63 protein-coding genes (1 of these 63 running past the window's edge) are annotated in these 53,855 nt (G+C 60.2%); 45 read left to right on the top strand and 18 right to left on the bottom strand.

Annotated elements, in window-relative coordinates:
* Positions 1–274 carry the 3' portion of an oxygen-independent coproporphyrinogen III oxidase gene (hemN, locus tag KW824_RS19060; RefSeq protein ID WP_041206665.1) on the top strand. Its footprint begins 1,100 nt before the window's first position, so 274 of the gene's 1,374 nt are visible here — the last part of the coding sequence; its start codon lies off the left edge, out of view; the stop codon is at positions 272–274.
* Positions 275–341: 67 nt separating this feature from the next.
* On the opposite strand, the gene add is transcribed toward hemN, so the two are convergent.
* The 5 genes from add to glnA all read right to left on the bottom strand — a co-directional run bounded on the left by add (position 342) and on the right by glnA (position 6,239).
* Positions 342–1,343: an adenosine deaminase gene (gene add, locus KW824_RS19055; RefSeq protein WP_161506774.1), complete on the bottom strand. Its 1,002-nt coding sequence runs from the start codon at positions 1,341–1,343 to the stop codon at positions 342–344.
* A 142-nt stretch (positions 1,344–1,485) separates the two neighbouring features.
* Positions 1,486–2,904: a nitrogen regulation protein NR(I) gene (gene glnG, locus KW824_RS19050; protein ID WP_161506775.1), complete on the bottom strand. Its 1,419-nt coding sequence runs from the start codon at positions 2,902–2,904 to the stop codon at positions 1,486–1,488.
* A gap of 9 nt (positions 2,905–2,913) precedes the next feature.
* The gene (gene glnL / locus KW824_RS19045; RefSeq protein WP_042648883.1) at positions 2,914–3,969 is read right to left on the bottom strand and encodes a nitrogen regulation protein NR(II); all 1,056 of its coding nucleotides are present in this window, start codon (positions 3,967–3,969) and stop codon (positions 2,914–2,916) included.
* An 86-nt stretch (positions 3,970–4,055) separates the two neighbouring features.
* Positions 4,056–4,631, bottom strand: coding sequence for a DUF4124 domain-containing protein (locus KW824_RS19040; RefSeq protein ID WP_218410732.1), 576 nt, complete (start codon positions 4,629–4,631; stop codon positions 4,056–4,058).
* 198 nt (positions 4,632–4,829) lie between these two features.
* The gene (glnA, locus tag KW824_RS19035; RefSeq protein ID WP_025325354.1) at positions 4,830–6,239 is read right to left on the bottom strand and encodes a glutamate--ammonia ligase; all 1,410 of its coding nucleotides are present in this window, start codon (positions 6,237–6,239) and stop codon (positions 4,830–4,832) included.
* A gap of 351 nt (positions 6,240–6,590) precedes the next feature.
* Between glnA and typA the strand changes: the two genes are divergently transcribed.
* The 3 genes from typA (at position 6,591) to dtd (ending at position 10,011) form a co-directional block, all read left to right on the top strand.
* Complete coding sequence (gene typA, locus KW824_RS19030; RefSeq protein ID WP_041206669.1) at positions 6,591–8,402, top strand: translational GTPase TypA; 1,812 nt, start codon at positions 6,591–6,593, stop codon at positions 8,400–8,402.
* Positions 8,403–8,567: 165 nt separating this feature from the next.
* Positions 8,568–9,440 (top strand): virulence factor BrkB family protein, encoded by an 873-nt coding sequence (locus tag KW824_RS19025; protein WP_042648881.1) that lies wholly within the window; start codon positions 8,568–8,570, stop codon positions 9,438–9,440.
* Positions 9,441–9,573: 133 nt separating this feature from the next.
* Positions 9,574–10,011, top strand: a complete 438-nt coding sequence (dtd, locus tag KW824_RS19020) for a D-aminoacyl-tRNA deacylase (protein ID WP_218410731.1) — start codon at positions 9,574–9,576, stop codon at positions 10,009–10,011.
* Between the two features lie 95 nt (positions 10,012–10,106).
* Here dtd and KW824_RS19015 read toward each other — a convergent pair whose 3' ends face one another.
* The gene (locus KW824_RS19015; RefSeq protein WP_218410730.1) at positions 10,107–10,763 is read right to left on the bottom strand and encodes a spermidine synthase; all 657 of its coding nucleotides are present in this window, start codon (positions 10,761–10,763) and stop codon (positions 10,107–10,109) included.
* Positions 10,764–10,936: 173 nt separating this feature from the next.
* On the opposite strand from KW824_RS19015, the gene KW824_RS19010 reads away from it, so the two are divergent.
* Positions 10,937–11,845 (top strand): bifunctional GNAT family N-acetyltransferase/hotdog fold thioesterase, encoded by a 909-nt coding sequence (locus KW824_RS19010; RefSeq protein ID WP_161506778.1) that lies wholly within the window; start codon positions 10,937–10,939, stop codon positions 11,843–11,845.
* A 53-nt stretch (positions 11,846–11,898) separates the two neighbouring features.
* Here KW824_RS19010 and KW824_RS19005 read toward each other — a convergent pair whose 3' ends face one another.
* The 4 genes from KW824_RS19005 to KW824_RS18990 form a co-directional block, all read right to left on the bottom strand.
* A complete protein-coding gene (locus tag KW824_RS19005; RefSeq protein WP_218410729.1) occupies positions 11,899–13,965 on the bottom strand; it encodes an AsmA-like C-terminal region-containing protein in 2,067 nt (688 codons plus the stop codon).
* 31 nt (positions 13,966–13,996) lie between these two features.
* Positions 13,997–16,066: an ATP-dependent DNA helicase RecG gene (gene recG, locus KW824_RS19000; RefSeq protein WP_218410728.1), complete on the bottom strand. Its 2,070-nt coding sequence runs from the start codon at positions 16,064–16,066 to the stop codon at positions 13,997–13,999.
* A gap of 177 nt (positions 16,067–16,243) precedes the next feature.
* A complete protein-coding gene (pssA, locus tag KW824_RS18995) occupies positions 16,244–17,593 on the bottom strand; it encodes a CDP-diacylglycerol--serine O-phosphatidyltransferase (RefSeq protein WP_043133221.1) in 1,350 nt (449 codons plus the stop codon).
* Positions 17,594–17,746: 153 nt separating this feature from the next.
* Positions 17,747–19,108, bottom strand: a complete 1,362-nt coding sequence (locus KW824_RS18990; protein ID WP_226171055.1) for a GntP family permease — start codon at positions 19,106–19,108, stop codon at positions 17,747–17,749.
* Between the two features lie 164 nt (positions 19,109–19,272).
* Between KW824_RS18990 and KW824_RS18985 the strand changes: the two genes are divergently transcribed.
* From KW824_RS18985 to KW824_RS18975, 3 genes are all read left to right on the top strand, one after another.
* A complete protein-coding gene (locus KW824_RS18985; protein WP_005328545.1) occupies positions 19,273–19,782 on the top strand; it encodes a gluconokinase in 510 nt (169 codons plus the stop codon).
* A gap of 61 nt (positions 19,783–19,843) precedes the next feature.
* Complete coding sequence (gene edd, locus KW824_RS18980) at positions 19,844–21,640, top strand: phosphogluconate dehydratase (protein WP_182786867.1); 1,797 nt, start codon at positions 19,844–19,846, stop codon at positions 21,638–21,640.
* 9 nt (positions 21,641–21,649) lie between these two features.
* Positions 21,650–22,291, top strand: coding sequence for a bifunctional 4-hydroxy-2-oxoglutarate aldolase/2-dehydro-3-deoxy-phosphogluconate aldolase (locus KW824_RS18975; protein WP_182786866.1), 642 nt, complete (start codon positions 21,650–21,652; stop codon positions 22,289–22,291).
* 85 nt (positions 22,292–22,376) lie between these two features.
* Here KW824_RS18975 and KW824_RS18970 read toward each other — a convergent pair whose 3' ends face one another.
* Complete coding sequence (locus KW824_RS18970; protein ID WP_182786864.1) at positions 22,377–23,384, bottom strand: substrate-binding domain-containing protein; 1,008 nt, start codon at positions 23,382–23,384, stop codon at positions 22,377–22,379.
* An 89-nt stretch (positions 23,385–23,473) separates the two neighbouring features.
* Here KW824_RS18970 and KW824_RS18965 point away from each other — a divergent pair, with 89 nt between their 5' ends.
* The gene (locus KW824_RS18965; RefSeq protein ID WP_182786862.1) at positions 23,474–24,124 is read left to right on the top strand and encodes a Qnr family pentapeptide repeat protein; all 651 of its coding nucleotides are present in this window, start codon (positions 23,474–23,476) and stop codon (positions 24,122–24,124) included.
* Positions 24,125–24,411: 287 nt separating this feature from the next.
* On the opposite strand, the gene KW824_RS18960 is transcribed toward KW824_RS18965, so the two are convergent.
* Entirely contained in the window at positions 24,412–25,815 is a 1,404-nt protein-coding gene (locus tag KW824_RS18960) for a peptidoglycan DD-metalloendopeptidase family protein (protein WP_182786860.1), read from the bottom strand.
* 9 nt (positions 25,816–25,824) lie between these two features.
* Positions 25,825–27,354 carry a 2,3-bisphosphoglycerate-independent phosphoglycerate mutase gene (gpmM, locus tag KW824_RS18955; RefSeq protein ID WP_218410727.1) on the bottom strand — a complete coding sequence of 510 codons (1,530 nt, stop codon included), beginning with the start codon at positions 27,352–27,354 and terminating at the stop codon, positions 25,825–25,827.
* A 336-nt stretch (positions 27,355–27,690) separates the two neighbouring features.
* Between gpmM and KW824_RS18950 the strand changes: the two genes are divergently transcribed.
* From KW824_RS18950 to gpsA, 3 genes are read left to right on the top strand one after another with little or no spacing between them, the layout of a single operon-like run.
* Positions 27,691–28,122, top strand: a complete 432-nt coding sequence (locus tag KW824_RS18950; RefSeq protein ID WP_005328526.1) for a rhodanese-like domain-containing protein — start codon at positions 27,691–27,693, stop codon at positions 28,120–28,122.
* 47 nt (positions 28,123–28,169) lie between these two features.
* Positions 28,170–28,640, top strand: a complete 471-nt coding sequence (gene secB / locus KW824_RS18945; RefSeq protein WP_005328525.1) for a protein-export chaperone SecB — start codon at positions 28,170–28,172, stop codon at positions 28,638–28,640.
* 2 nt (positions 28,641–28,642) lie between these two features.
* Positions 28,643–29,647 carry an NAD(P)H-dependent glycerol-3-phosphate dehydrogenase gene (gene gpsA / locus KW824_RS18940; protein WP_218410725.1) on the top strand — a complete coding sequence of 335 codons (1,005 nt, stop codon included), beginning with the start codon at positions 28,643–28,645 and terminating at the stop codon, positions 29,645–29,647.
* Positions 29,648–29,719: 72 nt separating this feature from the next.
* On the opposite strand, the gene nfuA is transcribed toward gpsA, so the two are convergent.
* Both nfuA and KW824_RS18930 read right to left on the bottom strand, forming a co-directional pair.
* Positions 29,720–30,298, bottom strand: coding sequence for a Fe-S biogenesis protein NfuA (gene nfuA / locus KW824_RS18935; RefSeq protein ID WP_033129997.1), 579 nt, complete (start codon positions 30,296–30,298; stop codon positions 29,720–29,722).
* Positions 30,299–30,446: 148 nt separating this feature from the next.
* Positions 30,447–31,175, bottom strand: coding sequence for a ComF family protein (locus KW824_RS18930; protein WP_218410723.1), 729 nt, complete (start codon positions 31,173–31,175; stop codon positions 30,447–30,449).
* Positions 31,176–31,213: 38 nt separating this feature from the next.
* Between KW824_RS18930 and bioH the strand changes: the two genes are divergently transcribed.
* The 3 genes from bioH to KW824_RS18915 all read left to right on the top strand — a co-directional run bounded on the left by bioH (position 31,214) and on the right by KW824_RS18915 (position 33,040).
* Complete coding sequence (bioH, locus tag KW824_RS18925) at positions 31,214–31,978, top strand: pimeloyl-ACP methyl ester esterase BioH (protein ID WP_218410721.1); 765 nt, start codon at positions 31,214–31,216, stop codon at positions 31,976–31,978.
* Between the two features lie 71 nt (positions 31,979–32,049).
* The gene (locus KW824_RS18920) at positions 32,050–32,283 is read left to right on the top strand and encodes a flagellar biosynthesis protein FlgE (RefSeq protein ID WP_218410719.1); all 234 of its coding nucleotides are present in this window, start codon (positions 32,050–32,052) and stop codon (positions 32,281–32,283) included.
* Position 32,284: 1 nt separating this feature from the next.
* Positions 32,285–33,040 carry a putative metalloprotease CJM1_0395 family protein gene (locus KW824_RS18915; RefSeq protein ID WP_218410717.1) on the top strand — a complete coding sequence of 252 codons (756 nt, stop codon included), beginning with the start codon at positions 32,285–32,287 and terminating at the stop codon, positions 33,038–33,040.
* 86 nt (positions 33,041–33,126) lie between these two features.
* Here KW824_RS18915 and KW824_RS18910 read toward each other — a convergent pair whose 3' ends face one another.
* Both KW824_RS18910 and greB read right to left on the bottom strand, forming a co-directional pair.
* Complete coding sequence (locus KW824_RS18910) at positions 33,127–35,439, bottom strand: Tex family protein (protein WP_218410715.1); 2,313 nt, start codon at positions 35,437–35,439, stop codon at positions 33,127–33,129.
* A 268-nt stretch (positions 35,440–35,707) separates the two neighbouring features.
* Complete coding sequence (gene greB / locus KW824_RS18905; RefSeq protein ID WP_005328512.1) at positions 35,708–36,181, bottom strand: transcription elongation factor GreB; 474 nt, start codon at positions 36,179–36,181, stop codon at positions 35,708–35,710.
* Between the two features lie 225 nt (positions 36,182–36,406).
* On the opposite strand from greB, the gene ompR reads away from it, so the two are divergent.
* The gene (ompR, locus tag KW824_RS18900; protein WP_005328510.1) at positions 36,407–37,126 is read left to right on the top strand and encodes a two-component system response regulator OmpR; all 720 of its coding nucleotides are present in this window, start codon (positions 36,407–36,409) and stop codon (positions 37,124–37,126) included.
* Positions 37,123–38,433 carry a two-component system sensor histidine kinase EnvZ gene (envZ, locus tag KW824_RS18895; protein ID WP_161506796.1) on the top strand — a complete coding sequence of 437 codons (1,311 nt, stop codon included), beginning with the start codon at positions 37,123–37,125 and terminating at the stop codon, positions 38,431–38,433. The genes ompR and envZ overlap by 4 nt, the downstream gene beginning before the upstream one ends.
* Positions 38,434–38,470: 37 nt before the next feature.
* Here envZ and KW824_RS18890 read toward each other — a convergent pair whose 3' ends face one another.
* Positions 38,471–39,385 (bottom strand): DMT family transporter, encoded by a 915-nt coding sequence (locus KW824_RS18890; RefSeq protein ID WP_043133189.1) that lies wholly within the window; start codon positions 39,383–39,385, stop codon positions 38,471–38,473.
* A 356-nt stretch (positions 39,386–39,741) separates the two neighbouring features.
* On the opposite strand from KW824_RS18890, the gene rpsJ reads away from it, so the two are divergent.
* The 28 genes from rpsJ (at position 39,742) to rplQ (ending at position 53,364) form a co-directional block, all read left to right on the top strand.
* Positions 39,742–40,053, top strand: coding sequence for a 30S ribosomal protein S10 (gene rpsJ, locus KW824_RS18885; RefSeq protein ID WP_005307944.1), 312 nt, complete (start codon positions 39,742–39,744; stop codon positions 40,051–40,053).
* 22 nt (positions 40,054–40,075) lie between these two features.
* Entirely contained in the window at positions 40,076–40,708 is a 633-nt protein-coding gene (gene rplC / locus KW824_RS18880; protein ID WP_025325385.1) for a 50S ribosomal protein L3, read from the top strand.
* 17 nt (positions 40,709–40,725) lie between these two features.
* On the top strand, positions 40,726–41,331 hold the full coding sequence (gene rplD, locus KW824_RS18875; protein WP_025325386.1) for a 50S ribosomal protein L4: 606 nt from the start codon (positions 40,726–40,728) through the stop codon (positions 41,329–41,331).
* Positions 41,328–41,630, top strand: a complete 303-nt coding sequence (gene rplW, locus KW824_RS18870; RefSeq protein WP_005331199.1) for a 50S ribosomal protein L23 — start codon at positions 41,328–41,330, stop codon at positions 41,628–41,630. The genes rplD and rplW overlap by 4 nt, the downstream gene beginning before the upstream one ends.
* A gap of 15 nt (positions 41,631–41,645) precedes the next feature.
* Entirely contained in the window at positions 41,646–42,467 is an 822-nt protein-coding gene (gene rplB / locus KW824_RS18865; protein ID WP_005331177.1) for a 50S ribosomal protein L2, read from the top strand.
* Positions 42,468–42,489: 22 nt separating this feature from the next.
* Complete coding sequence (gene rpsS / locus KW824_RS18860; protein ID WP_005307960.1) at positions 42,490–42,768, top strand: 30S ribosomal protein S19; 279 nt, start codon at positions 42,490–42,492, stop codon at positions 42,766–42,768.
* Positions 42,769–42,778: 10 nt separating this feature from the next.
* Positions 42,779–43,123, top strand: a complete 345-nt coding sequence (gene rplV, locus KW824_RS18855; protein ID WP_005319741.1) for a 50S ribosomal protein L22 — start codon at positions 42,779–42,781, stop codon at positions 43,121–43,123.
* A gap of 3 nt (positions 43,124–43,126) precedes the next feature.
* The gene (gene rpsC, locus KW824_RS18850) at positions 43,127–43,840 is read left to right on the top strand and encodes a 30S ribosomal protein S3 (RefSeq protein ID WP_005331168.1); all 714 of its coding nucleotides are present in this window, start codon (positions 43,127–43,129) and stop codon (positions 43,838–43,840) included.
* 13 nt (positions 43,841–43,853) lie between these two features.
* Positions 43,854–44,267, top strand: a complete 414-nt coding sequence (gene rplP, locus KW824_RS18845) for a 50S ribosomal protein L16 (RefSeq protein WP_005307963.1) — start codon at positions 43,854–43,856, stop codon at positions 44,265–44,267.
* Positions 44,267–44,458, top strand: a complete 192-nt coding sequence (rpmC, locus tag KW824_RS18840) for a 50S ribosomal protein L29 (protein ID WP_005307965.1) — start codon at positions 44,267–44,269, stop codon at positions 44,456–44,458. The genes rplP and rpmC overlap by 1 nt, the downstream gene beginning before the upstream one ends.
* The gene (gene rpsQ, locus KW824_RS18835; protein ID WP_005307966.1) at positions 44,458–44,706 is read left to right on the top strand and encodes a 30S ribosomal protein S17; all 249 of its coding nucleotides are present in this window, start codon (positions 44,458–44,460) and stop codon (positions 44,704–44,706) included. Before rpmC ends, rpsQ begins: the two co-directional genes overlap by 1 nt.
* 148 nt (positions 44,707–44,854) lie before the next feature.
* On the top strand, positions 44,855–45,223 hold the full coding sequence (gene rplN / locus KW824_RS18830) for a 50S ribosomal protein L14 (protein ID WP_005307975.1): 369 nt from the start codon (positions 44,855–44,857) through the stop codon (positions 45,221–45,223).
* Positions 45,224–45,234: 11 nt separating this feature from the next.
* Positions 45,235–45,552, top strand: coding sequence for a 50S ribosomal protein L24 (rplX, locus tag KW824_RS18825; RefSeq protein WP_025325387.1), 318 nt, complete (start codon positions 45,235–45,237; stop codon positions 45,550–45,552).
* A 13-nt stretch (positions 45,553–45,565) separates the two neighbouring features.
* Positions 45,566–46,105 carry a 50S ribosomal protein L5 gene (gene rplE / locus KW824_RS18820; RefSeq protein WP_005331162.1) on the top strand — a complete coding sequence of 180 codons (540 nt, stop codon included), beginning with the start codon at positions 45,566–45,568 and terminating at the stop codon, positions 46,103–46,105.
* A gap of 10 nt (positions 46,106–46,115) precedes the next feature.
* Positions 46,116–46,421 (top strand): 30S ribosomal protein S14, encoded by a 306-nt coding sequence (gene rpsN, locus KW824_RS18815; protein ID WP_005331161.1) that lies wholly within the window; start codon positions 46,116–46,118, stop codon positions 46,419–46,421.
* A 19-nt stretch (positions 46,422–46,440) separates the two neighbouring features.
* Complete coding sequence (rpsH, locus tag KW824_RS18810) at positions 46,441–46,833, top strand: 30S ribosomal protein S8 (protein ID WP_010672564.1); 393 nt, start codon at positions 46,441–46,443, stop codon at positions 46,831–46,833.
* A 13-nt stretch (positions 46,834–46,846) separates the two neighbouring features.
* Positions 46,847–47,380 carry a 50S ribosomal protein L6 gene (rplF, locus tag KW824_RS18805; RefSeq protein WP_025325388.1) on the top strand — a complete coding sequence of 178 codons (534 nt, stop codon included), beginning with the start codon at positions 46,847–46,849 and terminating at the stop codon, positions 47,378–47,380.
* A 9-nt stretch (positions 47,381–47,389) separates the two neighbouring features.
* The gene (rplR, locus tag KW824_RS18800; RefSeq protein ID WP_033130012.1) at positions 47,390–47,743 is read left to right on the top strand and encodes a 50S ribosomal protein L18; all 354 of its coding nucleotides are present in this window, start codon (positions 47,390–47,392) and stop codon (positions 47,741–47,743) included.
* A gap of 14 nt (positions 47,744–47,757) precedes the next feature.
* On the top strand, positions 47,758–48,258 hold the full coding sequence (gene rpsE / locus KW824_RS18795) for a 30S ribosomal protein S5 (protein WP_005340605.1): 501 nt from the start codon (positions 47,758–47,760) through the stop codon (positions 48,256–48,258).
* 6 nt (positions 48,259–48,264) lie between these two features.
* The gene (gene rpmD, locus KW824_RS18790) at positions 48,265–48,444 is read left to right on the top strand and encodes a 50S ribosomal protein L30 (RefSeq protein ID WP_005307985.1); all 180 of its coding nucleotides are present in this window, start codon (positions 48,265–48,267) and stop codon (positions 48,442–48,444) included.
* 2 nt (positions 48,445–48,446) lie between these two features.
* Positions 48,447–48,884, top strand: coding sequence for a 50S ribosomal protein L15 (gene rplO, locus KW824_RS18785; RefSeq protein WP_025325390.1), 438 nt, complete (start codon positions 48,447–48,449; stop codon positions 48,882–48,884).
* 8 nt (positions 48,885–48,892) lie between these two features.
* Positions 48,893–50,221 carry a preprotein translocase subunit SecY gene (gene secY / locus KW824_RS18780; RefSeq protein ID WP_042652867.1) on the top strand — a complete coding sequence of 443 codons (1,329 nt, stop codon included), beginning with the start codon at positions 48,893–48,895 and terminating at the stop codon, positions 50,219–50,221.
* 27 nt (positions 50,222–50,248) lie between these two features.
* Complete coding sequence (rpmJ, locus tag KW824_RS18775) at positions 50,249–50,362, top strand: 50S ribosomal protein L36 (protein WP_005319705.1); 114 nt, start codon at positions 50,249–50,251, stop codon at positions 50,360–50,362.
* Positions 50,363–50,501: 139 nt separating this feature from the next.
* Positions 50,502–50,858: a 30S ribosomal protein S13 gene (gene rpsM / locus KW824_RS18770; RefSeq protein ID WP_005307991.1), complete on the top strand. Its 357-nt coding sequence runs from the start codon at positions 50,502–50,504 to the stop codon at positions 50,856–50,858.
* Positions 50,859–50,872: 14 nt separating this feature from the next.
* Positions 50,873–51,262: a 30S ribosomal protein S11 gene (rpsK, locus tag KW824_RS18765; RefSeq protein ID WP_005319702.1), complete on the top strand. Its 390-nt coding sequence runs from the start codon at positions 50,873–50,875 to the stop codon at positions 51,260–51,262.
* Between the two features lie 39 nt (positions 51,263–51,301).
* Positions 51,302–51,922: a 30S ribosomal protein S4 gene (gene rpsD / locus KW824_RS18760; RefSeq protein WP_010672568.1), complete on the top strand. Its 621-nt coding sequence runs from the start codon at positions 51,302–51,304 to the stop codon at positions 51,920–51,922.
* 25 nt (positions 51,923–51,947) lie between these two features.
* Positions 51,948–52,937, top strand: a complete 990-nt coding sequence (gene rpoA / locus KW824_RS18755) for a DNA-directed RNA polymerase subunit alpha (RefSeq protein WP_005307997.1) — start codon at positions 51,948–51,950, stop codon at positions 52,935–52,937.
* 43 nt (positions 52,938–52,980) lie between these two features.
* Positions 52,981–53,364: a 50S ribosomal protein L17 gene (gene rplQ / locus KW824_RS18750; RefSeq protein ID WP_005307999.1), complete on the top strand. Its 384-nt coding sequence runs from the start codon at positions 52,981–52,983 to the stop codon at positions 53,362–53,364.
* The last annotated feature ends 491 nt before the right edge of the window (positions 53,365–53,855 follow it).

The raw sequence follows: 53,855 nt of genomic DNA, 5'->3' as shown, positions 1-53,855 counted from the left end.
TCTGATCCGCCGCGAGGTGATCAAGCGCCTCATCTGCGACTTCTCCCTGAACTTCGCCGCCGTCGAGCAGGCCCATGGTCTGGTCTTCAAGGAGTATTTCGCCGAGGACCTCAAGCTGCTGCAGACCTTCATCGATGATGGCCTGGTGCGTATGAACGACGACGGGCTGGAGGTGGTCTCCACCGGTCAGCTGCTCATTCGCAACATCTGCATGTGCTTCGACGTCTACCTGCGCAGCAAGGCGCGTCAGCAGCAGTTCTCCCGGGTGATCTGAGCCGTCGGTCGGCGCTGAACATAAAAAAACCGCCTCTCGGCGGTTTTTTTATTGGGCTTGCCAGCACTCAGCGCTGAGCCGCGCGGGCGCTCAGTTCGGCCTTCTCGGCCTCGCTCAGGAAGGCCAACATCAGACCATTGCGCTGGGCGGTGCGGATCTCGCTCTCCGTCATGCCGGCGGCCGGGGCGGCCACCTCGTATTCGTGGGGCAGGTCGATGCCTTCCACTGCGGGATCGTCTGTGTTGAGGCAGGCCAGCACGCCGGCGGCCAGGAACTGGCGGATCGGGTGATCGCTGAGGCTGGCGACCGTGGTGGTCTGGATGTTGGAGGTGAGGCAGGACTCGATGCCGATGCGGTGCTCCGCCAGATAGGCCATCAGGGCCGGGTCCTGGATGGCCTTGACGCCGTGACCGATACGCTCGGCGCCGAGATCGCGAATGGCCTGCCACATGCTCTCGGGGCCGGCCGCTTCACCGGCGTGCACCGTCACCCGCATGCCCGCATCCCGCACCTTGCGGAAGTGATCGGTGAAGAGTGTGCCCGGGAAGCCCAGCTCATCACCGGCCAGATCGATGGCGACCAGCTTGTCGCGATGGGCCAGGCAGGCTGCCAGCTCCTTGTTGCACTGTTCGGTGCCGAAGGTGCGACTCATGATTCCGATCAGGTTGGTCTTGATGCCGAAGTCGCGGCTGCCAGCGGCCACGCCGTCTATGATGGCTTCCACCACCCCCTGCGGGTGCAGCTTGTGGGCCATCGCCATGTAGGCGGGGCTGAAGCGCAGCTCGGCATAGTCGATACCCGCACGCAGCAGATCTTCCACGTTCTCGTATGCGACTCGGCGGCAGGCGTCGTAATCGGCCAGCACGGCCACGCCCCAGTCCAGTTTCTTCAGGAAGGCCACCAGACTCGGCTCGTTCTCGACGATCTGCACGTGAGGGCGCAGGGCTTCCAGCTCATCGGCTGGCAGCGGGATGTTGTGCAGGCGACCCAGCTCGAGAATGGTCTGCGGACGGATGTTGCCATCCAGATGGCGGTGCAGGTCGGTCAGGGGGAGGGATCTGTCAATCATGGTGGCGCCTTCTGCGAGTCGGGTTGGAAAGCCTGCCATTCTAGGCGGGGATCTTGAAAAAGATACCCCGTTTGCGGGCAAACGGGGTGTGATTGGTCAGGCTTTCCCTCAAGGCGTGATGGGAATCGTTTTTCCCGAGGACTCAGGGGATATCGAGTTCCTTGAGCTTGCGGGTCAGGGTATTGCGACCCCAGCCGAGCAGGCGGGCGGCCTCCTGCTTGTGGCCATGGGTGTGCTCCAGCGCCGTCTCCAGCATGATCCGCTCGAATTGGGGCATGGCATCGGCCAGGATGTCGGTCTCCCCCAGCGCCAGCTTGGCGCCCACCCAGTCCTGTAGTTGTTGCTGCCAGCCACCGGTCAGCGCGGGCTGGCCTGGTTCCGCCGTGCTGGTAATGGGGGTCAGCAGCTCTGTGGGCAGATCGCCGACCAGCACCTCCTGGCCCGACGCCATCACGGTCAGCCAGCGGCAGACGTTCTCCAGCTGGCGCACATTGCCCGGCCAGGGTAGACGGCTGATATAGGTCTGGGTATCGGGGTGCAGGCTCTTGGCCTCCACGTTCAGCTCCTTGGCGGCTCTGAGCAGGAAGTGCTGGGCCAGCTGAGGTATGTCCTCCCGTCGCTCCTTGAGGGCGGGAATGTGGATGCGGATGACGTTGAGGCGGTGGAACAGATCCTCCCGAAATTCGCCGTCGGCGACCCGCCTCTCCAGATTCTGGTGGGTGGCGGCGATGATCCGCACATCCACCTGTACCGGTTGATGGCCGCCGACCCGGTAGAACTGGCCGTCCGCCAGCACCCGCAGCAACCGGGTCTGGACGTCCAGGGGCATGTCACCTATCTCATCGAGAAACAAAGTGCCGCCGTCTGCCTGCTCGAAGCGGCCGTGACGTATGTTGTTGGCGCCGGTGAAGGCCCCCTTCTCATGGCCGAACAGTTCGGATTCGATAAGATCCTTCGGGATGGCGGCCATGTTGAGGGCGATGAAATTCTTGTGGGCGCGTGGGCTGTGCTTGTGCAGGGCATGGGCGACCAGCTCCTTGCCGGTGCCGCTCTGGCCGTTGATGAGTACCGAGATGCTGGAGCGCGACAGCCGGCCGATGGCACGAAACACCTCCTGCATGGCGGGGGCCTCACCGATGATCTCCGGGGTTGTGGTGGCCTCCTGCTGGCGCGCCTTGCGCTTGGTGCGCTGCTCTTTCAGATGATTCTCGGCGCGGCGCACCAGGGTGACCGCCTCGTCGATGTCGAACGGCTTGGGCAGGTATTCGAAGGCGCCGCGCTGGTAGGCGTTAACCGCGCTGTCGAGATCCGAGTGGGCCGTCATGATGATGATGGGCAGATCGGCCTGGCGGCGGTGGATCTGCTCCAACAGGCTGAGGCCATCTATGCCCGGCATGCGGATATCGGAGAGGATCACGTCCGGTGAGCGCATCTCCAGCGAGCTCAGCAGGGCTTCGCCATCGGCAAAGCTCTCGCATTCGAAGCCTTCGCTGCCAAGGGTGCGCTCCAGGACCCACCGGATGGAGCTGTCGTCATCGACGATCCACACTTTTGCTGTCATGAGGTTCCCTTACTTGCGAAGTGGTAGGTAGATGGTGAATTCGGTGTGGCCGGGCCAGCTGATGCAGTCGATGCGTCCCTTGTGCTGATCGATCAGATTCTGGGCGATGGAGAGGCCAAGGCCGGTGCCACCCTCCTTGCCAGTGATCATGGGATAGAAGAGGGTGTCGCGAATGGCATCGGGAATGCCGGGGCCGTTGTCGATGATCTTGATCTCGGCGGCCAGGCGATAGCGCTGACCATGAATGGTGATCTGGAAGGCGGTGCGGGTCTTGATGCGAATGAGCCCGGTCTGATCACCGAGGGCCTCGGCGGCATTGCGGACTATGTTGAGAAACGCCTGCTGCAGCTGGTCCGGCTCCATCTCAAACTCGGGAATGCTGGGGTCGTAATCTCGCTCGATGCGGATCTGGGGCGGCAGTTCCAGATCCACCAGGCGGCGCACCTGCTCCAGTACCGAATGCACATTGTGCATCTGATGGCGTCCCGGCCGCTGGGGGCCGAGCAGCCGATCGACCAGCACCCGCAGGCGGTCGGCCTGCTCGATGATGATACCGGTGTATTCGCGCAGGGCCGGGTCCGGCAGCTCCTTTTGCAGTAGCTGGGCCGCGCCGCGCAGGCCCCCGAGGGGGTTCTTGATCTCGTGGGCCAGCCCGCGCACCAGCTCCTTGGCGGCTTGCTGCTGGGCATGTTGCTGCAGCTCCTGGCTGATCTTCTTCTGCTGATCGATCTTGCGCAGCTCCACCACCATCAACCGCTGCTCATGGTCGGCCATGGGGCTTACGCTGATCTCCACCAGCCTGGGCTCTCCCTCCACCACCAGGGTGACTTCGCTGTCGGTGAAGCCCTGCCCTGAAATGAGGCACTGCTTGAATCGTTGCAGGTCGAGGGAGATGTGCTCCAGCAGATGGGGCAGTTCGATCCCGATCAGTCGCCGTTCGCTGAGGGACAGCAGCTGTTCGGCCGCCGGGTTGACGAATTGAATGCAGAGCCGTTCATCCATCAGGATGACGGCGGTCAGCAGGTTGTCCAAGAGTGTCTTGGCGTGATCCAGGCGGGTTGGCACAGGTTTCTCCCTAAAACGGTGCTTTACACCTATTATGCACCGATATGGTGCATTGAGTTTACCCGCATCGGTGCGTCACATCACCCCTAATTGGCCTTGGGGGTGGCTTTGGGAGCCTGATTCACAGTCGTTCTATGCAGGTAAAAGGTGGCTGCTTTGGATTTAGCAAGGATCGTACCGTCTTTGGCGAGGAGCTCGAGCCGCGCCTCGTAGGCGCCACGATCCAGGTTCTCCACCCGGATGGCCAGGCTGTTGTGAACGAGGGGAATGGCCTTGTCGTTCAGCAGCAGGCGCACGTCATATTGCACCGGCGCCTGGGGATGGACCTGTGCCTGGAAGACGATGTTGCCCGTGTTGTCGCGCAGTGTGCTGCCCGGCTCGGGGGAGAGCAGCTCTATCTCCAGAGGGGCGGCTTCCAGAGCCTTCCTTGCATCGACACCGGTCAGATGGTTGAAATCATCGACCTGAACCGAATGGGGTGAGGTACCGATGAGGGGGGAGACCCGCAGGTCTAATTCCCTGGCGTTCTTGCCGGGGGGAGGGGCGTCTGTGTAATGCGTTACCCCTTGGGGATCGACCCAGGAATAGACTCTGGCCGCCTGGGCGGTGCAGGAGATCATCAGCAAGAGGCCCAGCGTCCATGTCGGGTGTACTTTTTTCATCCATCTCTCCTTGACGGGGTTCACCTTAATCCTATCAGAGAAAAAAATGTCGGGCCTATTGTCGGATGTGCGGTGAAGCATGGACTCGATGAGCCGGACGACTCTGAGGCATCATGCCATGAGTCATGATATTTCAGCCCCTTAGATAAAAAACCCGCCAGATGGCGGGTTTGTCATGATGAAGCAATGGGCACCGGATTAAACGGAGTAATACAGCTCGAACTCCAGTGGGTGCGGGGTCATGCGGACACGATCCACGTCATGCTGCTTCAGCTCCAGGTAGGAGTTGATGAAGTCGTCGCTGAACACGCCGCCACGGGTCAGGAATTCGCGATCAGCATCCAGTGCGGACAGGGCTTCGTCCAGGGAACCGGCAACGGTCGGCACTTCTGCGGCTTCTTCCGGCGGCAGGTCATACAAGTTCTTGTCCATGGCATCGCCCGGATGGATCTTGTTGATGATGCCGTCCAGACCGGCCATCAGCTGGGCTGCGAAGGCGAGGTAGGGGTTGGCAGCCGGATCCGGGAAGCGCACTTCGATGCGGCGGGCTTTCGGGCTCGGCACCACCGGGATACGGATGGAGGCAGAGCGGTTGCGGGCGGAGTAGGCCAGCATGACAGGGGCTTCATAGCCCGGCACCAGACGCTTGTAAGAGTTGGTGGTCGGGTTGGCGAAGGCGTTGATGGCCTTGGCGTGCTTGATGATGCCGCCGATGTAGTGCAGTGCCATCTCGGACAGACCGCCGTACAGGTCGCCGGCGAACAGGTTGACGCCGTTCTTGGCCAGGGACTGGTGGCAGTGCATGCCGGAGCCGTTGTCACCGAACATGGGTTTCGGCATGAAGGTGACAGTCTTGTTGTAGGCGTGGGCCACGTTGTGGATCACGTACTTCAGGACCTGCACTTCGTCGGCCTTCAGGGTAAGGGTGTTGAAGCGAGTGGCGATCTCGTTCTGACCGGCAGTGGCCACTTCGTGGTGGTGAGCCTCAACGACCTGGCCCATCTCTTCCAGCACCAGACACATGGCGGCACGGATGTCCTGGGAGGAGTCAACCGGCGCAACCGGGAAGTAACCACCCTTGACGAAGGGACGGTGACCCTTGTTGCCGTGCTCGTACTCGGTACCCGAGTTCCAGGCAGCTTCTTCGGATTCGATCTTCACGAAGCTGTGGCCCATGGTGTTGGAGAAGGTGATGTTGTCGAACATGAAGAATTCCGGCTCCGGCCCGAACAGCACGGTGTCAGCGATGCCGCTGGCTTTCAGGAAATCTTCGGCACGCTTGGCGATGGAGCGCGGATCGCGGTCATAGCCTTGCATGGTGGCAGGTTCAAGCACGTCACAGACGATGTTCAGCGTGGTCTCTTCGGTGAACGGGTCCAGTTTGGCGGAGGCCGGATCCGGCATCAGCACCATGTCAGACTCGTTGATGCCCTTCCAGCCGCCGATGGAGGAGCCATCGAACATCTTGCCGTCTTCGAAGAAGTCTTCGTCGACCTGGTGGGAGGGAATGGATACGTGCTGCTCTTTACCCTTGGTGTCGGTAAAACGCAGATCAACAAACTTGACTTCGTGTTCCTGGATCAGGGCCAAAACGTTCTGGGCTGACATGCTAAGTAACCTCCGGTGTTAAAACTCTTTGGGTGAATGCGTCATCACATTCACATAAGCCAGTATCGTGCCAAGTTTGTGACAGCTTGATTTCAGGGCATTTGCACCGTTTCAGGCTGCCGGGACACCCGCTTTCATGCTTGGTTGCGCTTCAAAGTGGTGCAACCTTGGATCGTTTTGGTGCACCATCGTGGTGCGCCAGCACGATCAGCCACCATCTAAGCAGGCTTTCAGCATGGGGTCTATGATCCTGATCCCCTGTTGTGCGCGAATGGTCTGCAATTATGCTAGGCAGATCACAAAGGCGAGAGTACAATTAGCGCCCAATTTTACCCGGTGATTGAGGCGAGAATGTTAGAGAATTTACGCAATATTGCGATTATTGCGCACGTAGACCACGGCAAAACTACCCTGGTTGATAAGCTGCTGCAGCAGTCTGGAACCCTGGACCGTACCACTGATGGTCAAGAGCGTCTGATGGATTCCAACGATCTGGAAAAGGAACGTGGTATTACCATTCTCGCCAAGAACACTGCGATCCGCTGGAATGACTACCGCATCAACATCGTCGATACCCCGGGTCACGCCGACTTCGGTGGTGAAGTTGAGCGCGTCATGTCCATGGTTGACTCCGTGCTGCTGCTGGTCGACGCCGTTGACGGTCCGATGCCGCAAACCCGTTTCGTGACCCAGAAAGCCTTCGCCCAGGGTCTGAAGCCTATCGTTGTCATCAACAAAATCGACCGTCCGGGTGCGCGTCCTGACTGGGTAATGGACCAGGTATTCGACCTGTTCGACAACCTGGGTGCCACCGATGAGCAACTGGACTTCAAGGTTGTTTACGCCTCTGCACTGAACGGTTGGGCCACCCTGGACCAGAGCGTCGAGTCCGATAACATGGAACCCCTGTTCCAGGCCATCGTTGACAACGTCGAGCAGCCGAAGGGTGACCCCGCCGGTGGCTTCCAGATGCAGATCTCCCAGCTGGACTACAACTCCTACGTCGGTGTTATCGGTATCGGCCGCATCACCCGTGGTCGCGTCAAGACCAACCAGCAGGTCACCATCGTCGGTGCCAACGGCAAGAACCGTACCGGCAAGGTTGGTCAGGTGCTGGGTTACCTGGGTCTGTCCCGTACCGAAGTGGCCGACGCGCAAGCGGGCGACATCATCGCCATCACCGGTCTGGGCGAGCTGAAGATCTCCGACACCATCTGTGACAACAATGCCGTCGAAGCCCTGCCGCCGCTCTCTGTTGACGAGCCGACCGTGAACATGACCTTCCAGGTCAACACCTCACCGTTCGCCGGTAAAGAAGGCAAGTTCGTGACCTCCCGCAACATTCTGGAGCGTCTGAACCAGGAGCTGGTCCACAACGTGGCCCTGCGCGTGGAAGAGACCGAAGATCCGGACAAGTTCCGCGTCTCCGGCCGTGGTGAATTGCACCTGTCCATCCTGATCGAAAACATGCGTCGTGAAGGTTACGAGCTGGCGGTATCCCGTCCGGAAGTTATCCTGCGCACCGTTGACGGCGTTCTGCACGAGCCGTTCGAAACCGTTACCGTGGACGTAGAAGAGATCCACCAGGGTTCCGTCATGGAGCAACTCGGCCTGCGTAAGGGCGAGATGACCAACATGACCCCGGATGGCAAGGGTCGTGTCCGTCTCGACTTCATGATCCCTAGCCGTGGCTTGATCGGTTTCCAGACCGAGTTCCTGACCATGACTTCAGGTACCGGTCTGCTGTACCACACCTTCGACCATTACGGTCCGCACAAGGGTGGCAGCATCGGTGAGCGTCAGAACGGCGTGCTGATCTCCAACGCTACCGGCAAGGCCCTGACCTTCGCCCTGTTCGGTCTGCAAGACCGTGGTCGTCTGTTCATCGGTCACGCGACCGAAGTGTACGAGGGCCAGGTGATCGGGATCCACTCCCGCTCCAACGACCTGACCGTCAACTGCCTGAAAGGCAAGCAGCTGACCAACATGCGTGCCTCCGGTACCGACGAAGCCCAGGTGCTGACTCCGCCGATCCGCATGACCCTGGAGCAGGCTCTCGAGTTCATCGACAATGATGAGCTGGTTGAGATCACGCCGAAGGCCATCCGTATCCGCAAGAAACTGCTGACCGAGATGGATCGCAAGCGCGCCGGTCGTGCTTGATTGATAGCTGTTCATCGACAGACCAAAGAGAGGCCTTATGGCCTCTTTTTTTATGGTCGCGTGGTAGCTTCTCGCCTCCGGGATGGCACCGAACCGGCTCATGGGTGGTCAGATGGGCACCCTATCTGACACAATATCTGCATGATGACGCTTACGAGAATCAAGATGCAGCAGCAAATCCGCGGCCGCCTGGCCCACGCACTCTCCTTCTTGCGCCACGATGGTGCCCATTTCGCCCAGTTTGTCTGGGGCCGTTTCCAGCAGGACAGGCTGACGGTCACCGCCGGCTACCTGGCCTATGTGACCCTGCTCTCTCTGGTGCCCATGGTTGCCGTGGTGTTCGGCATGATGTCGGCCTTCCCGGTGTTCCAGACCCTGAAACAGCAGATGGAACAGTTCGTCTATCACAACTTCGTGCCCACCGCCGGCGAGATGCTCAAGGAATACATAGACGGCTTCGTGGCCAATGCCACCAACACCACTGCGGTCGGCATCGGCGCCCTGATAGTGGTGGCCCTGATGTTGATCTCGGCCATCGACAAGAACCTCAACTACATCTGGCGCTCGACCCAGAATCGACCGCTGGCTCAGGCCTTCGCCATGTACTGGATGATCCTGACCCTGGGCCCCGTGCTTATCGGGGCCAGTCTCGCTATCTCCTCCTACATACTGTCGCTGAAGCTGTTTGCCGCTGACAGCCTATTTGGCGCCGGCTATCTGGTGCTGCGCAGCCTGCCGTTCCTGTTTTCTGTGTTCGGCTTCCTGCTTATCTATACGGTGGTGCCCAACTGCAAGGTGCGGCTGACCCACGCCTTGATCGGCGCCCTGGTGGCGGCCACCCTGTTCGAACTGGCCAAGCGCGGCTTCGCCATCTACATCACCAACTTTCCCTCTTATCAGGCCATCTACGGCGCCCTGGCGACCATCCCCATTCTGTTCGTCTGGGTCTATCTGAGCTGGTTGGTGGTGTTGCTCGGCGCCGAGACCACCGCCTGCCTGGGGGAATACGAGAAACCGGGAGCAGAGGAGCTGGCTTGAGGCCTGCCTTCCATCGTGTGCCGGACCCCGGGTGGGAAAGGCGTTGGCCCGGGCAGGGTATTTATTGGTAGCATCAACGACCGCTCCCGTCATGACGACGGCGGCGGTCGTTCTGTTTTGAGAGGAGAGGGATGTGATTGCATTGATTCAGCGGGTATCCGAGGCCAGCGTGACCGTCGAGGGAGAAGTGACCGGGGCCATAGGACAAGGGCTGCTGGTACTGCTCGGGGTAGAGCAGGGGGACGATGAGGCCAAGGCCGACAAGCTGCTGCACAAGGTGAGTGGCTATCGCATCTTCTCCGATGCAGAGGGCAAGATGAACCTCAACGTGGGCCAGGTCGGGGGCAGCTTGCTGGTAGTCTCCCAGTTCACCCTGGCGGCGGATACCGGCAAGGGGATGCGACCCAGCTTCTCCGGCGGTGCCCACCCGAGCGATGCCGAGCGGCTCTACGACTACTTCGTTGCCCGGGCCAGGGAGAGCTGCGTGCCGACCGAGACGGGACGCTTTGCCGCCGACATGAAAGTCAGGCTGCTCAACGACGGCCCCGTGACCTTCTGGCTGCAGGTGTAGGCGTCATTGCTGGCGCCCGGGTTGCGCTAGCTGTTCACCCTGTCGAGGGCTCTCGCGGCGACCCGCCAGCAAGAGTTAGGGGCCCGCAGCAGGTCCTAGGCGCTCAGATTGGTGGCGTGCAGTATGACGTTGCGATAGCCCGGCACCCCGTGGACCGTGGTGGGGCCTATCCACTCCTCGGCCAGCTTTTTGGCCTGAGCCAGTTCGAGATGGGTCCGTGGCAACAGATTGATGATGAGAGTGCCGCGCAGGCAGTTGGCCAGCGCTTGATAGATGGGAGCCTGGAACAGCAGCAGGGGATTGCCGTCCTGGCTGAACAGGTCCAGCAGCACCAGGTCGTACTGCTCCTGGCTCTCCAGCAGGAAGTGCAGTGCATCGGCGTGGTGCAACCGTGGCGCACCCCCAGTTGAGGGCAGGAAAAACTGCTGGAACAGGGTGAGGATCTCGGCGTCCAGATCCACGCAGTCGTGGCGGGCCTCGGGCCAGCGCGCCCCCAGATGACGGGTGAGATCCCCCCCTCCGAGCCCCAGCTCCAGGATCCGGCTCGCCTGTGCGGGCAGCCGCTCGGCGATGCTCTGCTGATGGGGCAGGCAGAGGTGTTCCGGTTGGCTCAGGCTCATGGCGGATTGCACCACGCCGTCCATTTCCAGCCAGCGGTGGCGGGCATTTTCCAGGATGGAGAGGCGGCGTTCGGGTTTGGCGCTGAGGTGCAATAAGTGATCGGCTTGGTACGCTTGCAGATTGAAGTCCATGAATTTGCACGGCAAGATGGCTTTCGACCAGTGTAACTCAAGGATGTCGCTATGTACCGGGTGGTCACCCCTCAAACGCCAGCGGAGCTGGATGCCAGCTACCCGCTGCGCCGGGAGTCATTGTTGCGCAAGCCCTTCAATCTGCCCGTTGGCGCAAACTCAAGGATCTCTTTATGTATCGGGTAGTCACCCCAGAAACACCAGCGGAGCTGGATGCCTACTACCAGTTGCGCTGGGAACTACTGCGCAAGCCTTTCAATCTGCCCGTGGGCTCCGAGCGTGACGAATACGATACCGTCGCCATTCATCGGCTGATGCTGGCCGAAGACGGCACCCCCATCGCCGTCGGCCGCCTCTTCATCGGGGGTGACGAGGCCCAGATCCGCTTTATGGCGCTGCGTCCGGAGTTTCGCGGTCAGGGGCTGGGAGCCCGCATGGTGGAGGATCTCGAACAGCTGGCCCGTGACGAGAAGGTGAAACGGCTGGTGATGAACGCACGCCAGGAGGCGGTGGAGTTCTATCGCAGGTGCGGTTTTCTCGAGGTGGGTGAGGGGCCCGTCTCCTTCGGCCGCATTCCCCATCGTCAGATGATCAAATCCATCAGCCCGCTGCAGACCATACAGTATCGCCCCGAGTGGTGTCAGGATCTCACCACCCGCTGGTCGAGGGGGATCCCCATCAGCGAGAAGATGGGGGTGCACATCACCCACTACGATGGCCAGACCTTCCACCTCAAGGCCAACCTGGCGGCCAACCTCAACGTCCACGACACCATGTTTGCCGGCAGCATTTACAGTCAGTGCGTGCTGGCGGGCTGGGGCCTCATCTGGCTGCAACTCAAGGAGGCCGGTCTGGGCGGGGATACTGTGCTGGCGGAGGGCAACATCAAATACTACAGACCCGTGAGCGAGGAGCCTGAGGCCAGGGTCGCCCGGGAGGGGATGCCCGCCGTGCTGGCGCCGCTGAAGAACGGGGAGTCCGCCAAGTTCAGCCTGCGGGTGCAGCTGTTCAGCGGCCGCAAGCTGGCGGTGGAGTTTGTCGGCCAGTACGTGGTGCTGCCCATCAAGCGGGCGGGGCACTGACCCCGTCGTCTGGCATCCGATAGCAACAAGGCCTCATGATGAGGCCTTGTTCGTTATTGCGCTGCCGGCTTGGGCTGTGGTGGACGCCAGAGCGGGCCGCTGCGTCCCTGGGCCGGGTAGCGTACGCCAGTCTCCCAGTCGCAAGTGGCTTCCCCGCTCGGGAAGCGCCATTCAAGGGCCGGGCTCTCAAGGGGGCCTCGCCAGCGCGCCAGCAGCTCGGCACAGCGCCGCTTGTTCAGCACGCCGAGATCCAGCTGCCACTGGTCGCTGGCGAGATCGACCCCGCCCTGCAACCCGAGCAGGTGGGTGATGGTGGAAGCCCCGCCCTGCTCGATCTGCAGCTTGCCCTGCTCAGCCCTGGCCTTCAGCCTGATGTGGTAGAAGGGGGTATCTCCCTGCTGCATCACCTGCCACAGGGTCTCGGGAGTCAGGGTGGGCGGGGTCGCCTCCTTGAGCCAGTTGTCCAGCAGCGGGTCTATCCCGACCTTGTCCCAGAAGGGATCCCTGGCCTCCAGGCTCAGGCTGCCCTGCAGGGTGCGGCGCCAGTTGCCGGGAGTCTGCTCCGGCTGGGGGGCCAGATCGGCCTGCAGATCCGTCTCCAGATCCACCTTGCCCGCCAGCGAGACAGGTGCATGCAGCAGTTCGCCCCACTTCTCCAGATCCAGCTGCTTGCCCTGCAGTTGCAGGCGGCTCTCCTGCCCGGGCACCTTGCCCCATTGGCCGCTGAGGCTGAGGGAGCCCTCATCCGGCAGCTCGCTGCTTAGCCTGTTGAGCTGCCAGGTGCTGGGGGTCAGCTCCCCGTCCAGCACGCCGTTGCGGGCACTCAAGCCATCCCACACCAGCTCGAACCACTTGCTCTCGATGCGGGTACGGCCGAGCAGCGGGCCCGGCTGGTTGTTCCTCAGGCTGAGATCGCTCAGATAGAGCTGCCAGCCGGTCAGGGAGAGGGGCAGGGTGTCGTCGAAGGAGAGCACCTTGAGCCTGTCGAAGGCCAGCTTGCGCACGTCGAGCTGCTGGGGGCGCCAGCCCTGCCACTCCTGCCACCACCCTTCCGGCAGGCTGATGTCCATGCCGCTCAGGGCCATGTCCTTGAGGGTCAGCTTTTGCAGCTGGGTGTCGAGGGCAAGCTCGACATTGAACTCCCCTTCGTATGCCTTGCCCTGCAGCTCGGCCTCGATCTGCCGGGGGGAGAAGGCGAGCTTGCCCTCGATGGCTTCCAGCTGGAACAGGCCGCGGCCCAGATCCCCTAGGGTGCCGGAGAGATAGCCGCTTGGCCGGCTGCCCGCCTGCCAGTCGAAGGCGGTGAGCTGACCGCTGAAGTTGTTGAGGGAGAGCTCCTGCTCTATGGCATTGACGCTGACCCGATCGAGCTGGCCCCGATCCAGGGTGATGCGGCGCAGGGGGAGCTCGCTAGGGGGGATGTCACCGAGCTCGACCCGCATGCCACGGGCCTTCAAGGCGTGCAGTTGCAGGCTGCGCTCCGGCCAGTTCAGCACCATGCCGGTCTCCAGCAGACCCTCGAACAGGTTGGTGGTCAGCTTGTCCGTGCTCAGCACCTGCCCCTCCAGTCGCCCCTTGAGGCTGAGGCGGGCCAGGGTGAGCTGCGGCGTCTCCAGCTGGTTGATGCCCAGGGTCAGGTTGGCCTGGGGCTTGCGTTTCGGGTCGATCAGCTCCCAGTCGCTCAGGGTGGCGCTCAGGCCGCGCAGGGTCAGGGCCTCGCTGTACAGGCTCAGGTTGTCTATGGTGCTGTCGCTGATGGTGAGGGAGTGCACCGGCAGGGTCGGCAGCTGGTTCGGCAGCGGCAGCTTGATGACGGGGCGGATGAGATCCAGGTGGGCGATGCGCACGTCCCGGTTCAGCCAGTCTATGTTGTCTATCTCCAGATAGATCTTCTCCAGCTGCACCGCATCCCCGTATTGCACCTGCTCCGCCAGCAGGGTGTAGGGGTGAAGCGGGTTGAACACCAGCCGGCCTATGGTGACAGGCACGCCGGTCTGCTGGCTGATCCAGCTGGCGATGGGGCCCTTGGCCCGTTCGGCGTCGAACAGGCCGAGGCCGACCCAGACGAATAGCAACAGGAAGGCAAACAGATAGAGCAGGGCGCGTAGCCAGGAATTCATGGATGCTTTCCTCCTGTTTTGGGGTGTGTTGTCAGGCGTTTGAGTAGTGATCCCGCAGGCCGAGCCAGCGGCGGATCAGCGGTTCGACATGGTTGGGATGACGGTCCATGAGGAAGCGTGCCATCTTCTGCACCTGGGGAATGAGTGGTTGATCGCGCACCAGATCGGCGATCTTGAGATCCGCCAACCCGGTCTGGCGGGTGCCGAGCAGTTCCCCCGGGCCGCGCAGCTCGAGATCGCGCTGGGCGATCAGGAAGCCGTCGTTGGTCTCCCGCAGCACCCCGAGCCGGCTCTGGGCCGTCTTGGAGAGGGGGGCATGGTAGAGCAGCACGCAGTGGGAGGCCACAGATCCCCGGCCGACCCGGCCGCGCAACTGGTGCAACTGGGCCAGCCCCAGCCGCTCCGGGTTCTCGATGATCATCAGACTGGCATTGGGCACGTCCACCCCCACCTCGATGACGGTGGTGGCGACCAGCAGTTGCAATATGCCCGCCTTGAACTCCTCCATCACCCGCTGCTTCTCGACCGGGCGCATCCGACCATGGACCAGGCCTATGTGCAGGCCGGGCAGCCTGGCTTGCAGCTCGGCTGCCGTGTCTTCTGCGGCCTGGCACTCCAGCACCTCGGACTCCTCGATCAGGGTGCAGACCCAGTAGGCCTGCTTGCCCTCCTCGCAGGCGAGTTTGACTCGCTCGATCACATCCTGACGGCGGCTGTCCGGCAGGGCGACCGTAGTGATGGGGGTACGGCCCGGCGGCAGTTCGTCGATGACGGAGGTATCGAGATCCGCATAGGCGGTCATCGCCAGGGTACGAGGAATGGGGGTGGCGGTCATGATGAGCTGGTGGGGATGCACTCCCTCCCGCTCCCCTTTTTCACGCAGGGCGAGGCGCTGGTGCACCCCGAATCTGTGTTGTTCGTCGATGATCACCAGGGCCAGGCGCTGGAACACCACCTGCTCCTGGAAGATGGCGTGGGTGCCCACCACCATCTTGACGCTGCCGTCGGCAATGGCGGCCAGCGCCTCCTCCCGTGCCTTTCCCTTCTGCTTGCCCGCCAGCCAGCCCACCTTGATGCCGAGGGGTTCCAGCCAGTGGGCGAAGTTGATGGCGTGTTGTTCGGCCAAGAGTTCGGTCGGCGCCATCAGCCCCACCTGGCAGCCGTTGCCTATGGCTTGCAGCGCCGCCAAGGCTGCGACCAGGGTCTTGCCTGAGCCCACGTCCCCCTGCACCAGCCGCATCATGGGATGGCTGCGTTGCAGATCCTGGCTTATCTCCGCCACCACCCGGTTCTGGGCGCCGGTTGGGGTGAAGGGCAGGGCGCTTAGCAGCTTTTCCACCAGGGCCGGGGCCGGCTTGAGGGTGCGGGCCAGCTGGGTCTGCGCCTGGGCGCGTACCTTGAGGACGGAGAGGTTGTGGGCCAGCAGCTCTTCCAGCACCAGTCGCTGCTGGGCCGGATGCTGGCCGCTCTCCAGCAGGGCCAGCGCCACCGAGGGGGGCGGGCGGTGCAGCAGCTTCAGGGCGGCGGCGAGCTCGATCTGCTGGGGGTAGAGGCCGGCGGGCAGCAACTCCTCGACGCCATAGAGGTCGAGCTGGGCCAGCGCCTGATCCGTGAGGCTGCGCAGGCTGAGCTGGCGCAAGCCTTCGGTAGTCGGGTAGACGGGAGTGAGCGCCTCTTCGATCTGGCCGGCCTGCTCCTCGCCGAGCAGCTTGTACTCGGGGTGGGCCATCTCCAGTCCGTACTTGCCGGGACGGGCCTCGCCGAAGCAACGGATCAGGCGGCCCTGGGCCAGGCTGTTTTTCTGGGCGGCGGTGAAATTGAAGAAACGCAGTGTCAGGCTGCCGGTGCCGTCGCTGATGCGGCACACCAGCATGCGGCGGCGCCCCATGACCAGCTGGGTGTCCTGGATTTCGCCCTCGACGGCGCCGTGCAGCCCGGGGGGCAGATCGCCGATGGGCCACACCTGGGTGCGGTCCTCGTAGCGCAGGGGGAGGTGGAACAGCAGATCCTGTACCGTGGCCAGCCCCAGCCGCTCGAGCTTCTCCAGCATCTTGCTGCCGACGCCCTTGAGGCTATCGAGAGGAATTTTATCCAATTTCATCAATTAGATGCCCGAAAACACTGTAAATATGTCCAGATGATAGGGGTTGTTGCTGCCTCGATGCAAGCCGCGTTGCAGCGGCAGGGGCTCCCCGGGCGGTGTGAGAGGGCGCATACGACAAAGGCCTGCCGAACACGGGAGGCCTTTGGAGGGGCAGACAGGGAAGGCGGACAGGGCTTATATGATCCGCTTGAGCAGAATATGGGCCCTGACCCTGTGGATCCGGGCCAGCAGCTTGCGCACCTGCTCGGGGTAATCCTTGATCTGCTCGATCTGATCGAAGTGGCTGATGCGACGGGTGTGGGCCAGGATGCAGTCGCGCTCCTCCTGGAAGCGCACGCGCAAGTGGTGGTGGCGGTCATGGACCAGCAGGCCGTTCTCCAGATCCAGCGCCCAGGCACGGGGGTTGAGGTTGTTGCCGGTGAGCAGGGCCCACTCCTCGTCCACGAAGATCCCCTTGAGGTGATAGGAGTTCTTGTCACAGCACCAGAGCATCAGGTTGAGACGGCCGCTGTCGATGTGGTGCTGATTGCGCTCGGCAAACTTGCGCAGGTTGGTCTCGTAGAGATAGGGCAGGCCGCCTATGGTGGAGAATTTCTCCTCCGGCGGGATGAAGAAGTCGTTGGCAGTCTTGTCGCCCACCACTATGGTCACCTTGCAGCCGCGCTTGAGCAGCGCTTCCACATCCTTGTTCAACTCCTTGGGGGGGTTGAAGTAAGGGGTGCAGATGAAGATCTCCCGCTCGGTGGCCCGCACCAGGTTGCGGATCATCCGGTTGAGCTGGTTGCCGCGCTTGCCCAGGCCCACCATGGGGGTGATGGCGATCTCCTGGCTGTTGGCCGGTATGCTCTCGAATCGGTACTGGCTGGTGCGCAGGTTGTGCTTGAAGCGGCGGATCTGTCCCTTGAGCTGCTTGGCGCCCGGGATACCGGGGCGATCCAGCCGCTGCACGGCTTCGCTCTTGAGGAAGACGTCATCCACGTAGTTGACCATGCTGCGGGTCAGCGCCTGGCTGTGGATCTGGTGATAGCGATCGAAGCGGTAGCGCTCCTGCTGGTGCAGGTAGATGTCGTTGAGGCTGGCACCTGAGTAGAGCAGGATGTCGTCGAAGATGAAGCCCTTGAGGTGCAGGACGCCGAGCAGCTCGCGGCCCTTGACCGGCACACCGTAGATCTCTATCTGGTGTTCATGGCGGGCGGCCATGGCCTGATACATCAGGTGGTTGCCCCCCTGTTTGCCCTTGCCGATCAGGCCGCGCTGGGCACGGTGGAAGTCGACGAAGACCTTGATGTCGAGGGCGGGGTTGCGCTGCTTGGCGGCGTAGAGGGCGGAGAGGATTTCCCGTCCCGCCTCGTCATCTTGCAGGTAGAGGGCGATCAGATAGATACGCTGGGTCGCGCCCGCGATGAGCGAGAGAATACGGCTCTTGAAATCCTTGGCGCTGTTGAGTACCTGGAACTGATCTGCGGCAACCGCGATCTGGGGTAAACGTGCCAGCAACTGTCGATAATGTGCCGATGAATGCATAGAGAAGCCTGAAATCACGGGATGAAGCGTTCCACTCGGGGCGATGAATAGGCAATTCTAGCAATCTGTGGCGACGGGCCCAAGCAAGAATCCGTAAAAATGTCGATGGGACGCCATATCGGGGCCGGCAGATGCGGCCCCGATATGGTGGGTTTAGAAGACGATGCTTGCCATGGCAACGATGAGGAAGGCGATGGTACCGAGCAGTGTCTCCATCACGGTCCAGGTCTTGAGGGTGGTCTTCTCGTCCATGTTGAGGAAGCGGCTGACCAGCCAGAAGCCGGAGTCGTTGAAGTGGGAGAGCACGGTTGCCCCACCGGCGATGGCGATGACGATGAAGGTCAGGTCCAGATCGCTCAGCCCGGCCGTGGCCGCGACCGTCGGCGCCATCAGGGCGGCCGTGGTGGTCAGGGCTACAGTGGCAGACCCCTGGGCCACCCGCAGGGCGGTGGAGACCAGGAAGGCGGCCAGGATCACCGGCATGCCGGTGTCGGAGAGCACGTCAGCCAGGGCCGTGCCGATGCCGCTGGCACGCAGCACGCCGCCGAACATGCCACCGGCACCCGTCACCAGGATGACGGCGCAGACCGGGGCCAGCGCGTCGTTGCAGAACTTCTCGAGCTGCACCTTGCCCTGGGTCTGACGGAACAGCCAGAGGGCATAGAGCACAGTGATGAGCAGGGCCACCGGGGTCTTGCCGACCATGCGCAGCACATTGACCCAGTCCGCACCCTTGTCGATGACACCCATGACGCCCAGGGTGTTGAGGCCGGTATCCATGAAGATGAGCACCAGCGGCAGCAGCAGGATGGAGATCACTTGGCCGAAGCTCGGCGCCTTGTCGGAGAGTCGCTCTGCGGTCTCGGTGAAACTCGGGGGCAGGGGCAGCTCAAACTTCTTGCCGGACCAGAGCCCGAACAGATAGGCACCCAGATACCAGGTCGGCAGCGCGACCAGCAGACCCACTATGGTGAGCAGCCCTATGTTGGCACCCAGCAGTTCGCTGGCGGCCACCGGGCCCGGGTGGGGTGGCAGGAAGGCGTGCATCACCGCGAAGGCACCGGCGGAGGGCAGGGCATATTTGAGGACGGAGCCGCCGAACTGCTTGGCCACGCTGAAGATGATGGGCAGCATGACGATGAGGCCGGCATCGAAGAAGATAGGGAAGCCGAACAGCAGGGAGGCGACCCCGAGCGCGAAGGGTGCGCGGTGGGAGCCAAAGCGGTTGATCAGGGTGTCGGCAAGTACCTTGGCGCCCCCCGTCATCTCCAGGATCCTGCCTATCATGGCCCCGAGGCCGACCAACAGCGCGACCGAGGCCAGGGTGCCGCCGAAACCGGTCAGCATGGTGGGGATCACCTGGTCATAGGTGACCCCGGTGGCCAGGGCCGTCAGCATGCTGACCAGAGTCAATGCCACGAAGGCATGTACCTTGAATCGCATGATCAGCACCAGCAGCATGACGATAGCCCCAGCGGCTACCGAGAGCAGATAGGCGACATCGGGTGTGTTCATCGCTCCGTCCATAAAATGTCCTCAAATGGTTCTAGTAGTTGTTCTGCACATTTCTGTGCTCCACTTCACATTGCGCAACGTTACCGGTAACATGTTACCGGTAACGTGCTAACTTAGAACCCATCAGACAAACGTTTTTTGAAAAGTGAGAGAGAGGTCAAATAATGGCGGGCAAGAGCATTATCGTGATGGGTGTGTGTGGCAGTGGCAAGTCCAGCATAGGCCTCAAGGTGGCCAGCGCCCTGGGCGCCAAGTTCATCGACGGTGATGATCTGCACCCCCGCGCCAACATCCAGAAGATGGCGGGCGGCAACCCTCTCAACGACGAAGACAGGGCGCCCTGGCTGGAGCGGATCCGCGATGCGGCCTACAGCCTGGAGCAGAAGAACGAGCTCGGCGTCATCGTCTGCTCTGCCCTCAAGAAGCAGTACCGCGACCAGATCCGCGAGGGCAACGAATCGGTGCACTTCCTGTTTCTGGACGGCAGCCAGTCCCTCATTCTCGACCGGATGCGGGCACGCCAGGGTCACTTCATGCGGGAAGGCATGGTAAAAAGTCAGTTTGAGACCCTGGAGCGGCCGGATGGCGAGGCAGGTGTGTTTCGCGTCGACATAGATGGCACCTTCGAGCAGGTGGTCGACCGCGCCGTCACCGCCCTGGCGCAGGTGCAATGAGCCATTTCGCGCGCCCGGCCCCTGTCGATCGCGCCCGTATTTCCGTGTTGGAGACAATCCTATGACCCATCCCGTGATCACCGAAGTGACCAACCGCATCCGCGAGCGCAGTGTCGCTCGCCGCCAGACCTTTCTGGCTCGCATCCAGCGCCAGGCCGAGCAGGGCAAGACCCGCGCCTCCCTCTCCTGCGGCAACCTGGCCCACGCCGTGGCCGCTTCCAGCTGTGATGACAAGGGGCGCATCCTCGACATGACCCGCGCCAACGTGGCCATCGTCACCGCCTACAACGACATGCTGAGCGCCCATCAGCCCTATCAGGGCTACCCGGACATCATCAAGGGGGCGCTGGCCGGACTCGGCCACAGCGCCCAGGTCGCCGGCGGCGTGCCCGCCATGTGCGACGGCGTGACCCAGGGCCAGCCGGGGATGGACATGTCCCTGTTCTCCCGGGATCTCATCGCCCAGGCCACCGCCGTCTCCCTCTCCCACAACACCTTCGACGCCACTCTGCTGCTCGGCATCTGTGACAAGATAGCCCCGGGCCAGATCATGGGGGCCCTCTCCCACGCTCACCTGCCCACCGCCTTCGTGCCCGCTGGCCCCATGGCGAGCGGCATAGGCAACGACGAGAAGGTCAAGGTGCGCCAGCAGTACGCCGCCGGCGAAGTGGGCCGCGATGCCCTGCTCAAGATGGAGTGCGGCGCCTACCATTCGGCCGGCACCTGCACCTTCTACGGCACCGCCAACACCAACCAGCTGGTGTTCGAGGCCATGGGGCTGATGCTGCCGGGCTCCGCCTTCGTCCACCCCCACAGCGAGCTGCGCCACGCCCTCACCGAGGAGGCGGCCCGCCGCATCAGCGCCATGATCCCGGGCTCCCCGGCCTACCGCCCCCTGAGTGAGGTGCTGGACGAGCGCGCCCTGGTCAACGGCCTGGTGGCCCTGCTCGCCTCCGGTGGCAGCACCAACCACAGCATCCACATGGTGGCGCTGGCCCGCGCCGCCGGCCTGGAGCTGACCTGGGACGACTTGAGCGATCTCTCCGACGTGGTGCCGCTGCTGGTGCGCATGTACCCGAACGGCCCGGCTGACGTGAACGCCTTCGAGCAGGCGGGTGCCGTGCCTGGCCTGATGCGCCGTTTGGCGGAGGCGGACCTGATCCACCTGGATGCCACCCCGGTGTTTGGCGAGATGCAGGATTACCTGAGCCGCCCCGCGCTGGTGGATGGCAAGTTGGTGTGGCAACCGGTGGGGGAGAGTACGGATCCGAGCGTGTTGTCCGTCGCTGGCAGCGTGTTCCAGGCCACAGGTGGCACCAAGCTGCTCAGTGGCAACCTGGGCCGCGCCGTGGTCAAGGTCTCAGCGGTCGCCCCCGAATACCGGGTGATTGAAGCGCCGGCCCGGGTCTTCTCCTCCCAGCACGCGGTGGAGGCGGCCTACAAGGCCGGGGATCTCAATCAGGACGCCGTCATCGTCGTGCGCCACAACGGCCCGGCTGCCAACGGCATGCCGGAGCTGCACAAACTGATGCCGGTGCTCGGCAACCTGCAGAAGGCGGGTCACAAGGTGGCCCTGGTCACCGATGGCCGTCTCTCCGGCGCCTCCGGCAAGATCCCGGCCGCCATCCACGTCACCCCGGAAGCGTTGCACGGCGGGGCCATAGGCCTGCTTGCCGATGGCGATCTGCTGCGGGTGGATGCCGAGTCCGGTCGCCTCGACTGCCTGACCGATTTGAGTGGCCGTACCCAGGCCGAGATCGATCTCACCCTGGAACAAGAGGGGTGGGGCCGTGAACTGTTCAGCGTGATGCGTCGCGCGGTATCGAGCGCCGAGTGCGGCGCCACCATCTTTGACTGAGGAAGAGCTATGCAGAACTGGAAAGTGACCCCTGCCGAGGTGTTTGCCGCCTCCCCCCTGGTGCCCGTGATGGTCATCAACGACCTGGAGCAGGCCCTGCCGATGGCCAAGGCGCTGCTGGATGGCGGCATCTCGGTGTTCGAGATCACCCTGCGCACCCCGGTGGCCCTCGAGGCCATCGCTCTGATCGCCAAGGCGATGCCGGATGCCATGGTGGGGGCCGGTACCGTGCTCAACTGCGCGCAGTTTGATGCCGCCGTTGCCGCCGGTGCCCGCTTCGTCATCTCCCCGGGGATGACCCCGGCCCTGCTGGCCCACGCGGCCAAGAGCACGGCGCCGCTGATCCCGGGAGTTGCTACGCCGTCCGAGGTGATGCAGGCGCTGGAAGCGGGTTATGACCACCTCAAATTCTTCCCGGCCGAGGCGAACGGCGGCACCAAGGCGCTCTCCGCCATTGCCGCCCCTCTGCCCCAGGTTCGCTTCTGCCCCACCGGCGGCATAGGCCCGAAAAACGTCGCTGACTACCTGGCGCTGAAATGCGTGGCCACGGTCGGCGGCTCCTGGATGCTGCCCGCCGATGCGGTCAAGAGTGGCAACTGGGACGAGGTGACCCGTCTCTCCCGTGAAGCGGTTGAAATGGTTAAACGCTAAGCATCAGTTGTGCAGAAAAACCAAACAGGCCACCTTCGGGTGGCCTGTTTGCTATCGGCGTGGCTCTAGTCTGTGAGGGAGGGGATTATCCCAGACTCTCCCCAATATAGAGGGAGAAGCCCATGTCCTTGCGGTGCTCGGCCTGGGGTTGCCCATTGAGCCGGGCCAGCAGCATGGCGGCCGCCTCGCGGCCGATGGCCTCGCGCGGAGTGCTGATGCTGGCGAGCTTGGGGGTCATGGCGTGGCCGATGTCGAGGGCGTTGCAGCCGGCGATGGCAATCTGCTGGGGTACGGGTATCCACCTGGCCTGGCACTGCAGCAGGGCACCGACCGCCACGTCGTCGTTGGTGCAGAACAGGCCGTCCAGATCGGGGTAGCGGGCCATGGCCTGCTCCAGCAGCTGGCCCCCCAGGGTGAAGCTGGAGGACTGCTCGGTCAGCAGGTGCTGGCCATCCAGGCCGAAGTCCGCCATCGCTTGGTAGTAGCCCTCCATCCGCAACTGGGTACGCACATCGAGGCGCGCCCCCAGGTAGACCACCTTGCGCCGTCCCCGGCGCAGCATCTCTGTTACCATGGCCCGGGCGGCGGCCCGGTGATCCATGCCGACCACCATGTCGATGGGGGAGAGCGGCAGATCCATGGTCTCCACCACCGGGATGCCGGCGGTGGCGATCATCTTGCGGGTGCGATCCGTGTGCTGGGTGTCGGAGAGGATGAGGCCATCCACGTTGTAGGAGAGCAGGGAGGCGACCTGCTCCTCCTCCCGCTCCGGGCTGTAGCCATAGTGGGCCAGAAGAGTCTGGTAGCCGGCGGGCCGGGTCACCGCCTCTATGCCGTGGATCACCGCCGAGAAGACCTGGTTGGAGAGGGAGGGGATCAGGATGCCGATCGCTTTGCTGGTAGCGTTGGAGAGCATGTCCGGTGCCCGGTTCGGGATGTAGCCGAGCTCCTCCACCGCCGCGGCGATCCGCTCACGGGTGCCTTCGGCCACGGCGGACGGGTCACGCAGGTAGCGGCTGACGGTCATCTTGGTGACCCCGGTCAGGTCGGCGATGTCCTGCAGTGTGGGGCGGCGCTTGCGGGTGTCGTTCATCTCGGGATCCGGCAAAGAATGTTACAGGTAACATTACCGTTTTTGCGCAAAAAAGTCAGCATATGACGCCATCACAGGAGAGGCTGGGGATGATCAAGGGCAAGTGCTTCGAGGGGAAAAGGTTCGAGCAGCAGGAGGTGGAGGGGCAATCGTTCTCGGAGTGCCGCTTCGTCGGATGCAATTTCTCCTGGCTGGATCTGGGGGAGAGCCGCTTCGTCGACTGCAGCTTCTATGAGCGGGAGCTCGAGCTCGGCTGCCAGTTGCAGGGCTGCGATTTGCGAGAGGCGAGCTTCCTACGCTGCGATCTGACCCTGGCTGACTTCAGCCGCAGCCAGTGCCTGGGGCTGGAGATGCGCGACTGCCAGGCCATGGGCATCAACTTCGCCCACGCCAGCTTTGCCAACCAGATCACCGTCAAGAGCTACTTCTGCGAGGCCCATCTGACCGGCAACAACTTCAGCTACGCGAACTTCGACGGTTGCCTGCTGGAGAGGTGCGAGCTCGGCGGCAACCGCTGGCAGGGGGCCAGCCTGCTGGGGGCCTCATTGGCGGGATCCGATCTGAGCGGCTCCGAGTTTGGGCAGATCGACTGGACCAGCTTCAACCTACAGGGCTGCGATCTGCGCCAGTGCGACCTGCCCAGGCTGGATCTGCGCCGGGTCAACCTGGACGGCGTGCAGATCAATGAAGAGCAGCAGCAGGGGCTGCTGGAGCAGATCGGGCTGGTGGTCTTCCCCTGAGCGGGGTGGAAAAGAGGTAAGTTTTCATCAACGGGGGTGGGCGGCGTTGCTCTTCCCCTGCAAAGCAAAAAGCCTGCGCGATGCAGGCTTTTTGCTAGGTGAAGTGGTAAACGAAGCGGTGTTGCCGCCTTTGCACCCTCCTCCCCTCGCGGGAGAAGGGTTGGAGATGAGGGGGGCTGGCTCAGCGTCTGGCCAGCTGCTGTTGCCCGGGTTGATGGCCCCATCAGCAGGGGCTCAGCGTCTGGCCAGCTGTTGTTGGCCGGGTTGATGGCCCCATCAGCAGGGACTCAGCGTCTGGCCAGCCACTTGGTCGGGTTGATGGCCTCGCCCTGGTAACGGATCTCGAAGTAGAGACCGGGTCTGTCCTGACCGCCGCTGTCGCCGACCAGGGCCACGGGTTCGCCCTGCTCCACGCTCTGGCCCACCTGACGCAGCAGCGACTGGTTGTGACCGTAGAGGCTCATGTAGCCGCGGCCGTGATCGATCACCAGCAGCATGCCGAAGCCGTCGAGCCAGTCCGCATAGACCACCTGGCCCGGCGCGACTGCCTTGACCTGGGTTCCCTCGCTTGCGCCTATCAGGGTGCCCTTCCACTTGAGCTCGGCGGTGCGCGGCGAGCCATAGGAGATGAGGATGGGGCCCTGTACCGGCCAGCGCAGGCTGCCGTTGGTGCTGAGGCCGTTGTAGCTGCCACTTGCCTTGGTGCTGCTGCTGCGTGCGGCGGCTTGTTGCTTCGCCACCCGGTTCTGCTGTTCGGTGACTCTCTGCTGCTCGGCGGCGAGCCTTTGCTGTTCGCCGGCCTGCCGCTGCTGTGCCGCGATCCGTTGCTGCTCGGCAATCCGCTTCTGCTCGGCGGCCAGTCGCTGCGCCTCCAGGCGGCGCTGGCGCTCCTGCTCGGCCTTGATCTTGGCGAGGCGCTCCCGCTCGGCACGCTCACGGCGTTCCTGCTCTTCCCGCTGACGGCGCAGCTCTTCCAGCCGCGCCTTCAGGGCTTTCTCCGCCTTGACCAGTTTGGTGAGCTTCTGTTCGTCGTTTTGCACCGACTGCTGCAACTGGTTGCGCACCTTGGCCCGGCTCTGCTGGCTGGCCAGCAGGCTCTGGTGATGCTGCTGTTGTTCACTCAGCAGGGTCTGCAGCCTGGTCTCGGTCTCTTTGGTGGCCAGCTGGTTTTTCGCCAGCTTGTTGCGGGTGGCGCGCAGGGCGTCTATGGCCTCGATGCGGGCCTTGTTGAGGTAGTCGTAGTAATCGAGAGAGCGGCTCAGCTTGGCCGGATCCTGCTGGTTGAGCAGCAGCTTGAGGTAGTCGTGGTTGCCCGCCTGGAAGGCGCTTTCCGCCTGCTTGGCCAGCAACTGTTTCTGGTGTTTCGCTTGTTGTTCCAGCGCCAGCTTGTCCTGCTGCAGCTCGGCCAGCTTCTGCTGGTTCTGCTTCAGTTGCTGTCTGGTCTGATCCAGCTTGGCGGCGGCGGCCGAGATGGCCTGCTCGTCAGCCTTGAGCTGGGTGTTGAGCTTGGCAAGCTCCTGCTTGCTGAGCTTGAGGGTCTTCTGCTGTTCCTTGATCTCGGACTGCATGGCCCCCAGCTGCTGGTTCGCAGCCTGGGCCGTGCCGGCGCCGCCGACCAGGCAAAAAAACAGCGCGCCGGCCAACAGGCCGACGCGACTGGTTTTCTGTGAAATAACTTCGCATCCCCGCATGGGGCAGGATTATTTCAGAATCATCAGGGGCTTGCCAGTCATTTCCGGCGGGACAGGCAGACCCATCAGAGTCAGCATGGTCGGGGCCAGATCGGACAATTTGCCGCCTTCCTGCACCTCGGCCTTGCGACCGAAATAGATGAGCGGAACCGGCAGATTGGTGTGGGCGGTGTGCGCCTGACCAGTCTCTTCGTCCAGCATCTTCTCGGCGTTACCGTGGTCGGCGGTGATCAGGCACTCGCCACCCACTTCGGCCAGGGCCTCGGTGACGCGACCGATACAGTGGTCAACGGCTTCACAAGCCTTGACGGCCGCATCGAACACACCGGTGTGGCCAACCATGTCGCCGTTCGGGTAGTTGCAGATGATGACGTCGTACTTGCCGCTCTTGATGGCGCCGACCAGCTTGTCGGTCAGCTCTTCGGAGCTCATCTCCGGCTGCAGGTCGTAGGTGGCCACTTTCGGGCTGGCGACGATCTCGCGATCTTCGCCGGTGAAGCAGGACTCTTCGCCACCGTTGAAGAAGAAGGTGACGTGGGCGTACTTCTCGGTCTCGGAGATGCGCAGTTGGGTCTTGCCCTGCTTGGCCAGCCACTCACCCAGGGTGTTCACCAGGGCAGTGGGCGGGTAAGCACAGGCAGTCTTGATGTCGGCCGCATACTCGGTCAGCATCACGAAGTTCAGGGCCGGGGTGGCGGCACGGGCGAAGCCGGTGAAGTCGCTGTCGACGAAGGCGCGGGTGATCTCGCGGGCACGGTCGGCACGGAAGTTCATGAAGATCAGCGCATCGCCGTCTTCCATCGGGGCGGCGTCACCGATGCGGGTGGCCTTGACGAACTCGTCGTTCTCGTCGCGGGCGTAGGCATTGGCCAGGGCTTCGCTGGCGCTGTCGGCGGTGAACTCGCCCTTGCCCTGGGTCATCAGGTCATAGGCTTGCTGCACGCGATCCCAACGGTTGTCACGGTCCATGGCGAAGTAACGGCCGATCATGGAGGCGAAACGACCCTTGCCCAGACGGGCGAACAGGGCGTCGAACAGCTCGATGGAGGACTGGGCGGAGCGCGGCGGCACGTCGCGGCCATCCAGGAAGGCGTGGAAGTAGATCTTCTCGGCGCCACGCTTGGCGGCCATTTCGATCATGCCCATGATGTGCTCTTCGTGGCTGTGTACGCCACCCGGGGACATCAGGCCCATGATGTGCACGGCCTTGCCCTTGGTCACGGCGGTGTCAACAGCCTTGCCCAGCTCGACGTTCTGGAAGAAGTCGCCGTCCTGGATGTCTTTGGAGATGCGGGTCAGCTCCTGGTAGACGATGCGACCGGCGCCGATGTTGACGTGGCCCACTTCGGAGTTGCCCATCTGGCCGTCCGGCAGACCCACATCCAGGCCGGAGCCGGAGATCAGGGTGCTGGTGTAGTCACGGGCCAGACGATCCATATTCGGGGTCTTGGCGGCGGCAACGGCGTTGTGCTCTTGCTTGGTGCTGTAGCCCCAACCGTCCATGATGACCAGAACCAAAGGTTTCTTAGCTGTTGACATAAGACTATGTCCTCTCGGATAGGAATGAATTGCGGGAAGTGAAACTAGCGTAATATTACTACATCTGCCGAAATAGTCACCTGATAGCCAAGTCCCTCTTCCACCTCTGTTTTTACCTGTTATCCCACTGTTTTCGGCATGTTGCCGGCTTGTCTTTGTGCAGGGTTTTCCCCCTGGCGCCTCTCTCCCGAAGCGGGTGGCAGCCCTTCCCCAAGCCGGTTTTGGGACGGGCAATCCCTGATGGGAGCTTGCTCTCGCTTTGCCGCCAAGATGGCTGATCTTATCAAGGGCCCCATGTATACTCGGGCCCTTGTCTTGGTCCCTGGATAGTAGAAGATGCAAGAGTATTTGGATTTTGCGGCCCGCAACCCGCTGCTGGCAGCAGCCTGGTTCGGCCTGGCAGGCACCCTGGTGTATACCACTGTGCGTGCTCGTTTTTCTCCGGTGAAGGCGGTGAACAATCACGGCGCCACCCTGCTGATCAACCGTGAAAATGCCATCGTGGTGGACATTCGCAGTCAGGATGAGTTTGCCAAGGGTCATCTGGCCGGTGCCCATCATCTCCCCCTCACCCAGATCCAGGCGAACAATCTGGGCCCGGTTGAAAAGCACAAAGATGCCCCCATCATAGTGGTGTGCGAGTCGGGGATGACCGCTGGTGGCGCGGGTCGCCAACTGAGCAAGGCCGGCTTCAAACAGGTATATGTGCTCAGCGGTGGCATGGCCCAATGGCGTGCAGATAATCTGCCGGTGACCAAAAAACGCTGATTTAAGGGCCTGCGCCCACCTATTTTCTTAAAAAGGAATCAAACGAAATGGCTGACGAAATCAACAATCAGGAAGTGCAACCGGAATTCCACATCCAGCGTGTCTACACCAAGGATGTCTCCTTCGAAGCCCCCAATACTCCGCACATCTTCCAGAAAGAGTGGCAGCCGGACGTCAAGCTGGACATGGACACCAAGACCAATGTCCTGGCTGACGGCGTGTACGAGGTCGTGCTGACCCTGACCGTGACCTGCAAGCTGGAAACCGAAACTGCCTTCCTGTGTGAAGTGCAGCAGGCTGGTATCTTCACCATCGGCAACCTGCCGGAGCCGCAGCTGGCACACTGCCTGGCCGCCTTCTGCCCGAACATTCTGTTCCCCTATGCCCGCGAAGCCGTGGCCAACCTGGTGAGCAAGGGTTCCTTCCCGCAGCTGAACCTGGCACCGGTCAACTTCGACGCCCTGTTTGCCCAGCACATGGCACAGGTTCAGGCCCAGCAGGCAACTGCGGAAGCCTGATAATGGCCGACCAGATCGCAATCTCGGTCTTGGGGGCGGGGTCTTATGGCTCCGCCCTTGCCATTTCTCTGGCGCGCAACGGCCATCCGACCCTGCTGTGGGGGCACGATCCCGCCCATGTCGCCGAGCTGGAACAAGATCGCTGCAACAAGGCGTTTCTGCCTGATGTTCCTTTTCCCGCCGATCTGCAGCTGACTGCGGATCTGCAAGCGGCGGTGCAGGCCGCTCCCGTGTTGCTGCTGGTGGTGCCGAGCCATGTGTTCGGTCAGGTGCTGGCCCGGGTAAAACCCTTCCTGCGCCCCGATACCCGTATCGCCTGGGCCACCAAGGGGTTGGAGCCGGACAGCGGCCGCCTGTTGCAGGACGTGGCCCGTGACGTGCTGGGGGAGACTATCCCGCTGGCGGTGATCTCGGGTCCGACCTTCGCGAGGGAGCTGGCCGCCGGCCTGCCGACCGCCATCTCGGTGGCGTCGACCCACGACGACTTTGCCGATGGTCTCTCGCAACTGCTGCACTGCGGCCGCTCGTTCCGGGTCTATACCAATCCGGACTTCATCGGTCTGCAGCTGGGGGGGGCGGTCAAGAACGTCATCGCCATCGGTGCCGGTCTCTCCGACGGGCTGGGCTTTGGTGCCAACGCCAGAACCGCGCTCATCACCCGGGGCCTGGTGGAGATGCAGCGCCTCGGTGCCGCCCTCGGGGCCGATGTCAAGACCTTCATGGGGATGGCCGGGCTCGGGGATCTGGTGCTGACCTGCACCGACAACCAGTCGCGCAACCGTCGCTTCGGTCTGGCCCTCGGGGCCGGCAAGTCGGTGGAAACCGCCATGACCGAGATCGGTCAGGTGGTGGAAGGCTATCGCAACACCAAGGAGGTGCATCTGCTGGCGGCCCGTTGTGGCGTCGAGATGCCCATCTGCGAGCAGATCTTCAAGGTGCTGTACGAAGGCAAGAACCCGAAAGAGGCGGCCATCGCCCTGCTGTCGCGAGACAAGAAGGACGAGTGATCTGCCCGCCGCAGAATGCAAAAGGCCCCGCCAGCTGGCGGGGCCTTTTCTTTGCGCCGAAATGGCAACAAATCAGTAGTAGGAGTGATCGCCACGCTGGTGCTCGGTGGCATCCTTCACGCCGTTGAGCTCGCCCGGGAATTTCTCCAGCAGCTGCTTCTCGATCCCCTCTTTCAGGGTGTAATCCACTTGCGAACAGCCGTTGCAACCACCACCAAACTGCAAAATCGCCAGCTTGTCGTCGGTAATGTCAATCAAGGTCACCTTGCCACCGTGACCGGCCAGCATAGGGTTCACTTCAGACATCAGCACATACTCGATGCGGTCGGCCAGGGGCGCATCGTCGGCCACCTTGCGCATCTTGGCGTTGGGCGCCTTGAGGGTGAGCTGGGAGCCCATCTGATCGGTAACGAAATCGATGGTGGCATCGACCAGGTAAGGGGCGCTCAGGGGATCGACCAGGCAGTCGAAGCCACTGAAGGGCAGGTGTTGATCTTCCGGATCGACCGCGTCGGGTGGGCAATAGGATACGCCGCACTCGGCATTCTGGGTTCCCGGATTGACCACAAACACCCGGATGTTGGTGCCATCAGGCTGCTTTTCCAGCAACTTGCGGAAGTGGGCCTGGGCGGTGTCGGAAATGCTGATCATCACTATCCTCATAAACCTGAGTGTACGACTAGGGTATTCATGATAACTCGCTTGGCGGGGCTTGGGTAGCGTGTCGATGGCGAGCTTGTGAGCCCGGGCGTATCGGAATCATGCCGCCATCGGCCTGCTTGGCCGGATCCCTGCCCGGTTATTTGAGGTGTCTCAGGGTACGGCAGATGGCCCACACCTCCACCCTGGCGATGCCGCTCTCATGGAGCAGGCTGCTGAGCTGACCTGCGGTGGCCCCCGTGGTCACCACGTCATCGAGCAGGGCCACGTGACGGTAATGGTGGGGCGCTATCTGGAAGGCGCCGCGCAGGTTGCGCCGCCGCTGGCCGGCACTGAGCCGGGTTTGCTGCGGAGTGGCCCTGACCCTGCGCAGCAGCCGGGTGTCACAGGGGATGCCGGTGAGCTTGCCGAGGGCGGTTCCTATCTCCTCTGCCTGATTGAAGCCGCGCCACCACTGGCGCCACCAGTGCAGGGGAACGGGGATGATGGCCTCGGGAGGATCGTCTCCCTCCAGATGGTCGGCCAGCAGTTGGGCGAGCAGCGGCGCCAGCAGGATCTGGCCCGAGTATTTCAGCCGGGGAATGAGCAGGGAGTAGGGGGGCTGATAGTCGCCTATCACCTGCAGCCGTTCCCAGGGAGGGGGCCTGCGCTGGCAGCGTCCGCACAGCAGCTCGTTTCCTGCATGTTGCTCTGGCAAGGGGGCCGCGCACAGCCTGCATTTGCGGCAAGGCTGGTGCAGGGACTGCTGGCACCAGCTACACAGCAGAGGCTGATCATCACAGGGCTGGCGACAGAGCAGGCAGAGGCCGAGCCAGTCGGACCGGCTGCCGAGGATCGGACTTGCTTTGGCGAGCAGCCGCTTTAACATGCAGGCTCCAAGCAGATGAACAGGGATCTTGAGTCTAGATGAGCGTATCGGTTGAGCGGTTTGGCCAGGGTCAGGACCTGGTGTTGTTGCATGGCTGGGGCATGAATGGTGCTGTCTGGCACGGTATTGCCCAGCAGTTGGCGGCCCACTATCGGCTGCACCTGGTGGACTTGCCCGGATTTGGCAACAGCCCTCTGTACGAGGGGAGTGACTACTCCTTGCCCTGGCTGGCGGAGCAGGTCGCCACAGTCCTGCCGGAAAAATGCCATCTGCTCGGCTGGTCCCTCGGCGGTCTGGTGGCGAGCCAACTGGCCCTGACCCGGCCTGAGCGCCTCCACACCCTCATTACTGTCGCCAGCTCCCCCTGCTTCATGGCCCGCGAAGACTGGCCCGGGATAGCCCCCAAGGTGCTTGCTGGGTTCAACCAGATGCTGGCGGGGGACTTCATGCAGACCATAGAGCGCTTCCTGGCGATCCAGGCCATGGGCAGCGAGCATGCCAGAAACGACATTCGCCAGTTGCGCCACTGGCTGGCGGAGCGTCCGGCTCCCCGGCTTGCCGCGCTGGAGGCGGGTCTCGGCCTGTTGGCCGACGTGGATCTGCGGGATGAGCTGGTCGGTCTGGATCTGCCCTGGCTGCGGATCTATGGCAGGCTGGACTCCCTGGTGCCCAAGGCGGCCATACCGCTGCTGGACGAGCGTTATCCCGCGAGCCGCAGCCTGGTGCTGGAGAAGGCCTCCCACGCCCCCTTCATCTCCCATCCAGAGCCTTTCATCACCCTGTTGCGACAGTTCATTGGCTGATCCTTGAGCGACATGCTTCAATAACGCCTCGAGGTGGTGGATAATTAGCCAACCATGAAAGGAGTGAGCCGATGCGTATCGATTCTGCCATGACCACAGGCGTACAGGGATTCCAGCGGGCCGATCAACTGGCCGGTCAGGCATCCGGCCAGCTCGCCCGCCTCAACACCCCGGCGGGTGATCAGGTACAGGTGACAGACGAGCTGGTGAATCTCAAGGTGGCCGAGCTGCATGCCGGCGCCTCTGCCAAGGTGATCCAGACCGCCAGCGACATGCTGGGCACCCTGATCGACATCAGGGTGTGAGATGAACATCAACGTCAGCCTGCCGCCCATCATTCCGAATCAACTGCAACCGCAGACGGAATCGGCGCAGACTGACAACCGCCGCGCAGAACTGGTGCCTCCCAGCCGCCAGAGCGAGGCATCCAACGCCGAGTCCGGTGTTGCCTCCCAGAAAGACAAGTCCAGAGCTACCCAGGCCAATCCGCCCGCCGCTTCGACCCGGGATAATGCACAGACCAGCCCGACGACCCCGTCCCATCGCTTCGTCGAGGCCACGGGGGAGGAGAGCCAGCGCCGGCAGCAGCAGGATCCCGAGCAGCAGGAGCAACAGAGGCAGCAACGCCAGCTGGCCGCACTGGTGGAGCGGGATCTCGAGGTGCGCAAGCACGAGCAGGCGCACCAGATGGCAGGTGGCGAGCATGCGGGCAGCCCCAGCTACCAGTTTTCCCAGGGGCCGGATGGCAAGCGTTACGCCACCGGGGGTGAGGTGGCCATCGACATCGGTGTCGTCCATGGCGATCCGGCTGCCACCCTCGCCAAGATGCAGCAGGTGCGTGCCGCCGCCCTGGCACCGGCAGAACCCTCGTCACAGGATCTGAGCGTGGCCCGCGCCGCCACCGCCAAAGAGGCTCAGGCCCGCAAGGAGTTGATGGACGCCAGAGGCGCTGCCATCGGGCCGCTTGGCGCCTACATGGACAGGCGCAATCAGGTGATAGCCCAGCACTACCAGCAGGCCGTCAGGCCAGCCCCTCGTCAGACCTTCAGCCAGGACATCTGAGAGGCCGGATCCGGTGGATTCAAAATCCGTCGCCTGCCTGACGCCCAGTAAAAAGCCCCTCGCGGGGCTTTTGTCATTCAGGATCGTCACTTCTTCAGCTTTGAGAGGGCGGCGGCGAAGGCGTTGCCCATGGCGCCACCGGCAGGGGCGCCCTGTTTCGGCTCCTGCCTGGGTCTGGCGCTGCCTGCACCCGATGGTCGGGATTCCACAGGCTTGCGGGCGGGTTGTCCCGCTTTCTCGTCGAGGCGCATGGTCAGGCTGATGCGCTTGCGCGGTGCATCCACCTCCAGCACCTTGACCCGGACGATGTCGCCCGCCTTGACCACCTCGCGGGGATCCTTGACGAAACGGTCGGTCAGGGAGGAGATGTGCACCAGGCCGTCCTGATGGACGCCGATGTCGACGAAGGCGCCGAAGTTGGTGACATTGGTGACCACGCCTTCCAGCACCATCTCGGGCACCAGGTCGCTTAACTTCTCCACTCCGTCCTTGAAGGTCGCGGTCTTGAACTCGGGGCGCGGGTCGCGGCCCGGCTTGTCCAGCTCGCCGATGATGTCGGTGACGGTGGGCACGCCGAATTGCTCGTCCGTGTAGTCGGCCGGCTTCAGGCTGCGCAGCAGGCTGCTGTTGCCGAGCAGGCTCTCCACTGTCTGTTCCAGCTTGGCGAGGATCCGCTCCACCACCGGATAGGACTCCGGGTGCACCGCCGAGCTGTCGAGGGGATTGCTGCCGCCGCGAATGCGCAGGAAGCCGGCGCACTGCTCGAACGCCTTGGGGCCGAGCCGGCTCACCTTCAGCAACTGCTGGCGGCTCTTGAAGGCGCCGTGCTCATCCCGGTAGGCGACGATGTTCTGGGCCAGCGTCTGGGAGAGGCCGGAGACCCGGTTGAGCAGGGCGACCGAGGCGGTATTCACATCCACACCGACCGCGTTCACGCAATCCTCGACCACGGCATCCAGTCGGCGGGCCAGCTGGCTCTGGCCGACGTCGTGCTGATACTGGCCCACCCCGATGCTCTTGGGATCGATCTTGACCAGCTCGGCCAGGGGGTCCTGCAGGCGACGGGCGATGGAGACGGCGCCACGGATCGAGACGTCGAGATCCGGGAACTCCTGGGAGGCGAGCTCGGAGGCGGAATAGACAGAGGCCCCCGCTTCGCTCACCACGATTTTCTGAGCCTTGGCGGCGGGGTAGCGCTCGAACAGATCGCTCACCAGGCGGTCGGTCTCCCGGGAGGCGGTGCCGTTACCTATGCTGATGAGCTCGACCTTATGCTTCTGGCACAGCTCGCTCAGGGTCTTGAGGCTCTGATCAATCTGGCGTTTCGGTTCGAACGGATAGATGGTGGCGTGATCGACCAGCTTGCCGGTGGCATCCACCACGGCGACCTTGACCCCGGTGCGGATACCAGGATCCAGCCCCATGGTGCAGCGCATACCGGCCGGAGCCGCCATCAGCAGATCCTTGAGGTTCATGGCGAACACCTTGATCGCCTCGTCCTCTGCCGACTCGCGGATGCGGCCGATCAGTTCGGTCTCCATCTGGAGCGACAGCTTGATCTTCCAGGTCCAGCTCACCACCCCCTGCAGCCACTTGTCCGCCGGGCGGTTCTGCAGATTGAGCCTGAGGTGGTGGGCAATGATCCCTTCGCAGGGGCTGGCACTCTCATCGTCACCTGTGACCAGCGCGAGGTTGAGGATCCCCTCGTTGCGCCCGCGCAGCATGGCCAGCACCCGGTGGGAGGGGGCCTTGTGCAACGGCTCGTCGTGCTCGAAGTAGTCCTTGAACTTGGCCCCTTCCTGCTCCTTGCCCGCCACCACCCGGGCGCGCAGGGTGGCGTTCTGCCACAGGTAGTCCCGCAGCTTCTCAAGGAGGTCCGCCTGCTCGGCGAAGCGCTCCATCAGGATGTAGCGGGCGCCGTCGAGGGCCGCCTTGCTGTCGGTGATCCCCTGTTCGGCATTGAGGAAGCGGGCCGCCGCTTGCTCCGGATCCTGCATGGGGTCGGTGAGCAGCAGGTTGGCCAGCGGCTCCAGCCCGGCTTCGATGGCCATCTGCCCCTTGGTGCGACGCTTGGGCTTGTAGGGGAGGTAGAGGTCTTCGAGCCGGGTCTTGCTGTCGGCACCCTTCAGCTCGCGCGCCAGCTCGGGAGTCAGCTTGCCCTGCTCCTCGATGGAGCGAATGATCACCTGACGGCGATCCTCCAGTTCACGCAGATAGCCGAGGCGGCTCTCCAGGGTACGCAACTGACTGTCGTCCAGACCGCCGGTCACCTCCTTGCGATAACGGGCGATGAAGGGAACGGTCGAGCCTTCATCCAGCAGGCGCACGGCGGCCTGCACCTGTTCCGGGCGGGCATTCAGCTCACCGGCAATCTGTCTCTCAATTACATGGCTGTGCATCTGTGGTCTCTGTGGTCGGGTCCTGGTCAACGGGCAGGCGCGAGGCGATGTCGCCGGGCAGGGGGTCTGTCCCGGCGGTACTCAAGGTACCAGCCGGGCCACTGTCGCGCGGGCCGGTTGGCGCCACAAGGCGCCGGGTGTGAGCACTATATGGGGTCGGGCAGTGGGATGCCACTCCGGCAAAAATGACACGAATCGCATCCGGTGGCCGAGCATGCTGTCCATCTTGGCCTCGTCAGCCGATTTGGCAGACTGGGCCAGCGCTGGCTTACTTGGGATAGCTGATCTCATTGATGTACCAGCAGACGTCACCCACTGGCGTTCGCACCATGGCCTCGTCGCCCACCTCTTTCTTGAGCAGGGCGCGGGCCATGGGGGAGTCGATGGAGATGTAATCCTTGCGGCCGAAGATCTCGTCATAGCCGACGATGCGAAAACGCTTGGTTTCACCCTCGTCGTTCTCCACCTCGACCCAGGCGCCGAAGAACACCTTGCCCTCCTGGGAGGGGGAGTAATCGACTATGGTCAGCTCCTCCAGGCACTTGCGCAGGTAGCGGACCCGGCGGTCTATCTCCCGCAGCCGCTTCTTGTTGTACTGGTAGTCGGCGTTCTCGCTGCGATCCCCGAGGCTCGCCGCCCAAGCCACCTTCTTGGTGGTCTCGGGTCTCTCCTCGCGCCACAGGGTGTCGTGTTCCTGCCGGAGCTGGTTGTAGCCTTCACGGGTGATGAGTTTGGTTTTCATGGGCTTATCAGTCCCTGCTGCCTGGATGGCGGGTTGCGTCGTCTTGCTCGGGATCTTAGCCATTGTCGTCTGACTGTCGAGCAGAAACACGTGGTGAGAGGCTCGTTGGGAGCCTTCCTGTCCCTGGGAACCCCCGGCCAAGGGTAATAACCGGTAACATATTTATGCTTTGTGGTTGCCAGAGCGGGCCCTAGTATTGGGAGGAGACAGAGAGGAGAGGCGGCAATGAGTCAGCAATACAAGGTCCTGGTGGTCGACGACGACCTGAAACTACGCTCCCTGCTGGAGCGTTACCTCACCGAACAGGGATTTGTGGTGCGGGGCGTTGCCAATGGCGAGCAGGCTGATCGCTTGCTGACCCGCGAGAATTTCAGCCTGATGGTGCTCGACCTGATGTTGCCGGGGGAGGACGGCCTATCCATCTGCCGCCGTCTGCGCGAGGCCGGCAACCAGATCCCGGTGCTGATGCTCACCGCCAAGGGGGACGAAGTGGATCGTATCGTCGGGCTGGAGATGGGAGCCGATGATTACCTGCCCAAGCCCTTCAATCCCCGTGAGTTGCTGGCCCGGATCCGCGCCGTGTTGCGCCGCCATACCGTCGAGCTGCCCGGTGCGCCTTCCGCCGCCGAGAAGATGGTGAGCTTTGGCGCCTATCAGCTCAACCTGGCGACCCGGGAGTTGAGCCGGGACGGCGAGCCGGTGGCCCTGACCAGCGGCGAGTTCGCCGTGCTCAAGGTGCTGGTGAGCCACCCTCGCGAGCCGCTCTCCCGAGACAAGCTGATGAACCTGGCCCGTGGCCGGGAATACACCGCCACCGAGCGCAGCATCGACGTGCAGGTCTCCCGTCTGCGCCGCCTGCTGGAGCAGGATCCGGCTCAGCCCCGTTACCTGCAGACGGTGTGGGGCCTGGGCTATGTCTTCGTGCCGGACGGTGACGGGGAATGAAAAAAGTGGGTAGCATGTTCTCCCGCATGCTCTGGTTCCTGGCCGCCGTGCTGGTGGTCTATCAGGTTGTCTCCTACGCCACCTTCTACAACTATCTGCTGGCGCCCACCGTCAAGCAGATCAGTCATCTGCTGGCCAATCAGGTCAAACTCATCTTTCCGGTCGAAAGCAACCAGCTGGCGCTGAGCGAAGATGCAGAGGCACTGGTCTATGTGGCGACCGGCAGTGACATCTATACCCAGACAGAGGCGGAGCAGCACGGACTCAAGGAGTCCAAACCCTACCCCTATCTGGAGGAGAGCATCAGCCGCGAGCTGGGGGGCAAGACCAAGGTGAGGGTAGAGATTCAGGATCACTACATCATCTGGATCCAGCCACCCCAGGCCAGCCAGATGTGGGTCCGCATCCCCCTGACCGAGATCGAGGATGACGACATCGAGCCCCTCATCATCTACATGAGCGTGCTGCTGGTGGTGACCCTGTTTGCGGCATGGCGCTTTGCCCGCCAGCTGGTGCGACCGCTGGAAGATCTGGAGGCGGGGGCCGTGGCCGTGGCGCGGGGCCAGTTCCCCGATGCTCTGGGAGAGCACGGCTCGCGGGAGGTGCGCCGCCTGACCCGCACCTTCAACCACATGTCGCACTCCATCAAGGGCCTTATCGAAGAGCGCAACCTGATGATGGCCGGGGTCTCCCATGATCTGCGCACACCCCTGACCCGCATCCGGCTGGCGACCGAGATGATGTCCTCCGGGGATGAGTATCTCAAGGAGAGCATCAATGCGGACATCGACGAGTCGAACGGCATCATAGATCAGTTCATCGACTACATACGCCCGAACGAGGGACTGGACGCCCATCCGATCGACCTGACCCAGCTCATCCACGATGCGTTGCTGATGCAGACCGATCAGGGGCTGGAGGTGGAGCTGCTACTGCCGGAGCAGGCGGTGCGGGTGGCCTGCCATCCCATCAGCATCCGTCGCATCCTCAACAACCTGTCGGGCAATGCGTTGCGTTACGGCGCGACCCGGCTGCAGGCCGAACTGAAGGACGATGGTCACTGGGTCCGGCTGCGGCTCTCTGACAATGGCCCCGGGATCGCGGAGCAGGACTACTCCCGGGTGCTCAAGCCCTTTACCCAGGGCAATGTGGCACGTACCGGCGGCGGCAGTGGCCTGGGGCTGGCCATAGTCGCCAAGATAGTGTCCCAGCACCACGGCACCATCAGGCTGGGCCGCTCCGAGCTGGGAGGCTTGCTGGTGGAGATCCGGCTACCCAAGCACCAGCCGCTGGAGTGGATGGATTGAACGAAGGGCGCATCCGTGGATGCGCCCTTCTGCATTGTCAGGCTTGTGGCTCGGCCGTCTTGCGGTAGCGCTTGCCGTATTTGAGTTGCTGGATCAGCAGGGCGGCGACGATCAGCGCCAACCCTATGGGGGTGGCGGGGTGGATGCTCTCACCGATCAACAGATTGAGCAGCACCAGCGAAGCAAACGGCGAGATAAAGATGAGGTTGCTGATTGGAGCCGTGTTGGTGGCGTGGCGCAGGGCCATCAGCCAGAGCACGAAGCCGAAACCCATCTCGAACAGCCCCACATAGATGGCACCGAGCCAGCCCTGCCAGGCGGTCATGGCAAAGTCGGCGAGCAGCCAGGTCGCCACCACGATGAATGGCAGGCTGATGAGGAAGCCGAGCAGCAGGCTGACGATGGGGTCCCCTTGATTGCGGGTATTGAGGATCCAGTAGCCTGCCCAGATGAGGGTCGAGACCAGGGCCAGCGTCACACCGAGCGGGCTGTCAAACTGCAGGCCGAACACATCTCCCCTGGTGGCGATCACCAGGGCGCCGAAGTAGCCAAGCACTATGGCCACCCCGTCACGGCGACGCAGTTTCTGGCCGAGGAAGGGGACGGCTAGCAAGCTCAAGGTGATGGCCCAGGTGTAGTTGAGGGTCTGGGCCTGTTGCGCCGGCAGCAGATCATAGGCCTTGAACAGCAGCAGGTAATAGAGGAAGGGGTTCAGCACCCCTAGGGCCAGATAGTAGAAGGGGCGGGCCCTGAGATAGCTCAACAATAGGGGCAGCTTGCCCTGGATCGCAACGATGGACCCCAGGGTCAGGGTCGAGGTGATGGCGGCGACCAGCAGCAACTGCACAGGCTCGAAGTAGGCGAGGGATATCTTGAAGGCGGTGGCTACCGTCGACCAGAGGGCGACGGCGCAGAGTCCGTATTGATAGGCTTTCTTCTGATTCTTGAGCATCGGGGTCGTTCCGCTGACTGAGGCAAGGGGGCAGTCTATCAGCCTGTTTGCAACATTGTCGTTACCGCCTTGTAGCGGGCAGGGGAGCGATCGCCGGCGAGATCCATCCGCCACACAAAATTGCGCACAATCTGTCCGCCTTCTCTTGCGCGAATTGAAAAAATCCGTATAATCCCCTCCGCTTGCCCATGAGGCATGCCAGACGATATGTCTGCTTGCTGAGCTTCCCGTTTACGTGTCGCCAGCCATACAGTCCCCCCGATATGGGGGGAAACGTGAAAAATCACACCTCTGGCGGGAGTAATCTCGGTCGGGCGGTGTTGATTTATGTTCTTTTATCTATTGGAGCTCTGTCAATGCAGAACCAAAGAATCCGTATCCGCCTGAAGGCTTTTGATCATCGCCTGATCGATCAATCCACTGCGGAAATCGTTGAAACTGCAAAGCGCACCGGCGCGCAGGTTCGCGGTCCTATTCCGCTGCCGACTCGCAAAGAGCGCTTCACCGTCCTGATCTCCCCGCACGTCAACAAAGATGCGCGTGATCAGTACGAGATCCGCACTCACAAGCGTCTGGTAGACATCGTTGAGCCGACTGACAAGACCGTAGACGCCCTGATGCGTCTGGATCTGGCAGCCGGTGTAGACGTCCAGATCAGCCTGGGTTAATTACGGAAAGAGGTTGATAACAATGACAATCGGTCTTGTAGGTCGCAAAGTGGGTATGACTCGCATCTTCACTGAAGATGGCGTTTCTATCCCGGTGACTGTTATCGAAGTTGAAGCTAACCGTGTAACTCAGGTCAAATCTGTAGAAACCGACGGCTACAACGCTATTCAGGTTACCACTGGCGCCAAAAAAGCCAGCCGTGTGACCAAGCCGGAAGCTGGCCACTTCGCCAAAGCTGGTGTAGAAGCCGGTCGCGGTCTGTGGGAATTCCGCCTGAACAACGGTGAAACTTTCACTGTTGGTAGCGAGCTGAAAGTAGATCTTCTCGCTGACGTTAAGATGGTAGACGTTACCGGCACATCCAAGGGTAAAGGTTTTGCGGGCACTGTAAAGCGCCACAACTTCCGCACCCAGGATATGACCCACGGTAACTCCCTGTCCCACCGTGTACCTGGCTCCATCGGTCAAAACCAGACCCCGGGCCGTGTATTCAAGGGCAAAAAGATGGCTGGTCACATGGGTGCTGAGCGTGTAACGACTCAGAACCTGGAACTGGTTCGTGTTGACGCTGAACGCAACCTGCTGCTCATCAAAGGCGCAGTACCGGGTGCAACCAACGGCAACGTGATCGTCAAACCTGCCGTCAAAGCGTAACGTCTGAGGAGATAGTAATGGAATTGGTAATGAAAGACGCCAAGAGCGCTCTTGAAGTTTCCGAGACTACCTTCGGGCGCGAATTCAACGAAGCTCTGGTTCACCAGGTCGTCGTTGCATATGCCGCTGGTGCCCGTCAGGGTACTCGTGCGCAGCTGACTCGCTCTGAAGTGTCTGGTGGCGGCAAAAAGCCGTGGCGTCAGAAGGGTACTGGTCGTGCCCGTGCTGGCTCCATCCGTTCGCCCATCTGGCGTTCCGGTGGTGTGACCTTTGCTGCTAAGCCGCAAGATCACAGCCAGAAAGTAAACAAGAAGATGTACCGCGGCGCTATCCGTAGCATCCTGTCCGAGCTGGTACGTCAAGAGCGCCTGATCGTTGTCGAGAAATTCGGCATCGAAGCGCCGAAGACCAAAGAACTGATCGCCAAGCTGAAAGAAATGGAACTGACTGACGTTCTGATCGTGACTGCTGAAGTCGATGAGAACCTGTTCCTGGCTGCTCGCAACCTGTACAAGGTCGACGTGCGTGATGTTGCCGGTATCGACCCGGTCAGCCTGATCGCTTTCGACAAGATTCTGATGACTGCTGACGCAGTTAAGCAAATCGAGGAGATGCTGGCATGATCCGCGAAGAACGTCTGTTGAAAGTTCTGAAGGCTCCGCACATCTCTGAAAAGAGCACCATGGTCGCAGAAAAGCAGAACACTATCGTGTTCAAAGTTGCTGTTGATGCCACCAAGGCGGAAGTCAAAGCTGCAGTTGCGAAACTGTTCGAGGTCGAAGTTGAGACCGTCCGTACCCTGAACATGAAGGGTAAGACCAAGCGCTCAGGTGCGCGTGTAGGCCGTCGTTCCGATTGGAAAAAGGCTTATGTGACCCTGAAAGCTGGTCAGGACATCGACTTCATGGGCGCAGCCGAGTAAGAGGAGTTCTCAAAAATGGCAATCGTTAAGTGCAAGCCTACTTCTCCGGGCCGCCGCCACGTCGTCAAGATCGTCAACCAAGAGCTGTACAAGGGCAAGCCCTTTGCCGCTCTGCTGGACAGCAAAAGCAAGTCCGGTGGTCGTAACAACAACGGCCGTATCACTACCCGTCATATCGGTGGTGGTCACAAGCAACACTACCGTATCGTCGACTTCAAACGCGACAAAGACGGCATTCCGGCCAAAGTAGAGCGTCTGGAATACGATCCTAACCGTACCGCAAACATCGCCCTGGTGCTGTATGCAGACGGTGAGCGTCGTTACATCCTGGCTCCGAAAGGCCTGAAAGCAGGTGATGCTATCGCTTCTGGTGCTGATGCTGCGATCAAGGTAGGTAACTCCCTGCCGATGCGTAACATCCCGGTTGGTTCTACCGTTCACGCCGTAGAAATGAAGCCTGGTAAAGGTGCTCAGCTGGCTCGTTCCGCTGGTACTTTCATCCAGATTCTGGCTCGTGAAGGTAACTATGTAACTCTGCGTCTGCGTTCCGGCGAAGTACGTAAAGTTCTGGCCGAGTGCCGCGCCACCATTGGTGAAGTGGGTAACTCCGAGCACATGCTGCGTCAACTGGGTAAAGCCGGTGCAAACCGCTGGCGTGGTATTCGTCCGACCGTTCGCGGTATGGCGATGAACCCGGTTGATCACCCGCACGGTGGTGGTGAGGGTCGTAACAAGGGCATGCAGCCTGTGTCCCCATGGGGGCAGAAGGCTAAGGGCTTCAAGACCCGTAAGAACAAGCGTACCGACAAGTACATCGTACGTCGTCGTAACAAGTAATTGTTAACATAGAGGAATCACCATGCCACGTTCTCTCAAGAAGGGTCCATTTATTGACCTGCACTTGCTGAAGAAGGTAGAGAAAGCGGTGGAAAGCGGGGATAAAAAGCCGGTTAAGACCTGGTCCCGTCGTTCAATGATCATCCCGAACATGATCGGTTTGACCATCGCTGTCCATAATGGTCGTCAGCACGTTCCGGTTTTCGTTACCGAAGAAATGATCGGTCACAAACTGGGTGAATTCGCACCGACTCGTACTTATCGCGGCCATGCTGCTGATAAGAAGGCTAAGAAGCGCTAAGGGATAAATGATGGAAGCTATCGCTAAACACCGTTATGCCCGTACTTCTGCCCAGAAAGCTCGTCTGGTAGCCGATCAAGTACGTGGTCTGTCCGTAGACAAGGCTCTGAACATCCTGACCTTCAGCCCGAAAAAGGCTGCAGTTCTGGTGAAGAAAGTGCTGGAATCTGCCATTGCAAACGCTGAGCACAACGAAGGCGCCGACATCGACGCCCTGCGTGTTGCCACCATCATGGTAGACGAAGGTCCCTCCATGAAGCGCATCCGCCCGCGTGCCAAAGGTCGCGCGGATCGTATCCTCAAGCGTACCGCTCACATCACTGTAGTGGTATCCGACGCTAAGGCTGGGAGATAAGCAATGGGTCAGAAAGTACATCCTAATGGCATTCGCCTGGGTATTACCAAGCCTTGGAATTCTACCTGGTTCGCGAACACCAAAGACTTCGCTGACAACCTGTACAGCGATTTCCAAGTACGCCAGTTCCTGACCAAGGAGCTGAAAAACGCTTCCTTGTCCAAGATCACCATCGAGCGTCCGGCCAAGAGCATCCGTGTGACCATTCACACCGCTCGTCCGGGTGTCGTGATTGGCAAGAAAGGCGAAGACGTTGAGAAACTGCGCAAAGCCGTAGCCGCTATTGCTGGCGTGCCTGCTCAGATCAACATTTCCGAAGTCCGCAAGCCGGAGCTGGATGGCAAACTCGTTGCCGACAGCATCACTTCTCAGCTGGAACGTCGCGTAATGTTCCGTCGCGCTATGAAGCGCGCCGTACAGAACGCCATGCGCCTGGGTGCCAAGGGCATCAAAGTAGAAGTGTCCGGTCGTCTGGGCGGCGCTGAAATCGCGCGTACCGAATGGTACCGTGAAGGTCGTGTGCCTTTGCACACCCTGCGTGCCGACATCGACTACGCAACTTCTGAAGCCCACACCACTTACGGTGTGATCGGCGTCAAAGTTTGGATCTTCAAGGGCGAAGTTCTGGGCGGTCTGGCTGCTGTTAACGCTGCCGCTGCTCAAGAGCAAGCTCCTGCAAAGCCCAAGCGTGACAACAAGCGCCGCGCTGCTAAGTAAGGAGATTCGGTAAATGTTGCAACCTAAGCGTACTAAATTCCGCAAGACCCATAAGGGTCGTAACCGCGGTCTGGCCAACTCTGGTAACGAAGTATCCTTCGGTACCTTTGGCCTGAAGGCGACATCTCGTGGTCAACTGACTGCTCGTCAAATCGAAGCAGCCCGTCGTGCCATGACCCGTCACGTAAAGCGTCAAGGTAAGATCTGGATCCGTGTGTTCCCGGACAAGCCCATCACCGAAAAGCCCCTCGAAGTTCGTATGGGTAAAGGTAAGGGTAACGTGGAATATTGGGTCTGCCCGATCCAGCCTGGCAAGGTTCTGTACGAGATGGATGGTGTACCTGAGGCTCTGGCGCGTGAAGCGTTTGCCCTGGCCGCAGCTAAGCTGTCTGTTCAGACCACTTTCGTAATTAAGACGGTGATGTGATGAAAGCCCAAGATCTGCGTCAAAAGAGCGTCGAAGAACTGAACCAGGAGCTGCTGGGTCTGCTGCGTGAGCAATTCAACATGCGCATGCAAGCTTCCACCGGCCAACTGGCTCAGACTCACACTCTGAAACAAGTGCGTCGTGACGTCGCACGTATCAAGACTGTACTGACTGAGAAGGCAGGTGCGTAATGACTGACAAGATCCGTACTCTGCAAGGTCGTGTAATTAGCGACAAGATGGACAAGTCCATCACCGTCGCTATCGAGCGCAAGGTAAAGCACCCGATCTACGGTAAGATCATCAAGCGCACTACCAAGCTGCACGTACATGACGAGAACAACGAGTGTAAAGCTGGCGATCTCGTGGAAATCCGCGAATGCCGCCCGCTGTCCAAGACCAAGTCCTGGACCCTGGTTGCTGTCGTAGAAAAGGCCTAATTCGGTACTTTTTAGCCCAAACGGCCCCCCATCGGGGCCGTTTGTTTTTTAGGCTACCTTTTCAAAAATACCTGTGTTATAGTTTCGCGCCTTTTGAAGGCAGCCAGATCCCATCAGGGATAAGAAGTAAACAAAGCGGAGCACTAAGATGATCCAGATGCAAAGTATGCTGGGTGTTGCCGACAACTCCGGCGCTCGCAGTGTAATGTGTATTAAGGTTCTGGGTGGTTCGCACCGCCGTTATGCCGGCATCGGCGACATCATCAAGGTTTCCATCAAGGAAGCTATTCCTCGCGGTAAAGTGAAGAAAGGTGATGTGTATAACGCGGTGGTCGTACGCACCCGTAAAGGCGTTCGTCGTCCGGACGGCTCAGTCATCCGTTTCGACAACAATGCGGCTGTGTTGCTTAACAACAACCAACAGCCAATCGGTACTCGTATTTTTGGCCCGGTGACCCGTGAACTCCGTAATGAGAAGTTCATGAAGATTGTGTCCCTGGCACCCGAAGTACTGTAAGGAGTCGAACGATGGCAGCTAAAATCCGTCGCGAAGACGAAGTAATTGTTCTTACCGGCAAAGACAAGGGCAAGCGTGGCAAAGTCACTCAAGTCCTGATTGCAAAAGGTAAGGTAATCGTGGAAGGCATCAACCAGGTGAAGAAACACCAGAAGCCGGTACCCGCATTGGGTCAGGCTGGCGGTATCGTCACCAAAGAAGCCCCCATCGATGTATCTAACATCGCGCTGTTCAACTCTGCCACTGGCAAGGCTGACCGCGTTGGTTTCCGGATTGAAGACGGCAAGAAAGTCCGTTTCTTCAAATCCACCGGCGAACTTGTGAAGTAATTGGAGTTTAACGATGGCGAAACTGCATGATTACTACAAATCCGATGTAGTAAATGAACTGTCCAAGCAGTTCGGTTACAAGACTATCATGCAAGTCCCTCGGATCGAGAAAATCACCCTGAACATGGGTGTTGGTGAAGCGATCTCTGACAAGAAGTTGCTGGAAAATGCTGCTGCCGATATGGCTGCCATTTCCGGTCAGAAACCGCTGATCACCAAAGCACGCAAATCTGTTGCGGGCTTCAAGATTCGTGAAGGCTACCCGATAGGTTGTAAAGTAACCCTGCGTGGCGAGCGTATGTGGGAGTTCCTGGAACGGCTGATTTGCATCTCCGTACCGCGTATCCGTGACTTCCGTGGTCTGAACGCCAAGGCGTTCGATGGCCGTGGTAACTACTCCATGGGCGTGCGTGAGCAAATCATCTTCCCGGAAATCGACTATGACAAGGTCGATCGCGTCCGTGGTCTGGATATCACCATCACCACTTCCGCGAATACCGACGAAGAAGGCCGTGCTCTGCTGGCTGCCTTTAACTTCCCATTCCGCAAGTAAGGTTAGGGTTATGGCTAAAACATCCATGAAAGCACGTGAAGCAAAGCGTGCGAAGCTGGCAGCCAAGTTCGCCACTAAGCGTACCGAGCTGAAAGCTATCATCGTTGATATGAACGCTTCTGAAGAAGCGCGTTGGGATGCTGTCTTGCAACTGCAACAGCTGCCCCGTGATTCCAGTCCGTCCCGCCAGCGTAACCGTTGCAACATCACTGGTCGTCCGCACGGTTTCCTGCGGAAGTTTGGCCTCTCTCGCATCAAGGTGCGTGAGCATGCCATGAAGGGCGAAATTCCGGGCCTCAAAAAGGCCTCTTGGTAAGAATCTCGGGAGTTAGACTATGAGCATGCAAGATCCGATCGCGGATATGCTGACCCGCATCCGTAACGGTCAGGCGGCGAGCAAAGTTGCGGTTTCCATGCCTTCTTCCAAGCTGAAAGTGGCTATCGCCAAAGTGCTGAAAGAAGAAGGTTACATCGCTGGCTACAACGTAGCTGGTGACGTGAAGCCGGAACTGGAAATTGAATTGAAATATTTCCAGGGCAAGCCGGTTGTAGAACTGATCCAACGCGTGAGCCGTCCCGGCCTGCGTATTTACAAGCGCACTACTGATCTGCCGAAAGTCATGGGCGGTCTCGGTGTTGCTATCGTGTCCACGTCTAAAGGTGTGATGACCGACCGTGCTGCCCGCAAGGCAAGCATGGGTGGTGAGATCATCTGCTACGTCGCTTAATAGGAGGTCGGAAATGTCTCGCGTTGCTAAGGCACCCGTCACTATTCCTGCTGGCGTAGAGGTGACTCTGAACGGTCAGGAACTGTCCATCAAAGGTGGTAAAGGTTCTCTGGTTCGTTCCATCCACGCCGGTGTAGAAGTGACCAAAGAAGACAATGTACTGAAGTTCGCCCCGCGCGACGGCATCGCTGGTGCTGACGCTCAGGCCGGTACTGCCCGTGCATTGGCTAACAACATGGTAATCGGTGTTACCCAAGGCTTCGAGCGCAAGCTGCAGCTGGTTGGTGTAGGCTACAAAGCCTCCATCAAGGGCAATGCTGTCGCGCTGGCTCTGGGCTTCTCTCACCCGGTTGAGCATGCGCTGCCGGCTGGTGTCACCGCTGAATGTCCGTCCGCCACAGAGATCATTCTGCGTGGTGTGGACAAGCAGCTGGTTGGCCAAGTCGCCGCCGATATCCGTGCTTACCGCGCTCCGGAGCCCTACAAGGGCAAGGGTGTACGCTATGCCAACGAGCAAGTGCGTACTAAAGAAGCTAAGAAGAAGTAAGGTAACACTATGGACAAGAAAGCAGCTCGTCTCCGTCGTGCTACTCGTGCTCGGAAAAAGATGCAGGAACTGGGAGCTACCCGTCTGGTTGTTCACCGTACCCCGCGTCATATCTATGCGCAGGTTATCGCAGCCAACGGTTCCGAAGTTCTGGCCTCTGCTTCTACAGTAGAGAAAGCCATCAGTGAAGCGCTCAAATCTACCGGTAATGCTGATGCAGCTACCGCAGTAGGTAAAGCAATCGCTGAGCGTGCTATTGCCAAAGGCGTTCAGAACGTATCTTTCGATCGTTCCGGTTTCAAGTATCACGGTCGTGTAGCCGCTCTGGCTACCGCTGCTCGTGACGCTGGTCTTCAGTTCTAAGCTAGGAGTCGAAGATGGCTAAAGTCGAATCTCAAGCCGGCGAACTGCAAGAAAAGCTGATTGCAGTAAACCGTGTTTCGAAAACTGTTAAAGGTGGTCGTATCATGTCCTTCACCGCGTTGACCGTGGTGGGTGATGGTAACGGCCGTGTAGGTTACGGTTACGGTAAGGCCCGTGAAGTTCCGGCCGCTATTCAAAAAGCGATGGAACAGGCTAAGCGTAACCTGAACAAGGTTGAACTGAACAATGGCACTCTGCACCACCCGGTGCGCGGTGTTCACTCCGGTTCCACCGTGTTCATGAAGCCGGCCTCACAAGGTACTGGTATCATTGCAGGCGGCGCCATGCGTGCCGTACTGGAAGTTGCCGGTATCCACAACGTGCTGGCCAAGACCTACGGTTCCACCAACCCAATCAACGTTGTTCGCGCAACTGTAGACGCTCTGGTTCACGGTCAATCACCGGAACAGATCGCTGCCAAGCGTGGTCTGCGCGTTGAAGAAATTCTGGGGTAATGCGACATGGCTAACACTGTAAAAGTAACTCAAACTCGCAGCTCTATCGGCCGTCTGCCAAAGCACAAGGCGACTCTGCGTGGTCTGGGTCTGCGTCGCATTGGTCACACCGTTGAGCTGGAAGATACTCCCTGCGTACGCGGCATGATCAACCAGGTTTATTACATGGTTAAGGTGGAGGGCTAAGCATGCGTCTGAATACTCTGTCTCCGGCCGCTGGTTCCAAGCGTGTTAAGCACCGTCCGGGCCGTGGTATCGGTTCTGGTCTGGGCAAGACCGGTGGTCGTGGTGTGAAAGGTCAAACTTCTCGTTCCGGTGGCGGTAAAGTCCGCAACGGTTTCGAGGGTGGCCAGATGCCTTTGAAAATCCGTCTGCCGAAGTTCGGTTTCTTCTCTCGCAAATCTTTGGTTTCTGCCGAAGTGCGCCTGAACGAAATCGCCCTGGTAGAAGGTGATGTGGTCGATTTGAGCACTCTGAAGCAAGCCGGTGTTGTTACCAAGAACATCGTTTTCGCTAAAGTTGTTCTGTCTGGCAACATTGACCGTGCTGTGACCGTTCGTGGTCTGTCCGTCACCAAAGGTGCACGTGCAGCCATCGAGGCCGCTGGCGGTAAAATCGAGGAATAATCAGTACAATGGCTAAGAAACCAGGATTGGATGTTAAAGCACAAGGTGGTCTGAGTGAACTGAAGAGCCGTCTGCTCTTCGTTCTCGGGGCAATTATCGTGTTCCGCGCAGGCTCTTATGTGCCGATTCCTGGTATTGACGCCGCCGTACTGGCCGAGTTGTTCCAACAACAGAAGGGCACCATCATTGAGATGTTCAACATGTTCAGTGGTGGTGCACTCTCGCGTGCTTCTATTCTTGCGCTGGGGATCATGCCGTATATTTCGGCGTCGATCATTATCCAGCTGCTGACTGTGGTTCATCCTGCTCTTGCTGAACTCAAGAAAGAGGGTGAATCCGGCCGTCGCAAGATTAGCCAATATACCCGTTGGGGCACGCTGGTTTTGGGAACGTTCCAGGCCATTGGTATTGCAACCGGTCTGCCGAATATGATGCAAGGACTCGTGACTCATCCGGGTTTGGGCTTCTATTTTACAGCCGTTGTGAGTCTGGTCACCGGTACCATGTTCTTGATGTGGTTGGGTGAACAGATTACCGAGCGTGGGATTGGTAATGGTATCTCGCTGATTATTTTCACGGGTATCGTTGCTGGTCTGCCTCATGCCATTGGCGCTACGGCCGAACAGGCACGTCAAGGGGAATTGCACATCCTGCTGTTGTTGTTGCTGGGCTTGATTGTTTTCGCAGTGACTTACTTTGTGGTGTTCGTGGAGCGTGGTCAGCGTCGTATCGTCGTTAACTATGCAAAGCGTCAACAAGGCCGCCAGGTATTCGCCGCGCAAAGCACACACCTGCCGTTGAAAGTGAATATGGCCGGTGTGATTCCTGCGATTTTCGCATCCAGCATCATCCTCTTCCCAGGGACCATTACCTCTTGGTTTGGTCAGGGCGAGGGCAAGGTGGCTGATGTCCTGCAACAGGTCTCTATGGTCCTGCAGCCGGGTCAACCCTTGTATGAGATGCTCTATGCAGCAGCCATTATCTTCTTCTGCTTCTTCTATACCGCGCTGGTGTTCAACCCCCGCGAGACAGCAGATAATCTGAAGAAGAGTGGAGCCTTTATCCCGGGGATCCGCCCGGGCGAGCAGACAGCACGTTACATCGATAAGGTTATGACTCGCCTGACATTGGCAGGTGCGCTCTATATAACCTTTATCTGTCTGGTACCCCAGTTCTTGATGACTGCCTGGAACGTACAGTTCTACTTCGGTGGCACTTCGCTGCTGATTATCGTGGTAGTTATCATGGACTTCATGGCTCAGGTTCAGACCCATATGATGTCTCATCAATATGGCGACGTCCTGAGGAAGGCCAACCTGAAGGGCTACGGCCGCTAAAGGTCGGCGTAGTTACGGAGTTAAGCAATGAAAGTTCGTGCTTCCGTTAAGGCAATCTGCCGTAACTGCAAAATCATCAAGCGTCACGGTGTGGTGCGTGTGATTTGCAGCGAGCCAAAGCATAAACAGCGCCAAGGCTAATTTTTTACGGTTAGTACTTGCAACAAATAGTTGTGCTGGCTAATATAGCCAGCCAACTTTTGTTGTGTATTGGTTGACCGCCACGTATCCGCTCACGGGCTTTGTGGTGGTCGTTATCTACTATATGTAGGAGTGAATAGTGGCCCGTATCGCTGGCATTAACATTCCTGACCATAAGCATGCAGTCATTGCGTTGACTGCGATTTATGGCGTCGGTCGTACCCGCTCCAAGGCCATCTGTGCCGCAGCCGGTATCGCTGAGAATGTGAAAATTAAAGACCTGGACGAAGCTCAGATCGAGAGTCTGCGTGAACAAGTAGGTAAATTCACCGTTGAAGGTGACCTGCGTCGTCAGATTTCCATGAACATCAAGCGATTGATGGATCTGGGTTGCTACCGTGGTTTGCGTCACCGTCGTAGCCTGCCTGTTCGTGGTCAACGTACCAAGACCAACGCTCGTACCCGTAAGGGTCCGCGCAAGGCTATCAAGAAGTAACGGGAAGGTAGAAAATGGCTAAAACTCCGACTCGTGCTCGCAAGCGCGTTAAAAAGCAAGTGAGCGACGGTATTGCGCACGTTCATGCATCTTTCAACAACACAATCGTGACCATTACTGACCGTCAGGGCAATGCTCTGTCTTGGGCTACCTCTGGTGGTTCCGGTTTCCGTGGTTCCCGTAAGTCCACTCCGTTTGCTGCCCAGGTAGCTGCAGAGCGCGCTGGTGAGATCGCCAAAGAATACGGCGTGAAGAACCTGGAAGTCATGGTCAAAGGTCCGGGTCCCGGTCGTGAGTCTTCCATCCGCGCTCTGAACGCGGCTGGTTTCCGCATCACTAATATTACTGATGTGACTCCGATCCCGCACAACGGTTGTCGTCCTCCCAAGAAGCGCCGCGTATAACGCTGTAGCTACTTGGTCTAGGATTGTTGGAGAAAGAAGATGGCAAGATATATCGGTCCTAAGCTTAAGCTTAGCCGTCGTGAGGGCACCGACCTCTTCCTGAAGTCTGGTGTTCGTGCGATTGATTCTAAGTGCAAGATTGACACCGTTCCTGGTCAACATGGTGCGCGTAAAGCGCGTCTGTCTGACTACGGTGTGCAACTGCGCGAGAAACAAAAAGTACGTCGTATCTACGGCGTATTGGAAAAACAGTTCCGCAACTACTACCGCGACGCTGCCCGTCAAAAGGGTAACACCGGTGAAAACCTGTTGCAGCTGCTGGAAGGTCGTCTGGACAACGTCGTCTACCGCATGGGCTTCGGCGCCACTCGTGCTGAGTCTCGTCAGCTGGTGAGCCACAAAGCCATCATGGTAAACGGCCGCGTTGTGAATGTTCCTTCTTTCCAGGTATCCCCTGAGGACGTGATCTGCGTTCGCGAGAAGGCTAAGAAGCAAGCGCGTATCAAAGCTTCCCTGGAAGTTGCTGGTCAGCGCGAGAAGCCGACTTGGGTAGAGGTTGACGCTGCTAAGATGGAAGGTGCCTTCAAGCGCCTGCCAGAGCGTTCCGACCTGTCTGCCGACATTAACGAACAGCTGATCGTCGAGCTTTACTCCAAGTAAAGCTAGCTTCTAAAGAGAGGACACAATGCTGGGTTCTGTAACAGATTTTCTTAAACCGCGGCTAGTTGACATCGAGCAAGTTAGCCCGACTCACGCGAAAGTGACTCTCGAGCCGCTTGAGCGTGGCTTTGGTCACACGCTGGGTAATGCCCTGCGTCGTATTTTGCTGTCATCTATGCCCGGTTGTGCAGTTACTGAAGTCGAGATCGACGGAGTACTGCACGAGTACAGCAGCAAAGAAGGTGTACAGGAAGACATTCTTGAAATCCTGCTCAACCTGAAAGGTATCGCTGTGAAGCTGGAAGGCAAGGACGAGGTAACTCTGTCCCTGACCAAGTCTGGAACAGGCCCCGTTACCGCTGGTGATATCACTCACGGTGATGAAGTCGAGATCGTAAACCCGGAGCACGTAATCTGCCACCTGACAGGCGCCAATGCTGAGATCAGCATGCGTCTGAAAGTTCAGCGCGGTCGTGGTTATGTGCCTGCTTCTGCTCGTGTTCACAACGATGATGAAGAGCGTCCTATTGGCCGCCTGCTGCTGGACTCCGCGTTCAGCCCCATCGTTCGCATCGCCTACAATGTTGAGGCGGCACGTGTGGAACAGCGCACCGACTTGGACAAGCTGGTTATCGACATGGAGACCAATGGTACTCTGGATCCGGAAGAAGCCATTCGCCGTTCTGCCACTATTTTGGCCGAACAGCTGGAAGCCTTCGTGGATCTGCGCGATGTCAGCGTGCCCGAGAAGAAAGAAGAGAAACCCGAGTTTGATCCGATTCTGCTGCGTCCTGTCGATGATTTGGAGCTGACAGTTCGTTCAGCGAACTGTCTGAAGGCAGAAGCTATCCACTATATTGGTGATCTGGTACAGCGTACCGAAGTTGAGTTGCTTAAAACTCCTAACCTCGGTAAGAAGTCCCTGACTGAGATCAAGGACGTGTTGGCCTCCCGTGGTCTGTCTCTTGGCATGCGCCTTGAGAACTGGCCGCCCGCCAGCATCGCTGACGAGTAATCCAGATTACGGGTTTCACAGATTTAGTTAGAAGGATAAGGTCATGCGCCATCGTTTGAGTGGTCGTCAACTGAACCGGAACAGCAGCCATCGTCAGGCTATGTTCCGCAACATGGCCAGCTCCCTGGTTCGTCATGAGATCATCAAGACGACTCTGCCTAAGGCAAAAGAGCTGCGTCGTGTAGTTGAACCGCTGATCACCCTTGCCAAGACTGATAGCGTTGCTAATCGTCGCCTGGCATTTGCCCGTACTCGCGATAACGCGATCGTGGCTAAGCTGTTCAATGAACTGGGCCCGCGCTACCTGGAGCGCGCCGGCGGTTATACTCGCATTCTGAAATGCGGTTTCCGTGCAGGCGACAACGCCCCTATGGCTTACATTGAGCTGGTAGACCGCCCGGCCGCTGCTGAAGCAGCTGCTGAGTGATAAAGAAAAAGCCGGGCTTGTCCCGGCTTTTCTTTTTAATGGATTCTGATACTGCCTCAACTGCCTCAACTGCCTCAACTGCCTCAACTGCCTCAACTGCCTCAACTGCCTCAACTGTACTGTGGCTATTAGCCTAGCTCTTCGTCTACTTCTTCCTTATATAGGTATTCCTCTTCTTCGAGGCGAGCCTTCATTTACCTGGTGCAGGTGTGTAAGTACCAGCAAGATGCAGAGACCTATACAAGGAACGCTGCCAACTTGCTCCTAACTTAGGTTCATTTTGTGGATAAGTTTGTATAAAAGCTGTGTTTGGTTATGAATAACTAAAAAATTGCTATTTTTTGCAATTTTATTGCCTTGAGGGGCTTGCCAGAAAGTTTCAGCTCCCTATAATGCGCCTCCATCGACAGGGCAAGCGGCAACGCAAACAACCTCGTCGGTAACCTCGAAAAGCCTTTGAAAATAAGGCTTGACTCGAGAAGGCGGTTGAG

The sequence above is a fragment of the Aeromonas sp. sif0611 genome, from assembly GCF_019218845.1.
Classification (GTDB): domain Bacteria; phylum Pseudomonadota; class Gammaproteobacteria; order Enterobacterales; family Aeromonadaceae; genus Aeromonas; species Aeromonas media.
This window is presented reverse-complemented; position numbering and strand designations above follow the sequence as displayed.

Excerpts from the sequence above, each read along its gene's own strand:
- add (WP_161506774.1), bottom strand. The coding sequence starts at position 1,343 with ATGATTGACAGATCCCTCCCCCTGACCGACCTGCACCGCCATCTGGAT.
- glnG (WP_161506775.1), bottom strand. The coding sequence starts at position 2,904 with ATGACAGCAAAAGTGTGGATCGTCGATGACGACAGCTCCATCCGGTGG.
- KW824_RS19040 (WP_218410732.1), bottom strand. The coding sequence starts at position 4,631 with ATGAAAAAAGTACACCCGACATGGACGCTGGGCCTCTTGCTGATGATC.
- glnA (WP_025325354.1), bottom strand. The coding sequence starts at position 6,239 with ATGTCAGCCCAGAACGTTTTGGCCCTGATCCAGGAACACGAAGTCAAG.
- typA (WP_041206669.1), top strand. The coding sequence starts at position 6,591 with ATGTTAGAGAATTTACGCAATATTGCGATTATTGCGCACGTAGACCAC.
- KW824_RS19025 (WP_042648881.1), top strand. The coding sequence starts at position 8,568 with ATGCAGCAGCAAATCCGCGGCCGCCTGGCCCACGCACTCTCCTTCTTG.
- KW824_RS19015 (WP_218410730.1), bottom strand. The coding sequence starts at position 10,763 with ATGGACTTCAATCTGCAAGCGTACCAAGCCGATCACTTATTGCACCTC.
- KW824_RS19010 (WP_161506778.1), top strand. The coding sequence starts at position 10,937 with ATGTATCGGGTAGTCACCCCAGAAACACCAGCGGAGCTGGATGCCTAC.
- KW824_RS19005 (WP_218410729.1), bottom strand. The coding sequence starts at position 13,965 with ATGAATTCCTGGCTACGCGCCCTGCTCTATCTGTTTGCCTTCCTGTTG.
- recG (WP_218410728.1), bottom strand. The coding sequence starts at position 16,066 with ATGAAATTGGATAAAATTCCTCTCGATAGCCTCAAGGGCGTCGGCAGC.
- pssA (WP_043133221.1), bottom strand. The coding sequence starts at position 17,593 with ATGCATTCATCGGCACATTATCGACAGTTGCTGGCACGTTTACCCCAG.
- KW824_RS18990 (WP_226171055.1), bottom strand. The coding sequence starts at position 19,108 with ATGAACACACCCGATGTCGCCTATCTGCTCTCGGTAGCCGCTGGGGCT.
- KW824_RS18985 (WP_005328545.1), top strand. The coding sequence starts at position 19,273 with ATGGCGGGCAAGAGCATTATCGTGATGGGTGTGTGTGGCAGTGGCAAG.
- edd (WP_182786867.1), top strand. The coding sequence starts at position 19,844 with ATGACCCATCCCGTGATCACCGAAGTGACCAACCGCATCCGCGAGCGC.
- KW824_RS18975 (WP_182786866.1), top strand. The coding sequence starts at position 21,650 with ATGCAGAACTGGAAAGTGACCCCTGCCGAGGTGTTTGCCGCCTCCCCC.
- KW824_RS18970 (WP_182786864.1), bottom strand. The coding sequence starts at position 23,384 with ATGAACGACACCCGCAAGCGCCGCCCCACACTGCAGGACATCGCCGAC.
- KW824_RS18965 (WP_182786862.1), top strand. The coding sequence starts at position 23,474 with ATGATCAAGGGCAAGTGCTTCGAGGGGAAAAGGTTCGAGCAGCAGGAG.
- KW824_RS18960 (WP_182786860.1), bottom strand. The coding sequence starts at position 25,815 with ATGCGGGGATGCGAAGTTATTTCACAGAAAACCAGTCGCGTCGGCCTG.
- gpmM (WP_218410727.1), bottom strand. The coding sequence starts at position 27,354 with ATGTCAACAGCTAAGAAACCTTTGGTTCTGGTCATCATGGACGGTTGG.
- KW824_RS18950 (WP_005328526.1), top strand. The coding sequence starts at position 27,691 with ATGCAAGAGTATTTGGATTTTGCGGCCCGCAACCCGCTGCTGGCAGCA.
- secB (WP_005328525.1), top strand. The coding sequence starts at position 28,170 with ATGGCTGACGAAATCAACAATCAGGAAGTGCAACCGGAATTCCACATC.
- gpsA (WP_218410725.1), top strand. The coding sequence starts at position 28,643 with ATGGCCGACCAGATCGCAATCTCGGTCTTGGGGGCGGGGTCTTATGGC.
- nfuA (WP_033129997.1), bottom strand. The coding sequence starts at position 30,298 with ATGATCAGCATTTCCGACACCGCCCAGGCCCACTTCCGCAAGTTGCTG.
- KW824_RS18930 (WP_218410723.1), bottom strand. The coding sequence starts at position 31,175 with ATGTTAAAGCGGCTGCTCGCCAAAGCAAGTCCGATCCTCGGCAGCCGG.
- bioH (WP_218410721.1), top strand. The coding sequence starts at position 31,214 with ATGAGCGTATCGGTTGAGCGGTTTGGCCAGGGTCAGGACCTGGTGTTG.
- KW824_RS18920 (WP_218410719.1), top strand. The coding sequence starts at position 32,050 with ATGCGTATCGATTCTGCCATGACCACAGGCGTACAGGGATTCCAGCGG.
- KW824_RS18915 (WP_218410717.1), top strand. The coding sequence starts at position 32,285 with ATGAACATCAACGTCAGCCTGCCGCCCATCATTCCGAATCAACTGCAA.
- KW824_RS18910 (WP_218410715.1), bottom strand. The coding sequence starts at position 35,439 with ATGCACAGCCATGTAATTGAGAGACAGATTGCCGGTGAGCTGAATGCC.
- greB (WP_005328512.1), bottom strand. The coding sequence starts at position 36,181 with ATGAAAACCAAACTCATCACCCGTGAAGGCTACAACCAGCTCCGGCAG.
- ompR (WP_005328510.1), top strand. The coding sequence starts at position 36,407 with ATGAGTCAGCAATACAAGGTCCTGGTGGTCGACGACGACCTGAAACTA.
- envZ (WP_161506796.1), top strand. The coding sequence starts at position 37,123 with ATGAAAAAAGTGGGTAGCATGTTCTCCCGCATGCTCTGGTTCCTGGCC.
- KW824_RS18890 (WP_043133189.1), bottom strand. The coding sequence starts at position 39,385 with ATGCTCAAGAATCAGAAGAAAGCCTATCAATACGGACTCTGCGCCGTC.
- rpsJ (WP_005307944.1), top strand. The coding sequence starts at position 39,742 with ATGCAGAACCAAAGAATCCGTATCCGCCTGAAGGCTTTTGATCATCGC.
- rplC (WP_025325385.1), top strand. The coding sequence starts at position 40,076 with ATGACAATCGGTCTTGTAGGTCGCAAAGTGGGTATGACTCGCATCTTC.
- rplD (WP_025325386.1), top strand. The coding sequence starts at position 40,726 with ATGGAATTGGTAATGAAAGACGCCAAGAGCGCTCTTGAAGTTTCCGAG.
- rplW (WP_005331199.1), top strand. The coding sequence starts at position 41,328 with ATGATCCGCGAAGAACGTCTGTTGAAAGTTCTGAAGGCTCCGCACATC.
- rplB (WP_005331177.1), top strand. The coding sequence starts at position 41,646 with ATGGCAATCGTTAAGTGCAAGCCTACTTCTCCGGGCCGCCGCCACGTC.
- rpsS (WP_005307960.1), top strand. The coding sequence starts at position 42,490 with ATGCCACGTTCTCTCAAGAAGGGTCCATTTATTGACCTGCACTTGCTG.
- rplV (WP_005319741.1), top strand. The coding sequence starts at position 42,779 with ATGGAAGCTATCGCTAAACACCGTTATGCCCGTACTTCTGCCCAGAAA.
- rpsC (WP_005331168.1), top strand. The coding sequence starts at position 43,127 with ATGGGTCAGAAAGTACATCCTAATGGCATTCGCCTGGGTATTACCAAG.
- rplP (WP_005307963.1), top strand. The coding sequence starts at position 43,854 with ATGTTGCAACCTAAGCGTACTAAATTCCGCAAGACCCATAAGGGTCGT.
- rpmC (WP_005307965.1), top strand. The coding sequence starts at position 44,267 with ATGAAAGCCCAAGATCTGCGTCAAAAGAGCGTCGAAGAACTGAACCAG.
- rpsQ (WP_005307966.1), top strand. The coding sequence starts at position 44,458 with ATGACTGACAAGATCCGTACTCTGCAAGGTCGTGTAATTAGCGACAAG.
- rplN (WP_005307975.1), top strand. The coding sequence starts at position 44,855 with ATGATCCAGATGCAAAGTATGCTGGGTGTTGCCGACAACTCCGGCGCT.
- rplX (WP_025325387.1), top strand. The coding sequence starts at position 45,235 with ATGGCAGCTAAAATCCGTCGCGAAGACGAAGTAATTGTTCTTACCGGC.
- rplE (WP_005331162.1), top strand. The coding sequence starts at position 45,566 with ATGGCGAAACTGCATGATTACTACAAATCCGATGTAGTAAATGAACTG.
- rpsN (WP_005331161.1), top strand. The coding sequence starts at position 46,116 with ATGGCTAAAACATCCATGAAAGCACGTGAAGCAAAGCGTGCGAAGCTG.
- rpsH (WP_010672564.1), top strand. The coding sequence starts at position 46,441 with ATGAGCATGCAAGATCCGATCGCGGATATGCTGACCCGCATCCGTAAC.
- rplF (WP_025325388.1), top strand. The coding sequence starts at position 46,847 with ATGTCTCGCGTTGCTAAGGCACCCGTCACTATTCCTGCTGGCGTAGAG.
- rplR (WP_033130012.1), top strand. The coding sequence starts at position 47,390 with ATGGACAAGAAAGCAGCTCGTCTCCGTCGTGCTACTCGTGCTCGGAAA.
- rpsE (WP_005340605.1), top strand. The coding sequence starts at position 47,758 with ATGGCTAAAGTCGAATCTCAAGCCGGCGAACTGCAAGAAAAGCTGATT.
- rpmD (WP_005307985.1), top strand. The coding sequence starts at position 48,265 with ATGGCTAACACTGTAAAAGTAACTCAAACTCGCAGCTCTATCGGCCGT.
- rplO (WP_025325390.1), top strand. The coding sequence starts at position 48,447 with ATGCGTCTGAATACTCTGTCTCCGGCCGCTGGTTCCAAGCGTGTTAAG.
- secY (WP_042652867.1), top strand. The coding sequence starts at position 48,893 with ATGGCTAAGAAACCAGGATTGGATGTTAAAGCACAAGGTGGTCTGAGT.
- rpmJ (WP_005319705.1), top strand. The coding sequence starts at position 50,249 with ATGAAAGTTCGTGCTTCCGTTAAGGCAATCTGCCGTAACTGCAAAATC.
- rpsK (WP_005319702.1), top strand. The coding sequence starts at position 50,873 with ATGGCTAAAACTCCGACTCGTGCTCGCAAGCGCGTTAAAAAGCAAGTG.
- rpsD (WP_010672568.1), top strand. The coding sequence starts at position 51,302 with ATGGCAAGATATATCGGTCCTAAGCTTAAGCTTAGCCGTCGTGAGGGC.
- rpoA (WP_005307997.1), top strand. The coding sequence starts at position 51,948 with ATGCTGGGTTCTGTAACAGATTTTCTTAAACCGCGGCTAGTTGACATC.
- rplQ (WP_005307999.1), top strand. The coding sequence starts at position 52,981 with ATGCGCCATCGTTTGAGTGGTCGTCAACTGAACCGGAACAGCAGCCAT.